Here is a 42461-nt window from a genome sequence, read left to right on the forward strand (position 1 = left end):
GGAACCGCAGTCGGAGCCTTGGGCGGCGCCGGCCTCCGGCTACAAGTGGTATGACAGCTCCACCTTCAAGTCCGGCTCCTACGGTTATGGATCCGGCAGCGGCGGCGGCGGTACGGGAACCGGCAACGAGTCGTTCGAGACCGGCACGAAGACGGCTTATACCTCGGCGAGCGTTACGCTCGGCAGCGGCGCCTGGTACTTCGATAACGCCCTGTTGGGAGATTCCGCGACGGACAAGAAGAACGGAACGAAGTCGGCGCGCATCCGCGCGGCGGGCAGCATCGCGATGAGCTACGACGTCGCGGGCGCCGCTAGCGTTACCCTTAGCCACGCCAACTTCGGCACCGATTCGGGAGCCAATTGGAAGCTGCAGAAATCCACGAACGGAGGCTCCACTTGGACCGACGTCGGCTCGACGTATACGAGCGGCAGCTCGCTCGCGGCCCAGACGATCCCGGTCGGCGAAACGGGCAGCGTCCGCTTCAAGATCGTCGTCGGCGGAACGTCCGGGCAACGCATCAACATCGACGACTTCTCCATTACGGCCCCATCCGTGACGCCGACCGGATCGCTGTCCGAGACCTACGAGAGCGGTTCGAAGACGGCCTATACGGCTGCCGGCGTTACTCTCGACAGCGGCACCTGGTACTTCGATAACGCCTTGATCGGAGAATCCTCCACCGACAAGAAGAATGGCGGCAAGTCCGCCCGCATTCGATCGGCAGGAAGCATCGCCATGAGCTTCGACGTTCCCGGAGCGTCCGCTGTCACCGTGAAGCACGCTAACTTCGGCACTGACACCGGGGTGACTTGGAAGCTGCAGAAATCCTCGGACGGCGGCTCGACCTGGACCGATGTCGGCTCCGCGTATACAAGCGGCAGCGCGCTCGCCACGCAAACCATTACCGTTGGCGCAACCGGCAATGTCCGCTTTAGGATCGTTGTCGGGGGCACGTCCGGGCAACGCATCAACATCGACGACTTCGTCATCAGCTAACGAACGGGTTCTAGCCTAGCAAGCAAATGAAGCCCCGCGTCGTCATCACGGATGACCATGCGGGGCTTCTTGCCGAATTATTGCGCGACCGCTTCCTTCGGCCACTTGCCGACGAATTCCACTTCGTCATACTCATAGAATTTGGCTAGGATCTGTTCCCGATCGTCATGGAAGAGGCTGTCGCCGATCGCGCTTACGAGCTTCGGAATCGCGAACCGCATCCCCGATAAGGCCGAGGCGGATAAGCCGCAGCTCACCATCGCCGAATAATTGAAGGAATAAAGGCCATGAAGAAGATCCTTCCCTACTTGATCGCGGCTCTGGAATTCGAAGCCGGGGCTCAAGTAGGGGTGTGCGTCCAGCAGAGCGTTCGCCGCTTCTGCGGGCGCGATGTAACGGTCGCTCCACCGGACGATATGCTTCTCTACCTGGCGAAGCTCTTGCCGCAGCCCCGGATCGGTAATAAGTCCGGTGCTGATGATCAGGAAGTCGAAGGAGAACTTGCCATGCGGAGTCGTGACGACCGCCTGGTCTCCGTCCGCCTCCACGTCCAGCCAAGGCGAACCCAGATGAAGTCGGAAGCCCGGCCACGACGTCGCGCGTTCATACGTATCATTGGTAGGCGGCTGATTGTGCTTGAAGAAGTGAGACATGACCGCGTACTTGTCTTCGTCCGATAAGGAAGGGAATCGTTCGATCATGCCGGAGCCCTCCATCTGCCGGATCGGATTGATGCGCGGCATCTCCTTCCGTCTCACGAAGACGTGCGCTTCCGCCACTCCGTTCGATAAGGCGAAGTTCGCATTATCGAAGGAAGAAGCTCCTCCTCCGAGCACCGCGATCTTCTTGCCTTGCAGAGCGCCGATATCGATCGGCTCCGACGTATGCGCGTAGAGACGGGAAGGAAGCTTCTCCTTGATCAATGGAGGAATGTGCCATTCCCCTCCGCCTTGAATGCCCGTCGCCAGAACGACCTTGCGCGCAAGCAGCTTGCCGGAAGGAATGCCCGCCCCTTCGACGTGAAGGCGATGAAGGCCCCTCTCCAGCGGCTCGATCAAGCCGAGCTTGACTTCGTTGACGACCGGAAGCTTCAGCACCTTTCGGTACCAGCGCAAATAATTCATCCAATCTCCCCGCGGGATTTTGTCCAGTCGTTCCCAGCCCTCCGGGCCATGCTGGGCTTCCCACCAAGAACGGAAAGTAAGCGAAGGCACGCCCAGCTCGATGGCGGTCAAGTGCTTCGGCGTACGCAGCGTCACCATTCGGGCGTACGTCTCCCACGGCCCTTCTTGACCTTCCGGATTCTCGTCGATAACCAGAATGTTAGAGATTCTTTCTTTTAATAATCCGAAGGCAATGCCAAGTCCGCTCTGTCCTCCGCCCACGATGACGGTATCGTATACGTGGCCTTCCGGATGCTCCATCGGCACAACCCAAGGTTTGCCGCCGTATGCCAAATAAGACAAGTCCGTATTCACGCGTTCGTTCAATTGTTCCAAGCTCATTCTCATCCTACCTTTCCACGGTAACCTAGGAGTGTCTCGCGAAGCTTTGTATGCTGGATACTTTCCACTCATGTAATCATAACTGACGCAGGATCAATTACAGCTCAGCACTTCCACTCCGCTTGTCATGAATAAGAACAATTTATGTTAGATTGAACCCATCTTAACTCTTAAGAAGAAGCAATTGAAGCGAAAATCCTCATCTTTGTAAATGAAGCTAATTCCCTTTCGGCTAATTGTTCATCGTTACGAGGGGTTCCGCGATCCTTCAAACTTATCTGCGCCGGCGCTCCGAATCCTTTCTCGAACCGCGTGGTTTCCGAGACACAGGGACAAGTCCAAGCGCGGAGATGAGAAAATCTTAATGAGCCTCCTCCCAATCCTCGACCCGTTCAGGCCAGAAACGCTCTTGTTGCGACAAATAAAGTTGCTGATCCGCTCCTAGACTATGACACTTTCTGCATGGGCTTCTCTGTACAATCAGTGTAACCTTCCTCCCAAACTAATACAGAGGAGTGATTGTATGAGAATTAGTCTTCAAGAGTTCGCTCGAATCGGGCTCTACGCCGGCTCGTTCCTTGTGCTCTTCCTGATCCTCTTCGCTCTCCATTCCCCATCCGTTTCGGCTGCCGCCGCAGCCCCTGCCGCACCCGCTGCCGAGGCCCAATCGAGCCCGGCCTACACCTCTTACGTAACGACCGCAAGTTATTTGAACGTTAGAGCCGCCCCTAACACTCGTTCCAAGATATTAAAAGTCGTGAAGAAAGGAACCGTCTTATCGGTGACCGGCAAGTTGGATAACGGCTGGCTGCAATTGGAAAGCAAGGGGTACGTTCATGGCGGGTACGCCATTCCCAAGAATAGCGCGCAGAAAGTGAAGGCCCTCTCCTATTCGCCCGTAAGCAAGCAAAGCGCAGCCTCCAGCGGATCCCCCGGAGACGCTCAGACCGATTCCGGGCTTACCGTCGAGGCGATCGAGGATCTGTTCGACGGCACCGGCTTCGAGAATCAGGGCCTCGAGGAAGCCGTTCTGCAGGTCGAGGACAAATACGGAATCAATGCCTACTTTACGATAGCCGTCATGAGGCTGGAGAGCGGCAACGGCACGAGCCGGCTTGCCAAGACCCGCAACAATCTGTTCGGCTTGAATTCGAGCAACGGATATGTGAAGTTCGCGTCCAAAGAAGCCTGCATCCTCCGCTTCGGAGAGCTGATATCCAGCAATTACTTAGGCAAAGGCTACACGACGATCGACAAGATCGGGAAAAAGTACTGCCCGGCCAACTCCAAATGGGCGAGTCTGGTGAAATCCTACATGAAGTCCGATTATCGCTCCACCGCGTGACAGGCTTGTCCGGTTGGAGTTCCTATAAAACAAGAAGAGGGTGTCCCAACAGTCATTTGACTTTGGGACACCCTTGCTTATTAATTGGCGATTTATCTTTTGTAGGGATGTATCTCTTTCCGATTGCTCGATCCCGACGTGAAATTGGATGAGATGACCCCGTAATAAGGGGGTTTCACGTCGGCATAAGCAACCGCTATTCCCGGTTATCTTAAGAACTTACCGAGACAAATACACTCTTCTCGGTTTAGATATTTACCGTAATTGTCTATTCGCATATATCCCTTATTTTCATAAAACGAAACGGCTTTTTGATTCACTAAACGTGTTTCAAGCCATATTTGTGAATAACCGAAGTTTAAGGACTGTTCCTCAAGATAGGACAAAATAGCAGTGCCAACCCCATTAGATTTTGATTTGGCATACATCCTTTTTAATTCTGCTATATTCGTGTCAATTGGACGAATCGCACCGCAACCAATGGGTTCCCCTTGTTGATTGCGTGCAACAACAAATAACGAACGGGGAACGGTAACGTCTGTTACGTCAAAGGAGTTCTTGCCACTATCGCCAGTTATGGACTGTAGATTGTCTGATAATAACTCCATTAGCGCTCTTGCATCATTGGAATTTGGGTCCTCTGGCTGGACAATAACATAATTCTGCACGATCTTCACTCCTGCAATATCAACGCTAAGGTATACATAGCTTAAAAGAATTACCTTGAGTTTAAAAGCGAACTAGAACTTACTTTCGGGGACAGCCCCTGTCCGAATTTTCACGATTTTAAATGCCTGTGACGTTATCGATCGGGGTAGAATGCCCATTAATAAGAATATCAATCTTCTCATGTTTATTGTCTGATGTAAGTTTAAAGATATGTTGCTTGAATTCGCTTTGTTGATTCGATTCATCTAGCTTTACGACTATTGTGTCGTCATGTGCTTCAAGGGCTGCCGTAACGGTTCCTTTTGACTGAAAAACAATATAAGAAATATCTTGACCATCAAGCAATTGGAGGGTGTATTTTGAATCCAATTTATTCTGTAATTTACTCGGAATAGCTTCCATTTCTTTCATACTTAAAGTTGCTGATTTGCACGCTGTTAACATAATTGCTGCAACACACAACGAAAGCAATATTCTTTTCATAACGTCCTCTCCTTCCTATATTCAATTATAATCCATGCGTTTGGTCTTAACATCTTGGAGCCTTTCCATCCGGAATTTATTCGTTAATGAAACACGGCACCGGGATAAACCCTGATGCCGCATTGGAAAGTTTCTATGAGTGCAGATGGTTAGAGGTGAGTCGTACAATTATATAGGGAACACAGCCATCTTCCCTGTTTGTGCTCTAATTGAGTAACGGAGGTATTGTCGAGCAGCGTCTCGGCTTCTATCTCTTCCACCAACTTCTTAAGGGTGTTGCGCAGGATCGCTCCATGACTGACGACGAGAATGCTCTCGCCCGGATGCCTGTCGGCGATCGCCTGGAGACTGGCCGTCCCCCTCTCCGCGCCTTCCTCCGGACGTTCTATTCCAAGATCCAGCTCTCTCCAATTCTCTCCCCATTTCGCAATTCTCTCGTCCATGGTCATCCCCTCGATCAAGCCGCCATGCAGCTCTCTTAGGCGTTCATCGAAGTGAATCTCCGGTATGCCAACGGCTCTGGCGATAATCTCCGCCGTCTGCCTGGCCCGAATCAGGTCGCTGGAATAAACGCGATCCCAACGGGAGGCGCACAGTCGCCGCGCGACCTTCTCCGCTTGACGTAGCCCTTCTTCGTTCAACTGAACGTCCGTATGCCCTTGGGCGCGCTTCTCTTCATTCCAATGGGTGACTCCATGCCTAATGAGCGTAAGCTTCGTGGTATCGGCCATAAGACCGCTTCACCTTCCGATCTGTCCCTGGATCGCTTCGCGAATTCGAGGATTCATCCGAGACGGGAGCTTATCGAGTGCAAAATACCTCAGCGTTATCGCTTCGCATCCGTCCGCTTCCGCCTGTACGTCTCCGATATCTCCTGCATCGAGCAGAATCGTGACGCCATAGAATTCGTCCCCGTTCGCAAGCTTCCGGTATTGGTCCCGTCCGGAAATCACATCATAAAGCGCCAGGCTTCCAAGCCGAAGCCCCGTTTCTTCCCGAACCTCCCGGCGCCCGGTCTCCTCGGCGGATTCGCCCAGCTCCATCAAGCCTCCGGGCAAGCTCCAATCGCCGCTTGGCTTCTGCGTCATTAGTAGCTGTCCATTCGAGTTGCGGATTAGGACGGCCACCCCGACCAGGATGAGCGGCTGGTGGCCGATCTTCTCCCTCAAATCCTCCACATACCCCACGAAGTACCTCCCTCGTTGGCCACTCTCCTAAGTCAGACACCCTTCAAACCTGATTAGTGCAGGCTGTCGATCTTCTGCAAGCATCGCTCCACGATTTGCTCTTCCTTGAGCGTATGAAGCTCGTGACCGGGAATGACCGTTTCCCCCGCTAATTTCTCATCGTCGTTGCGTCCCATTAGCGCTTTCACCAGCTTCATCGACCACGGTCTCTTGCGGTAAACGCGAAGGGTCAATCGGTCTTGGCGCCCGTCCCAGATCAAGCGGACGACCCCCTCTTGGCTCTCATAGACCGAATAAAGATTGCCCATGAATTGGACCTGATACTGACGCTTCACCTGACGATAGCCATGCCGGCTCAAGTGTTCCTCCACCTGCCGTTCGATGGAGAACAGCAGATTCTCGGATACCAAAGTCATTCCATTCCGTACTCCTTCGCATGCGATTTCTCGATAGCCGAGCGCTACTACTCCTACGTATCAAAGCCGATTCGGTTGCTTTGCCAAGAAATCCGCCCACTTGCCCTCCGGCCAATCCGCCATCTCCAGCAATCGTTCATAAGGGTCGCCCGTCAACCCCAGCGCCTTGGCGAAGGCCGGCTCCGTCTTCAGACCGCCCCGCTTCAAGCGGATAATGCGCTCCCGGAACGATTCGCCATAATGGCGGAGAAGCCGATCCTCTACCACCATATGAAGATAGCCGTTCTGCCTGTCCGTAGGCTTATTCTCGCCATAAACCTCGATCGGCCAACCGGAGACGGCGAAGTTGACCACAATCCGTTCCCGGCCCTCTCCATCTCCAGCCGCATCTCTAGTGATCTCAAAGCTCTCATACTGCCCATAATGAGTCTCGGCCAGCTTGCCGAATGCGTCCATATCCTTCACTTCGCAGATGATGTCCAGATCGCTTCCGGGAACTTCAATGCCGATGGGAAAAGTACCGACGAGGACCGGGCGGTGGGCTAGAAGAGGAACCAGCAGCTTCGTTCGCTGCAAGAGGGCGAATATCTCTTGCTGAGCGGCAGTTCCCGACGACAAATAGGCTAAATCGGTCCATCTCGTTGCCATGCCGAATGCTCCTTACAAATAATAAACCATCAGTTCCTCGTCGTAATAGGCATCCCCAAGCTTAAGGGCATGCCGCTCGGTTCCGAACGTCTGGAATCCCGTCGAACGATACAGCCTCTGCGCGGAATCGTTGCCGACGACGACATAGAGAATAAGCTTCTCGAGTCCTTCCAGCTCTGATGCCTTCTGCTGCATGGCCGTTATCAACTGCCTGCCGATTCCTCTGCCTTGGTAATCCGATCGGACGTACATGCCCCAGATCATCGCCTTGTGCCTTAGCTTCTGCCTTCTCTCCCTGGACAGGCCGACCATGCCGACCAGCTCCTTCTCTTCGAAGGCGCCTAATGCGAATAGATCGTCCGAGGCGGGGAACCGGGCGCGGACCGTCTCCATGGGCAGGTCCTTCTCTTCCTCGTAAGCCGCTCCGAACGATTCCGGATGCTCCCGAATGGCCCGGAGCCGAAGCGCCCAATAGGCATCGATGTCTTCTATCGTCAGCTGTCTGATCATGCCTCTAGTTCTCCTCTTTGTTAGAATGAGGTCATCGCCCCATATTCGTTAAATACGGCGGTCGGATTCCACGCCACTTCCCAGGCGTTGTTCTCCGGATCCATGAAGTAAGCCGATCTTCCTCCCCAGAAGGCATCCTCGGGCTCCTTCACGATTCGGCCGCCGCGCTTCCGAACCTCCTCGATGACGAGATCGACGTCCTCCCGCTTGTCCAGATTGATGGCGAGCGTGACTCCTCTGAACTCGGGGATAGGCTTGACTTCGGAGAGATTGGCATCCTTATACAGCTCCTCGATCGGGAAGATCGAGAGCAGGACGCCGGCCGTACGGAAAACGGCGTAGGTGTCCGAGCTTATCTCCGTTTCCGCCCACCCGAGGCTCTGATAGAAACGGCGAAGCGTCGGCAGCTCATAGGCGCCGATCGTAATGAGACTGACTCTTGCCGGGATCATTGGACTCCTCCATTCCGTTCTGCTTCTATGACCGGGGGCTGCAGTGCCGCCAGCTTCTCATTGATCTCTTGGATGATAGAAAGGCGAACTACACCTCTGCATTATACCATGGGGTGGAAGGAAATGGGATGTTCGATCCCTTTCTCACTCTTCGATCAGCCGCGCATGACGATCATAATCGGCAACCACGAGGACATCCATGTGCCTGGCGCGCCTAAGGATCGTCCGGACCACATTGCCATGCCGCAGCCGATGCCAGAAGCCGCGTCCCGACTGGCCGACGATGATCTGGGTTCCTCCGTACTCGTCCGCCTTCGCGATCAGAAGGCCGGCGATGCTCTTGCCATGCTCGGCCCTCTGCACCTCGAACTTGCCTCCTAATCGCACGGTAAGCTCCAGCAGCTTCTCTAGCCTTAGACGGGTCTCCTCCTCCGATTGATGCCCCGGTTGAACGAAAGTGACATACCACGCCGCCTTCAGCCGATGGGCGATTCGGAAGCCTCTGCGAATCAGCCTCTCCGCATTGGAGCTTAGGGTGATCGCCACGCAGATCGTTTCTTGCCGACGCCACGGCCCTCGAAGCGAGCCGCCGCGTTCCCAGGATTCCAGCCTCTCGTCCACGTCGTCCGCGATCTCCCGAAGCGCCAGCTCCCGAAGCGCGATCAGGTTGCCGGTCTTGAAGAACGATCTCAGCGCCTGGTCGACCTTGCCCAGCTCGTAGATTTGCCCTTCCTTCATTCTCTGCCGCAGAGAGGACGGCGCGACATCGATCAGCTGCACCTCGTCCGCGAGCCGCAGCATCCGATCGGGAACGGTCTCCCGAACCCGGATGCCGGTGATCTGCTCCACCGAATCGTTCAAGCTCTCCAGATGCTGAACGTTCATGGTAGAGATCACGGATATTCCGGCGTTGAGCAGCTCCAGAACATCCTCGTAACGCTTGGAATTTGCGCTCCCCGGCACGTTCGTGTGGGCCAATTCGTCGACCAGAACGACCTCCGGATTCCTTGCTAGGATCGCTTCCAGGTCCATCTCTTCCAGAACGGAGCCTCGGTAGCTTGTTGCCTTGCGAGGAATGACCGTCAATTCTCCGATCTGCGCCACCGTCTCTTGACGTCCATGCGTCTCGAGCAAGCCGATCACGACGTCGATTCCCCGCTTCAGCAGGTCGTTTCCTTCCCGAAGCATCGTGTAAGTTTTGCCGACGCCGGGAGCCGCGCCGATGTACACTTTGAACTTGCCTCTGCGGATTTTCCGGATCTGCTCCTCGACCTCCAGGCTGCTGAGCCGGCGATACCGTTCCGTTTCTTTCTCTCGTTTGCTCTTCGTCGGCAGGATCCGCTCCCCCTCCCGATCCGCGCGATCGGCAACGAAGAAGAGATCCACGTTCCGAATTCGCTTGAGCAAGCCGTTCACGACCGAGCCCTTGCGCCACTCCTGCCAGGCGCTCATCTTCGAATGGCCCATGACGATTCTCGAGACGCCGTTCCGAGCGGCGTAATGAACCAGCTCGCGGGGCAGCATTCGCCGACGGGACAAGGGAATCTCCTCGAATTGGCCGTCCACTTTCGCGGTCAACTGGATGATCGAACGCTTGAATGCGGCCGCCTCATTCGATAATTGGACCCGCGGGTTCACGAACGAGACGATTCGAAGATCTCCCCCAAGCCGCTTCGCGATCTGCTGCCCCCTCCGGACGTAGATCGATCCGTTCCAATGATACTGGACCGAGACGAGGATGCGCTCCGCCGCGCCCGATGGACCGAGCAGCCCGTTCTCCTCGCGGTGCTTCTCCAGGGTCTCGTTGACCCCTTCGGCGACAAGCCGAAGCGCGAGCTCTCGCAGCTTGCCCAGGTTGCCGCGTTCGTAGAGGCTGCGGTAGGATGCCTTCATATGCCCCGCCGAGATTCTCTCCAGAATCGCCTCCGGCGTCGCGTCGATGAGGCGGACCTCGTCCGCGAGCTCCAGCGTATCGTTGGGCACGGTCTCCTTGATCTCGATTCCGGTCAGCTTGCGGGCCAGCTCGGTGGCTCCTTCCAGTTCATAGACGTTGACCGTCGTGATGACGCTGATCCCCGCGTTCAGCAGCGCTTTAATGTCTTCCAGCCGAGTCGCATGGGCGGCGCCCTCCCGATTCCGATGCGCAAGACCGTCCACGAGCACGACCTCCGGATTCCTCTGAAGAAGCGCCTCCAGATTCAGATCCTTTTTCTCCGCGTCGCCCTTCATCCAATGGATGCTCGGAATCCGCTCCAAGCCTTCCAACTGACGGGCCGTCTCCGGACGCTGCATCGTCGAGACCGCGCACAGCACGACATCGATCCCTTGCCGCTTCAGCGCCTGGCCTTCCCGCAGCATGTGGTAGGTCTTGCCCGATCCGCTCACCGCTCCGATGTAGATCTTCAAACGCCCCTTCTGCAGTTGGAAAATCGTATAAAGCAGCTCTTCCGGCGTTCTGCGGCGGAATCCTTCCATGTTCGTCTCTCCTCGCGAATGCGCGAATACCCCGCCGAAGAGCAAGTCTTCGGCAGGGCATCGCGTTCTCTATTAATGAAGCAAAGTTTGTAGATCGATATTCAGCTTCAGCACGTTCACCCTTCGTTCTCCGAAGACTCCCAGGTCTCGCCCTTCCGTATGCTTATCCACCAGCTGCCGCAGTTGCTCTTCCGGTATTCCGGTCAGCTTGCTGATTCGGGGAACCTGAACCTCCGCGGATTCCGGCGTGATGTGAGGGTCCAGCCCCGAACCGGAGTTCGTGATCAGGTCGATCGGGAGCTTGGATACCGGCACGTCCGGATTCTGCTCCGCCCAGTCGCCGATCGAATCCTTCGTCCGCTGGAGCATGTCCGGATTGGACGGCGCGTAGTTGTTCGAGCCCGAAGCTTCCGCCTTGTATTCGATGCTCGATACGCGGCTCTGGAAGTACTTCCGGTCCGTAAACGTCTGGCCGATCAGCTCGGAGCCGACCGTGGTTCCGGAGGCGTCTTTGATCAGGCTGCCATTCGCGTTGTGAGGCAGGAAGAGCTGGGCGATTCCGGTCATGGCCAGAGGGTACAGGATGCCGCACAGAATGATAAATACGATGCCGGCCCTGAGGGCAACTGTAAATATCGGGCCGCCGGAGCTGCTTGGACGGCTGACGGTGTCATTCATGGTATCTCACTCCTATCCGAGTCGTTTCAAAGTCGGTTCCCGTTCGTCCTACACCCTATCGTTCTATACCCATAGATGAACGACAAGATCGATCAGCTTGATCCCGATGAACGGAACGATGACGCCGCCTAAGCCATAGACCAGAATGTTGCGTCTCAGCAGCTTGGTCGCCTTCATCGGTCTGTACGAGACGCCTCTCATCGCCAGCGGAATAAGCAGCGGGATGATAATGGCGTTGAAGATAAGCGCGGATAGTATCGCCGACATCGGGGAGCCCAGGTCCATGACGTTGAGCTTGCTCATCTGCGGAATCGCCAGGATGAACATGGCCGGAATGATGGCGAAATACTTGGCGATATCGTTCGCGATGCTGAACGTGGTGAGCGCGCCGCGCGTCATCAGCAGCTGCTTGCCGATCGAGACGACCTCGATGATCTTGGACGGGTCGGAGTCGAGGTCGACCATGTTCGCCGCTTCCTTGGCCGCGATCGTGCCGCTGTTCATCGCAAGGCCGACGTCCGCTTGCGCCAGGGCAGGCGCATCGTTCGTGCCGTCGCCGGTCATGGCGACGAGCTTGCCTTCGGCCTGCTCGCGGCGAATGACCGCGATCTTGTCCTCCGGCTTGCTCTCGGCGATGAAGTCGTCGACCCCCGCTTCGCGGGCGATCGTCGCCGCGGTGAGCGGATTGTCGCCGGTGCACATGATCGTCTTGATCCCCATCTTGCGAAGCTCTTCGAACCGTTCGCGCATGCCCGGCTTAACGGTATCCTTCAAGTAGATCAGGCCGTAGATCCGGTCGTCCACCGCAACGGCCAGCGGCGTTCCGCCTTCGCGGGCGATGGAATCGCTGTGCGCGTCCAAGTCTCTCGGGATCGCGCCGCCTTGCGCCGCAACCCACTTCTTGACCGCATCGACGGCTCCCTTGCGCACCTTCCGGCCGTCCTTCAAGTCCATCCCGCTCATTCGCGTCTCCGCCTTGAACTCGATGAATTCACCGGAGATCGCGGTCTCGTCGAAGGTCAGGCGCAGCTTCTTCATCAGCTCCAGCACGGAGCGCCCTTCCGGCGTCTCGTCGCCTACCGAGCTGACGGCCGCCCATTCGCCGACTGCCTGCAGGTCTTCGCCGGAGACCGGAATGAATTCGCTGGCCATCCGGTTGCCGAAAGTGATCGTCCCCGTCTTATCGAGAATCATCGTATTGATGTCGCCGGCCGCTTCAACCGCTTTGCCGGACATCGCCAGCACGTTGAATTGAGTGACGCGGTCCATCCCCGCGATTCCGATGGCGGACAGCAAGCCCCCGATCGTCGTCGGGATCAGGCACACGAGCAGCGCGATCAGCACCGGAACCTGCAGATCGATGTCCAGATAGCCGGCGATCGGTCCCAGCGTCACGACGACGATCAGGAAAATAAGCGTCAAGCTGATGAGCAGCGTGTTCAGCGCCAGCTCGTTCGGCGTCTTCTGCCGCTTGGCTCCCTCGACGAGCGAGATCATCCGGTCGATGAACGACTCGCCCGGGTCGCTGGTGATGCGAACGACGATTCGGTCGCTCACGACCCGGGTGCCGCCGGTGACGGAGCTGAAGTCCCCTCCCGCTTCCTTGATGACGGGAGCCGATTCGCCGGTAATCGCCGATTCGTCGACGGAAGCGAGCCCTTCGATCACTTCGCCGTCGCCGGGAATCATCTGGCCTTGGCTGACGATGACGATGTCGCCTTTGCGAAGCTCCGTCGAAGGAACGACTTTTATGCCGTTGCCGATTTTCTTGTTCGCGGTAATTTCTTTCTTGGTCTTCTTCAGGGAATCCGCCTGCGCCTTGCCGCGGCCTTCCGCCAGCGCCTCCGCGAAATTCGCGAACAGCACGGTGAACAGCAGAATAAAGAACACCGTCAGGTTGAATCCGATATTGTCTTTAGCGTCGAAATATCCGGGGAACACTGTCATTAGAAGAACGACCGCCGTTCCGACCTCGACGACGAACATGACGGGGTTCTTCATCATGGCGATGGGGTTCAGCTTGATAAAACTGTCTTTAACGGCTCGCCCCACGACCGCGGAGGTCAGCATCGATTGGCGTTTTGCACTCATATCTGTTTCACCTCATCCTTAGCCCAGCTTCAAATGCTCTGCGATCGGTCCGAGTACGATAGAGGGCAGGAAGGTGAGCGCCCCGATAATCAGTACCGTGCCGATCAGAATGCCGTAGAACAACCCGTTGTCCGTCCGGAACGTGCCGATCGTCTCCGGTACCGTCTTCTTGCGAAGAAGCGAGCCCGCGACCGCCAGCATGGCGATCATGGACACATAGCGGCCTAACAGCATGACAAGTCCGGTGGTGAGGTTCCAGAACGGCGTGTTGTCGGCCAAGCCCTCGAAGCCGGAGCCGTTATTCGCCGCGGACGACGTGTATTCATACAGCACCTGCGTAATGCCGTGCGAGCCGGGATTCGAGATCGCTCCTTGGCCGAGATCCGTCAGGAAAGCGATCGCGGTCGGCGCCAGGATAATGAACGGGTGAACCAGAATCGCGATCGCGATCAGCTTCATCTCCTTCGGCTCGATCTTGCGGCCCAGGAATTCCGGCGTACGGCCGACCATGAGGCCGCACAGGAAGACGCCGAGAATCGCGTACATCAGCATGTTGATCAGGCCGACGCCCTTGCCGCCGAAGACAACGTTCAGCATCATTTGAGCCAGCGTTCCGAGTCCTCCCAACGGAGTCAGCGTGTCGTGCATGTTGTCGACCGTCCCCGTTGTCGCCGCCGTCGTCACCGCCGAGAACAGCGAGGACTGCGGAATGCCGAAGCGCACCTCTTTGCCTTCCATGCTTCCCTGCGAAGCGTCGATGCCCATGGCGTTGATGGCCGGGTTGCCGCGCAGCTCCGAGAAATAGATGAGCGAGAGGAACACCAGGAAGAGTGTCATCATCGCGCTGAATACGACCCAGCCTTGCTTCTTGTTCTTGGCGAAGCGGCCGTATACGTAAGGCAAACAGGCCGGGAGAAGCCACATGGACAGCATCTCGATCACGTTCGTGAGCGCGCTTGGATTCTCGAACGGATGAGCGGAATTCGCTCCGAAGAAGCCGCCGCCGTTCGTGCCCAGGTGCTTGATCGATTCCAGGGATGCGACCGGACCGATCGCGATATGCTGAACCGCGCCTTCAAGAGTTGTAACCGTAAGCGTCGGATCCAGCGTCTGCGGAACCTTAAGCGCGACCAGCAGCAGGGTAACGATAACGGCCGCCGGAATAAAGATGCGGGTGTGCGACTTGACGAAGTCCTCGAAGAAGTTCCCGAGCGTCGCTCCTTTGCCGGTAATGCCGCGGATAAAGGCGATCGCCACCGAGAAGCCGGTCGCGGCCGACGTGAACATCATCATCATGATGACGGCCATCTGGGAGAAGTAGCTGAGGCCCGTCTCTCCGCTGTAATGCTGCAGGTTCGTATTCGTGATGAAGCTGATGATCGTATTGAAGCTCAGCGTCTGCTCCATACCGCCGGTTTCGTTCGGATTGAGAGGCAAGACCTGCTGAATCCGCAAGATCACGTAACCGATGGCGACAAGCACGAAATTGGTGAGCAGAAAACTGACCGCGTATTTTCTCCATGTCATCCCGTCGCGATTCTTCAACCCGATCAGTCTGTAAATCAATCGCTCCGACCATCCGAAGATTCGGTCCGTTCGGTTCGGCTCGTTGGAATAAACGTGGTACACGTAACTCCCGAGCGGCTTAACAAGCAGGACCACGATCGCGATGACGATAAGGATCTGTAGAATGCCCATTGAACTTCCTCCTGCGTCTTAGGCATCGAATGCCCATTAGAATTTGTCCGGATTCACCAAGGCGTAGATCAGATAGATGAACACGAGCAAGGTGAATATCGAGATCACGATCATCTCTTGCCGCCTCCTTCGTCGACGACCCGGCCGCACCATGCGATAAAGCCGTAGAACAAGCCGAATACTCCCGCGAGCATCAGCACCATATAGATGTCGAGCATGGATCCTAACCTCCTTAACCATTGGCCTTCATGTCATCCGTAATCAGAAAAGAGAGATCGAGCGAGCGGCTGTGAATGACGTAATCGGCGCCAAGCGCTTTGTAGATATGCCGGGGATTCGAGCTCTCCGTGATCAAGTAGATCGGCTGCGTCGTCCAGCTGCGGCAGATTTGGAGATAGCGGCAAGCCAGATTCAAGCTTCTCTCGAACAAGAACGCTTTGCCGATCCCGAACGGCGGGACGATCCAGGTCTTCCTCTCGGCCGTATCCACTCGAATCAGCTCGGCCGCTCCGATCGCGCTTAAACGAGAGCACTCGGCTCGGTTGTTCGCGATCGCCGCGAACGGAATATTCCGGGCTCGAAGCAGCATGGCGAACTGCTCGCCGGCTGCATTCGGAGCCGATATCAACACGGTATCTCGATAGCCCATCATCATGCTCCTTGCCGCGTTTAACGTTGAACGTTACGGCGGCCTCTCTCGCTATCGCTTACGAGGTTAGCTGACGGATTCGGGCGGTGAGAGTCGCCCTTCTTCCGCAAGCGCAAGCGCTGCGGAAGGATTCACCCCATGCGGGCCGCAAGCTTGCTCTCACACAAGCTTCGTCCGCGTTTGGTTCCCCCGTTGGCCGCTACGGCCATTCAGCGACGGGAATGGAAACGTCGGTTCGTCGGTTCCATTCATGGAAGGTATCGTACTCCCGAAGGCGAATCCTGTAAAATACCGCAAAGCCGTTATTGGCGGTATTTATTTCTTCTGCCGCAGTGAAGCCGATTACAAGAGCTGCGAGCTCCCGAATCCTCTCTCTCACTCGCTCATTTAAGCGTTTTCGCGCATTTTTATACTATTTTTACACCTTGGATCGGTTTCTTTTATTCGTTTTTTACAGTAACCTTAATACATAGTTCGGACATGACGACGAAGCAGGATGTGACGGGATATGAGCAAATGGATGCCTTCGGCCCATCGCGCGCAATGGAGATCTTATATCGGAATTACGCTGCTGATCGTCCTGATGACCGCCATCGTGCGTCCGCTTGATTTTGCGTTCGATTTGGTCAACGTCGCTCTTATTTACTTGCTGCCGGTGCTGCTCAGCGCCTCGCTCTGGGGATTCCGTCCCGCCTTCTATGCGGCCGTTCTGAGCGTCCTGGCTTTGGATTTCTTCTATATCCCGCCCAAGCTTAGCTTTACGGTGGCGGATCTTCGTTATCTGATCTCCTTCGTGGTGTACCTAGCGGTTGCGGCCTTGACGGCAAGCCTTGCTTCGAGGCTCAAGCAGCAGCTCCTCTACTCCAGGCAGAAGGAAGCGCACACGGCGGCCCTGTATGAGGTCAGCCGGCAGATCAGCGCCACGACCGATATCCGCGCCTTGATCGACAGCGTTTCGCTTCAAGTCTCGCAGGCGATCGGCTCGGAAGCGGCCTTTTACTTGCCGGATGAGCGGAACAAGCTGAAGGTTATGCTCCCCTCCTTCGCCTCCTCCGACTGGGGCCGGAACGAAGAGGAGCAAGCGATCGCGAAGCTTGTCTACGAGCACGGCGAAGCGGCGGGATTCGGCACCGAGCTTCTCCGTGACCACTCCGGGCATTTCTCCCCGCTCCAAGCGGACGGCAGCATGCACGGCGTTCTGGCCGTTCGCCTCAAGGATAGGAGCTCTGGCTTCACTCTCGAACAGCAGCGTCTTCTGGAGGCGCTGGGCGGCCTTGCGGCAAGCACGATCGCCCGCATGAAGCTGATGGAAGAGGCGCGGATCGCCCATCTGACCGCGGAATCGGAGAGGCTGCGCACCGCGATCCTCGATTCCGTCTCCCATGAGCTTCGCACTCCTCTTGCGGCGATTATCGGATCGGCTACGAGCCTTATCGAAGGGCATGAACTGTTCTCCTCGGATGATCGAATGGAGCTGCTGAAGACGATCCGCGACGGCTCGCTGCGAATGAACCGCTTGGTTCAGAACCTTCTAGGGATGGTCCAACTGGAGAGCGGAATGCTGAAGCTGCGGCAGAACTGGTGCGACGTGGAGGATCTGATCGGGGTTGCTCTTGCTCAAGTGAAGGATTTTCAGCAGAATAGGCGGATTCGGGTCCGACCGATGATCGGGATTCCGTTGATTCGAGGAGACGAGGTGCTGCTGGAGCAGATGCTGGTGAATATCGTCAGCAACGCGATCAAGTACAGCCCGGACTTCAGCGAGATTGCGATTGTCGCGCGGGTAGCGGAGGACCGTTTGGTCCTGAGCGTCTCCGATCAAGGCTCGGGGCTGGCGAACGACGAATACGACCTGATCTTCGAGAAGTTCTATCGGGCTAGATCCGCCCGGAACGTGACGGGGACGGGGCTCGGCCTTGCCATCTGCAAGGGGATCGTCGAGCTGCATGGCGGTGCGATCTCCGCGTCGCCGAACGTGCCGAACGGGACCATGATCACGATCAAGCTTCCCCTCGCACGAGACGAGGAAGCCATCGGCAAGACAATCTCCCCAGTAATCGAAAAAGCGGGTGTTGAACATGAATGAGCACGGCGCGAGGATCCTGATCGTCGATGACGAACCGCAAATCCGCAAGCTGCTTAAAGTGTCACTACAGGCGCATCAATATGCGATAACCGAAGCCGCTTCCGGAGAGGAAGGCTTGCTTCAAGCCTCGACCGCTCCGCCGGATCTGATCGTTCTCGATCTCGGTCTGCCCGACCTGTCCGGCATGGAGGTGCTGGCGCGTCTCCGGGAATGGTCCGGCGTTCCTATTATCGTTCTGACCGCCAAGGACCGGGAGGAAGACAAGATCGCGGCGCTGGACGGGGGCGCGGACGATTACGTCACCAAGCCGTTCGGCATGGGCGAGCTGGTCGCGCGCATCCGAGTGGCTCTGCGTCACGTAGCGAAGTCTCCCAACGAGCCGATCCTCCAATTCGACGAGCTGACGATCGATCTCGCGCAGCGTATCGTGGAATTGAGGGGGGAGCGAGTGAAGCTGACACCGACCGAATACGATCTCCTGAAGCTGCTCGCCTCCCATGCCGGGAAAGTCGTCACGCAGAGACAGCTGCTTCAACAAGTTTGGGGAGCCCAGACGACGGAGTCCGACAGCCATTATCTCCGCGTGTACATCGGACATCTCCGCAAGAAGCTGGAAGAAGATTCGACGCAGCCGAAGTTTATCGTCACGGAACCCGGGATCGGCTATCGATTTCTCTCCCGGGACTAAACGAGATTTGAAGAAATGCGAAGAATAACGTAGAATGCATATAGCATCTTTAAGACAAAGCCCATTCTATCCGCCGCGATCTGGTGCGGCGGCCGATTCCTCTCGGGAATTGGACGGAATTGGCTTTTACAAGGCGTTGGAGATGGCGTATCATACCCATCAACAACTATATATCGTCTTCCTAACGCCGAGTTCCCTAGCATCTGCTTATGTTCAGACAACATAAAGAAGCCCGGGAGTAGAGTTCCTCTGCTCGCAGGGCTTCTTCTTTGCGCCATTCCTGAGCGCCTCTATGGATAGAGTACCATTATTTGTCTTGGAGAGTGACCGTCATGCCCATCCTTTCGGAACCCTTGGCGATACCAGCCAATCCGCAACTGCAGGAACCTAGAATCGGTTCCATGGAGATCTTCCTATATGAACATTCCTTTATTCGAGACCATCTCCCGGGTACGCCAGAGGATTGGAACTGCGGTCTATTCAAGATCTCTTCCGGAGGCTGCTGCGGCTGGGAGGAATTCCGCCTGCCGCCGACGGCAGCGCGAATCGATCTCATCCGCTTCGCTTCCGTCTTCCGTTCGCTTAAGAAATTATCCGTAGCCGACGCTTATGTCCGGGTGCAGACTCATGGCTCCGCTTGGGGATCGGATCGGCAACAATTGGCGGAAGCGGCTCTCCTTAGCCTTGCGCTTCAGCTTCAGCATAAGAAGCCGTCGCCCGACAGCCGGAGTTCCGCAGCTGAACGCGCTTTGCTGTTCGATTGCTCGCAGGCGTACTTCTCCTTCTGATTAGAACGGGGCCCGCTTCCTTCTTCGCCAGAGGATCACGGCAACCGCAGCGATCAAGGCTAGAGCGAAGCCAATCCAATAATACATGGAAGTAAAACGGTTCTCATGCTCAGCGGCAATTCCTTCATTCGTGTTGATGCTTGTTCCAAGCCCCAATTGCCGAAGGTCGTCGTTCGCGTGTTCGTAGACGACATTGCCGCTGCACAGATTCGTCTGCAGGGTTCCATCCTTATCTTGATAGGAGTAGACGAGATAAGTTTGCCCTACGTCGAATGGATAGCCGCATGAAGCATCCCCGCCATCATAGGCGTATAGGGAGAACGGACTCTCCTCTACGCCTTTCCAAGCTTCCTTCACCTCGAACGTATACTCCCTTAAGTTCCCGAATCGCGAGCTTACCGTCCCGCCTTTATCCAGGACCTTGCCGACGAATACGGCCGCATAGTTCTCCAGCTTCTCATGCGGATCCGAGACGGCACAGCTGCAGGCAGATGCCTCTCTCTGCGGGAATACCATTAAGGTGACCAACAGCATCATTGACACTAGCAAAACGGATAAGATTCTCTTCATTCTCCGCCCCCATTCTCCTATTTCTTTACCAAACGGCGTCTAGTAGGAAAAGGTTGCATCGGCGTTTATCCCTGCTTGATCTTCATATCCTCGATGAACTGTCTTACTTCTCTGCGGCTCTTCAAGATAAAGACTCGCTTGCTGCCGCGCGCCTGCTCAAGCTGTTCCACGATCTTGCTCCGGCTTCGCTTCTTGTAATTCCAGACCCACTTCAGGAATGCCCAATCCAGCTTCTCCGGGCAGCCCTCATTCAAGTCGGGCCTGGTCTTGCCGCTATATTGAACTCTTCTCTTCAGCACTCGGTAGACGCATAAGAGCGTCGGCATATCCAGAAAAACAATCGTGTCGGCGTGCCGGATGCGAATGTGTAGCGTTCTCGAGTAATTGCCGTCCATGATCCACCTAGGCTGGCGCGAGGTCACCGCGACGAAATCGTCCCATTCGTCGTTCGGTGTCGCGACCCAATCGGGCCGCCAATAATGCCTGTCCAGGTGAACCACGGGCAGAGACAGAAGCTCCCCTAACCTTTGCGATAAAGTGGATTTGCCGGAGCCCGCCGAGCCTATGACTGCTATCCGATTCACTGCCGTTCCCCTTTTCCGTTAACCAAGATCATTGATGCGAATGTCCCTAATGGTCTGAACAATCCGGTCTGCTTGGGAGAGGTCCTGATTCCCGGAGTTCGGGTTCGCATAACCGATACAGAACATCCCCGCCGCCTTAGCCGCTCGAATCCCATTGCGGGAGTCCTCGAGCACGGCACAGTCCTGCGGCTCGACGCCAAGCTGCTTAGCGGCCTCGAGATAGACATCCGGTTCCGGCTTGCCCCTCTCCACTTCTTCCCCGCTGACGATACAGTCGAAGTCCTCGAGCAGATGGAACTTACGGAGGACTTCTTCAATAAAGCGAATCGGCGATGAAGAGGCCAGCCCAATCTTCAGATGTCGTTGCTTTAACTCGGAGATAAGCTCCGGGATGCCTTCGATCGGAGCGATCGCAGCCGTTCGAAGATAATCGATCTTGGCGCCGAGCTGATAATCGATAATCTCGCTAACGGTTGAAGGAAGCCCTAACTCGGTCTTTAAGGTCGCCCACATCTCCGGATTCGTCATTCCGACGAACCTCTCCAGCTCGGAAGGCGCAATCGTTATGCCGTAATGCCTTAGCGTTGCGATGTCCATCTCGAAGTGAATCGGCTCGCTATCGATGATAACTCCATCCATGTCGAAGATAAACGCTCTCATACGGATCAGCCTCCTATATAACCGCTGGACCTTCTGTTCAACCAAAGTTTAACATGATAAATTAAGAGTATCTTTATAACATGAATGGGAGGAACAGGAGCCGGATGGAAATAGAAAAGAGAATTCGCGATCAGATCATCATCGAGGAATTAAACAAAGCATCTATCGAGCAGAGCGGCTTGGGCGGCGTCGGTGCCAGTCTGGTGTCGGGCTTGCTCAAGACCGTGAATTATAAGCAAACGCTGATCTATCCGCACAATCAGGAGACGACGAAGGAGCACTTGCGCGAGATTTTTAACCGCTTCGGCCGATTGATCAACATCTCGAAGCATCTGGATACTCCGCATCTATCCGCCATTATTCCAAGCGGCTTCTTGAATATGACCCCCGCGCTTGTCATTGCGGAATTCGAGCCGAATGACGCCAGGTCGACGAAGATCAACTTCTTCGGCACTGCCAAAGAAGGCCTTATCAATTCCAAGGCAGGCAAGAAAGCCGTCCTCCGGGCGATCGAAGCCTTGAAGCAATAGCAGCTGCGGGGCTATTAGGCAGACCAATTCACTCTCTCAAGGTACTTCTTCAACTCTTCTTCTTGCTTCGCGCTGTGAGTCTGGAAGTTGTACTGAAGGCGTCCCTGGCTGAACTGATAGACCTTCCTCTCGTCCTTCGAGAACACGATGTAGATATATTTGCCGATTTGAGTATTCTGCTCCATCCCGCTGTATCTATTAGGGCTAATTGAGAGCAGAAGCTTAATCCCATTGGAGAAGTAAATCGTACACGTTGGAGAAGTAAAGTGATCGTCTCTGGCTTCCGCCTTCTCGATCTCCCAATCCGGAAGCTTCAAAGAAGCTTTCATGTTCAGAGCCTGAGGGATGTCCTGCACCTGAATGATCTGTATGGAAGTATCGTCCTGGAATACGCGGAATACCCCCATTCGATTCAAACTCCAACCGGCCGCAAGAAGGACGAGGACGATCAATAATGAACCTATTAAGACTAATCTTCTCATACGCCTAATCCACCTCGGCTCTCGCGTACTCTATCCTTTTCGTAGGATCTTATGAATGTCGGCCAGCTCGGAGATGGTATGTTGGGGCTCTATCCCGCGAGGAATCATGACTTCATCTCCGAGAGGGTTAGTGACTAAGCTTGCTCAACATAATGTCTACTACTTCGCGAGTCTCTAAATGATCCGTAACGATATGCTCCTGAAACTTCGGGTTCTTCAAAGCGCTGACACACTTCCTCGTTTGCTGATAGGACCAGCCCCCGTATGTATCTCCGCGTTTAGCCAGCCTCTGATGAATGGTCTCCTCGGTTGCGATCAGGCAGAAGTGTACCACATCGTTATCGATTCCTTTGAGCCCATCGTAAATATAATCAAAATTCGCTTCTTTATAAAGGGTCATGGGAACAATGAGATGCCTGTTGTATTGCCGTTTGACCTCGCCGGCAATGCGAACGGTCAGGGTTCTCCATAGCTCGATATCCTGAAAATCGTCCGTCCGTTCATGCTCATGCCTTACGGACTCCGGAACGATCTTCCGGATCATGTAGCCGATCTCCTCGGGGTCATATATCATGCTGTTGTCCAGCTTGGAGAGCAGCATGTTCGCCGCGGATGTCTTACCTGAGCCAAAGGCGCCGTTTATCAGGATGATCATGAGGGTATACGCTTCCTTCCCTATTCATTCGCAAGATACCATTTAGGGTCGAACTCCAAATTCAACAGCTGGCCCAGCCTCACGCCGAATGGAATAAAGCCTCTGCCTCGAGCGGTCAGAATATTCCCATCTAGAACGACCAAGTCGTTCGAGTAGTGGTCCTCTTGGAAAACCCCGGTTATCCTGCGTTCGGACTCGAGCATTCCAACGGTATATTTTCGATTCTCCAGCAAGCCGGCTCTCGCCAATAAATAGGGGGAACTAGAGATCGAAGCAATCACAAGATTCTTAAGGGTGTCCGAGCATCGCTTGATGAAATCCACAACATCCTGCCTATCATAAAGAGTCGTAATATCCATGCATCCGGGCAGAAGAAGACTGTCCAAACTCTCGATGTCAACATCGTAGATCGTTTGATCAGGGATACATGCCAGATCCGATTCGCCTAGGATCGGCCCCGCCGAAATGCCAATCGTCGTTATCGGATGTTTACCCTGCTTTAGTATGGATAAGGCCACGGTAATCTCATATTCGCTAAATAAAGGATACAATAGAACGCCTGTCTTCTTTTCCATCATTATAGTCCCCTAGGATTCATCGTGAACTCGTAATCGGCAATCATGATAAAACTCAACCCAAGTTCACCGTCGATGTTCATCGAGATCGTGTATGCCTTGGCTCTATCCGCGATCTCCCCATAGGATTTACGCAGCAAGAATCCTTCGTCGGTTCGTTCGATTATGTACGTTAGCGTTGTTATGCTGCTATGTTGCTCTAGGCTTATCGGCTCGCCGTATTGCTCTAGGATGGACTCCAAGGGATCCCCGTACTCGATTCCCCTTGGCGTCGAGAAACGGATTGGATTCTCCGTTCCGGAGTCGATGATGAGCCCGTTCACTTTGTTCTCTTTATCATAATGCACCTTAATGCCCGAATACTCGAAAGCATGTATGGCATACAGATCGTCGATGGGTTCGCCAAGGGCTTCGGCCACCTCTTCCTTGCTCATGCCAAACCCCACTTTTACCCGTTCCTTCGAATCATACAGGAACAAATCCCCCGACTGAAAAACGCCGGGTTGGAAGTCTTCTTTCGACGACGGAGCATGTGACGTTGACGAACTTACCGAAACCGCGAGCAGCGTCGCTCCAATGACCGTTTTGAGAAACATATTATCCCTCCGAGTATGAATTCACCATTTCGTTATATAACCGGCTTTTCTCAGAATGACCTCTATAGATGGATTCAAGTTAGGAATGGGTTCTTCAAGGGAAAAATAGTTCAGTTCGAGTCCCTCATTATCGTTGATTTTAGGCATCCCTTCCACTTCGATGGCTTCGTACACCGCGGTTACATTATAAATCTCGTCTCCATGAGGATACCTGTAATACATATCCTCGCCGGATAAAACCGTAATAAATTTGAACGACTTCGCTCTTAAACCGGCTTCTTCATACAATTCCCTGCTCGCCGCTTCTTCAAGGGATTCCCCGAGTTCCAACGATCCTCCGATAGTTCCCCAATCCAAACTGTCCGTTCTCCTCTGCAACAGTAAATGGCCCTCGTTATTGAAAATGAGAACGCACGATCCGACCATGATCAAAGGACGTGTTCCGACAGCTTTACGTAAGTCCATTATGTATCCCATGTGATCTCCACCTATTTCATCGTTTTCACAAAAACAAAATCGCAAACCATAAAGATCAATGAGACCAAAAGTACGGAAAATGGAATCAATCCATAGCTACTATCGGTTACCAGAACTAATAGTGTTGGGATGATTACTTGGAGGACAATGGCCAACGGGATTTGATAAACTTTCTTGCGAATGGCTTTGTGCTCGGTAACGAAGGATAAAGGGATGATCAATAGGAACATAAACATAAGGATCAATGCACCATACCCAATAATTGGAAGGAAGTATTCCGTGTAAATGGAGCCAAGCGAGATAAGATAAACGCAGCTAATGATCAGAGCCATCAGCATCTTCTTACTCAATTTTTTCTCTGCAAAGGTTTGTTTCTTATCGGCCAGATAGCTGATGATGACTTCGCTCTCCGCTCGATCTTTATCGGAATGCTTCATCTTCCACCTCCGCGTTCAGTTTCGCTTATATGCTCTCGGAACCTCTCTATTAATTCTCCCCTTAGGAAAATGGGACCGATCACCTTGAGCCCTCCTTCTCCCCAGCCGTGCCGCTTACTCCTCGTACCTTACCCTGTCAACGCTCCACTCGCTGTTCGGGTCCTTATGAAGAATGACATGCACGGATAGGGAATCTTTGCTGCCCTTGACCTTAATGGTCAGCTCGGAATTGCCGTACCCGTTCGAATACTCGATGCTGCCCATAGGGAAATAACCGAAAGAGATGTCATCTCCTACGAGCTCTTTCAATTCGGAATTGGCCTTAAGATAATGGGTAGCTGCTTTATAGGAACCGCTCTGTTTCATCAGTTGAATGATCCCGAAGAACAAGGAACCGGCAAAAACGACCACCAACAGTAGAATCGAAATGACCGCTCCGACTTTCCCCTTATTTTGCTTTATCATATAGACGTTCGTGCCGGCCATTCGATCTCCTAACTTCTTCTTTTGCTGACTAGCCAATACGGAGATCAATTCGATTGGCCACATGAAGGTCGTAAGGTTCCTTGCAATCAGCTTCCACGCTTTAGGCACCTGATAGCTGTCATCCCTTACCCCAAGCCCAAAGATTCGTTTCCCTATGCTCCTGCCGTTAATTACATCCTTGCAGCAATAGAGAACAAAGGCGCCAACCATAAGAATTAAGAAACTAACCATCGAAAAAGCATCGAAATGATCAAAATCCATAACCAAAAAGACTACGCTTGTCAGCAAGAAAGTTAAAATAAAGTGATCGATCAGAAAAGCGCCTGCTCTTCTGAGAATAATCGGCTTCTGCAGTTGCTCCAAAGATATCCATCCTTTTACATGCTGCTGATATTAAAGCGATTACCATCGATATCATAGAAGTGAAAGCTCACCATTCCTCGAGTCTGAAAACCTCCGACCTCAGACGTCTCGATGCCGGAAGCAAGCAAATACTCTCTGTAAGCGAAGAAATCCTCTCTATTCTTTATCCAACAGATCGGCTGTACCTGACCGTCGACCTTTCCTCTATAGGCTTCTTCCGGCAACTGCTCAATGATCCAGAGAGAGTCACCTTCTTGATGATTTAAATGCAGCTTCATCAGCATGTAGCCCTGCTCACTCTTATCCTCTACAAGCGACATTCCCATGTACTTCCTATACCACTCAACGGAATCCGCAAGATTGCTTACTCCGACTCTTACCCAGGAAGGCAACAATTCATCTCTCTGGAGGGATCGATCCTCCTGTAGGGTAATCCGGATTCCTTCGGCAGTTGCCCAGAGATCGACATATCGAGTAAGCGGCCCATCGTATATTGGAGAAACCCTGACACCCTTTTCCACCAACGAGTCATACCGCTCCTCTATGTCATTAACGCGGAAGCATAAACGGATATTCGATTCTACCGATCCTCGTTCGGCGTAATGATGAGGCAATCGTGAATTCGTTAGATACGAGACGAACCATGTCCCCCAATTCATATTCGTCATTCTTCCATGCAGGCATCTGGGATCGACCTTCCAGTTCTCTTGTTGTTGCACCTGCCAGGCAAAATTCGTCTCGAACCACTTTATTGCATCATCAAAGTTATCCCACAGGACGTCGATAAACTGACCATCGAAATAAAGATTAGGCAGGGAATAGGCGTTTGACATGGTTATTCCTCCTAATGATTAGAAAGTAGATGAAGGATTCCCGCTAGCTCTGATAAATCTTTTACTTCATGATCTGGCTTGCCATCCAATTCTTCAAATACGGCATTCCTGCGGTTCAGCCAACACACCTTGAAGCCATATATCTTGGCAGCCGCCGCATCCCAAGCGTTGGAGGATACAAAAAGGATCTCGTCTTTATTTAGCGAAAGTTTAGAACGAGCCAACTCATATACGGTCATGGATGGCTTATAATTGCTCACTTCGTCCGAACTGACTATGTAGAGGAAATGCTCCTGCAAGCCCGAGTTGATGATCATTTTGTTTAGCATCTCTAACGTACCATTCGATAAAATCATCTTGTTATACGAATTCAGCGCGCTTAAACCCTCTGCAACATGATCGAATGGTTTGACTTGAAAATATTGCTCGAGTATTTCTTGCCCAGTAGAATCGGAAGCCTCGATCTTTAGATGCTTGAGCGCGTATGTAAGAGCATCGTTCGTGACCTTCCAGAAATCCTTGTATTGATTCGTGACGGAACGGAATAAATTGTATTCATGATATTTCGCACGCCAAATCTCTCTGATGGATTCTCCCTTGCCGGGAAACACGTCATTAAACTTCTGTCCCATTGTACCCTGCACGTCATATAGCGTCCCGTATGCGTCGAAGATAATCGCTTTTATTCCTCCCATCCTATATACCCCTATTATTAATCTTACGACCAACATACAGTAAATGGGATGACATTCCTAAAACAGACGGTTCTCTTGCCACACGGATCAACAACTCGATAAGTTTATGATAATCCCCCTTACTCTTCCAATACTCCCACTGCTCCGGTTGAATAGCGGTTCCAATATTGGTGGAGCCGATTAAGTCAATACACTCAAATCCATGCTCTTCCATGAACGGATTGATATCTTCAATGTTGTAAAAGTAAGCTCCGGTAAATCGGCCTTCATCGCTATGATTGAAATTACCTGATTGTATAAATCGATTGATCTCGTCGATCGTGTTATTAGGTCGCCACACTTCAGGACTCACCAAAGAATTAATGACTTGATTAATTCGGCTTCTAAATGCGACAAAGACAGTTCCATTTCTCTTGGTTACACGATTTAACTCGGCGACAGCACGGGATCTATCAATCTCGTTCTGCAAATGATAGAGAGGACCTAACATCAGAGAAGCATCAAAATATTCATCAGACAAGCCCCGCAGCTCAGTCGCATTTAATACAAGAAAGTTCTCGAATTGGTCCTGTAACCCAAGCTCGTTTGACTTGGTTCTAGCGATCTCGACCATTTTGTCAGTCAAATCGGATAACGTTACTTGATACCCGCTCCTGGCTAATTCCATCGTGTATTTTCCAGGGCCAGCACCGTTATCCAGAATTCTGCCGGATGCAGGAAGATACTGCCGGATGTAATGCATATTAATGATGAATTCTAGTGGTTCCCGATCCAATCTTCTCCATTCTCTGTCACCAAAGCTGGTATAGTAATCAACTACCTTATTCATTCTTAATCCCCCTTTAATCCCCTACAGTCTGCAAACCTTGATCTCGACCGGAATATCTTGAATTCATCCTGTAGGATTTCCCTAACGCGTCCCCAACCGTTTATTTCCACGCTCAGAAGTGCTTTACGAATCGAACTCCGGTATCTTGGTAGCCGAGCTCCTTATAGAATTTATGGGCTTCATTCACTCTTCCGTGGCCGGTCACTAGCCAAGTCCCTTTGCATTGATGCTGATTGGCGAGCTCTTCTGCATAGTCCATTAAGATTCTACCAATTCCTTTTCTCTTGGCCTCGGCCTCGACAACGATAACGGATATTTCTCCATATCGCCCTATGTCCTCGATATTCTCGCGGATCCTAAATCCTAACGTGCCCATGATCTTGAGATCCTCTTCATAAACATATAACGAATCGTAAGGGCTTCGTGCAATGAACTCCAACCTATCCTTCATTACATTCTCGGTAATCTCTCTATTTAGCAGCTGAGTCATCAACCGGCTCAATGCTAAACAATCCTTTACCGCAGCTTCTCTTATTCGGAAAGACACGTATAAACGCCCCCTAAGACATGACAAGATATCCCGTCAACTGACAAAAAATTGCACCAACCCGACCAATAATAAAAACGCCAAAAGACAGATTGCTAGCGTGAATAAGCAACCCTTCTTCTGCTTTGTAACATTTCCTTTAAGGATTCCGAGTAGAAAGACCAAATCCTCATAAGCGAGTCCGCTCAAGGGAATAAGATGTGCCGATTGATTGGTTATAAACAAGTAGGCGTTCTTTTTGGTAACGATATACTTCGTAAAATCTTGCCAAAGCACCCTTTGAGTTGTCGAAGCGGTCTGCAAGAGGAAGTATTCTTCCGTTATCGTGTAGGTCTTCTCTTCTTGTATAAATTTATTGTTGTAGCTTCTCTTAGCGTTAATGAAGAAGAAAACCAGGATAAAGATAAAGAAGAAGCTGAAGAACCAAACTTGGGCGGGTACTTCCGAAAGTTCGCCAGCGAATAATCGCGAAATGATAGTTCCAATAGCGAAGACAAATACAAATGAGATAGGCCAGATATACCATTGACGAATTAGAAAATGAATCTGGAACATAAACACGTCATTGCTTGTTATGTTAGCTTTTATGGTCAGTTGTCTCGTTGTCAGTGTTATCATCCTTTTAGCGGTTTTGTTAGTGATTCAAGTTGTTATTCATTTCCTTCCAAAGAATATCAAGACGAGCGATTATTCTTTCTTGATTCTCGAGCTGTTTTTTTTGGACAACATAGATGCTGCTTAGTGAAATCAGAATAAAAAATAGGAGTATTATTACAAAGATCATACTCATCCCCACTCCACATCTTTAACAATCTCATTCATGCTTGAACTTCCAATCGAATTCCGCTTGATCTCCATTGAACACGTTTATATCTACATAAGCCTTAATCCCTGGTATTCTTCCTCTATTGTTGAATTGCCACAATGTCCATTCCCTTTGCCCTTTTAGCTTGGGGCGCTTTAGAATGTCGCGAATCCAAATATCATAATCAGCGAATTCGCCCTTTATGTATTCGTTATAGGTGTCATAGGTAACATATAAAATGGGTTTCTGATGATAATAGCCCTCAAGGCTTTCGCTCATATCCGTGATTTCCTTCTGAATCTGCTGCACGTCCTTATTCGTAGCAATCTCAATATCAATAACCGGAGGTAAGCTGGTTTCTATGTTGGGGACGGTCTCTATAAAATGTTCGGCTTGCTGCTTTCCCGTGCTTTGAGTTGTAAAAAAGTGATAAGCCCCAACCAACAATCCGCTTTCCTGCGCGTTTCTCCAGTTCTCCTCCAAATAAGAATCCGTATAATTTTGACCTTCCGTAGCTTTGCTATAGGCAAACTGATACTTATCCTTCTCGGCAACCTTCTTCCAATCCACCTGATATTGATAGTGGGAGACATCGATTCCTCTAACCTTATACTTATTGGCAAACAGGTTATTATGCCAGATAACACCTCTATACTCTAGAACTCCGAACAGAATCAATACGGCCAATAAGATAAGAAAGAGCTTTAACCATTTCCTTCTATTCAACGTTTGCTCACGCCCTTATCGGCTACCAACCTTAACGGTCTTGTACGTGCCATTCTCATAAATCAAACCATTCAATTGCAGGCCGTACGCACACCCTCCATCGATCCCAATCCTGTCTTCTTGGAACCAAACATCAGGAGATCCATGAATATCGCTCGTTCTTGTATGGCCAAAGACGACGGGCTTGTCGAACCTCATCCTCGAGTAGATAAACTCATCTTTTATATACATAAAATCGTAATCGGGTTGTTCTCTCCAATTCGGATAATTGGGATTCAGCCCTGCATGAACATAGATATGGGAATCATCCTCGTAATAGAGTGGAAGATTTTCCAAGAAACGAATGTGATCCATGAAGTTCTTACCAATATAGTCGGTTGCCGAGTCTAGAACATCATCATTGAGTTCTAACACTTCCGAGTGGAGATAGCTTTGAATCGTTTGAAGTCCCCCGTGCTCAAGGAACTTTCTCCGAACATCCTTATTGGAATTCCTAATTAAATCCACCAGTCTCTGATCGTGATTCCCGCGTAATGCAATGGCATGATGCTGCTGCACCAATTGCATGACTCGTTCTACGGTTTCCTTGCTGTTCGGTCCTCGATCGACAAAGTCGCCCAGCAAAAAAAGTTGGTCCACTCTCGAATCGAACGAGATGGTATTCAACAGTTGGTCCAGATCCACAAGACATCCATGAATGTCGCTTATCATTATCGTTCTGTTCATGCTCATGGGTCACCTGCATCGGTTATTTTTTCTTCGGTATGGATGTCACGACATAATCCTTATCTTTAATTAGTTTGCCAATGTACATCATCTGGCCTAAGTGTTCCGAGAAATGAGTTGCGCATTGGATGATCATGTCTAGATTCGTTCTTTCCTTGTTCCTTACCAACTGAGTCTTCTTCCATGTCTCTTCCGGCATATTGCCGATGGTATCAACAATAGTTTGATAAGTTTCTTTAGTGATTTCGATTAATTCATCCTTAGATTTATACAATTCTTCAAATTCCGCGTCTCGATTTCTTGTCAATCCTCTGTGAAGAATTCCATTCAGAATTCTCTCCTTCACATTCCCCTGAACGTGAACGATTAAGTTGGCAATGCTATTACTGGATTCATTAGGACGCCAGTTTAGCTCTTCATCCCCTAATTGATCGATGACCGATAAAGTCCTTCTCAGGATTTCATTAAACTTTGCAATTAGCAGCTCTTTGATCTCATCCATGTAATCGAAATTTCCTCCTATATTCCTTGCTCCCTATAAGATCTGAACAATATGATTCGATATTCGTTTGTATGTTTGAAATAAGCTAGTGTCATGATACGGCAGCGGAATCCAACCATCGCGATAAGCATTATGGATAAAGGTTTCGTTTTTCCTTGTATCGGAGTAGATGCCAATTGGTATTTGCTGAGTTAGATTATCGCGCGTATAGCATTCATCCCCCGTAATCACGTACTTCTGTTCATTGTGTTCAAAGTAGACAACGGATGAACCGACGGAATGGCCGCCTACAACTTTGAAAAGAAAGGTATCCTCATAAATCAGCTCATCTTCCACTTTGATTACGTTGTCTTTCCCAAGCCTGCTTTTTATCGCGGGACTTCCATTACTCATGGCATGCCCATACTCCGCATAACTGATGATGATCTGCGCGTTAGGGAACAAATCGATATTATCGATATGATCGAAATGGCTATGGGTAATGAAGATCACATCAACCTGATTCAAGTCTCCTATCTGATGGATTTCATCATCAAGATTGAAAAGCTTAATGCCCCAATCTCTCGCGATCATGGGATCCCGAAAACCAACGTCGAACAATATCGTTTTGGTGTTGAATCTCGCAACGTAATAAGACCAGGCTATTGACGTTGAATCATCAGATACGGCATCCTTGTAAATATATTTGGTCTGCAAGCTTGATTCGCCAAACTTCACCGCGTAGAGCTGCATGTTTTAAGACTCCTCAATAAACTCCGCACCGATCGGCGTTAAAAATCCGTCCATACTGGTGGAGTTCTTCTCTTTGCGATATTGTTGTAATTTCTCTTCGCCTTTATTTTGGGCCCATTTGATCAGTGTATCCCTCTCCCCTTCATAGGAGTAGAACGGCACGCTAAATCCGCATGAAGTCTTTACAATGTCTATATCCGAGACGATCACTTGCCGGTACCCTGGATATAACTCAAATAGTCGTGCAAATTCATCCCATTCCTCAGATCCAGGCAATACTACTCTGCCATTGCCATATAACCGTAAGATCAAAGGCTTCCCCTCAAACGAGACAAACATAAACGTTATTCTATTATTCTCAGTGAGATGCGCGCTCGTCTCGTTCCCGCTTCCTGTCAAGTCAAGATAGGCAACTCGATTGGGCGATAACATTCGGAATACATCATGGCCTTTCGGCGAAATATTCACATGTCCGCTAGATGCGGCGGTTCCGACAAAGAACATTTTCTGGTTGTTAATGAATGCTTCGTGCTCAGGCAAAATGGATGGATAAGTGGTTCCCATTACAATCACCTCTTGGGTACTTGGGTAGATACTTAATGGTATTATATACCAAACCCATATAGATCTGCTTTAAAGAATTGCACAAAAAATAACAGGCCAGCCATCGGATGATGAACGGACCTGTATTCCAACAAATGTATCATTACCCTGTCATTCGTAATTAGATACTTCCAGCAGATTCCCATCCGGATCTCGGAAATAAACAGAAGTTATCGGTCCTAATGCTCCCGTTCTTCTTACCGGACCTTCCTCGATGAATATTTTGCACTCCTCTAGATGAGTTAATATGGATGGCATTTGAACATCCGCTATAAAACATAAATCGGCAGATCCGGACAATGGAGATCTTGCTTTGGGTTCAAATTCTTTGCCTGCTTCATGTAGATTTATTTTCTGTTGTCCAAACTGCAGCGCCTTTCGTCCTTCTCCAAAAGTGACAACTCTCATTCCTAACACTCGAGAATAAAAGTCACATGTTTCTTCGATATTGGCGACCGTCAAAACGAGATGATCCAACCGATTCATGTTCATTTTTACTCCCCCTGCATTTTTCGAAGAGAATATTCCGCTGGCGCAAAGATAACTAGTATTTTGAGATCCTCCGTAATAGTGGTGAAGCGATGCTTTTTGTAAGCTTCAACGAATACGAGCGACCCTGGTTTCACTTGAATTTCTTCTTCCTCTACTTGTAGTATCGCTTTCCCCTCAATAATGTAATATAATTCATCCTCCGAATGGGGTTGTTGCAGGTCTGTGCTCCCCACGGATAACCGATAAATTCCGGAACTCATTGCGGGAAAACGCAGAAACTCATAATAGAGTTGTTCATCGTTCTCATGTTCAGCTATTAATTCAAATAGATTAAATGAGTGCATTTAAGCAACTCCTTTGGATACAAAAATAGCGAGGATTTCATAGATTCTTAGAAAATAAATAGGCTCTTCTCTCAAAACCATTTCGTTCATAAAATTCATGGGCCTGAGCTCGATGGAAGCCTGAATCCAATTCAAGCTTTGTACATCCATTATTCTTAGCGATCTCACAAAAAGTATTTATTAATTTCTTGCCTAGCCCTTTACCTCGGTATTTATTATCTACGATTAGAGTTGTCAGATAGCCTATTCTTGCCTCTTGCCAGAAATTATTAAGAATAACCATCGACCCAAACCCCACGATTTCTTGTTCAACCGCGCTCAAAAGGATATTCGATTTTGTGGTCAAACTATTATCAAAGATTTCCCTTAGCTTCGAATGATTTAATTCTTTCCCCGGCCAAAGCTGATGGAAAAGTTGAAAAACTTGCTCGAAGTCTTCCGATTGCGAGATTCGAATCATTGGTCATTCTCCTTTATTACAGTATCTTCTGGAAACTTCCAATGTCTAATTTCCTTTCAAATTTATATCCTACTTCTTTAAATAAAGCGCATTGTTCATATCCGTTCTTCTCGAATAATGATTTACTTCTAGTGTTCTCCATACAAATCGTTGCCATTAAGCTATTAAATTTTTGTTCTTTGGCAACTTCCTCAATAAATATCAATGCTTGCTTTCCAATCCCTTGTCCTAAGCAGTTGGGCTTTAAATAAATGGTAACCTCACCGCTAATATCATAGGCTTGTTTACTCTTGAATTGAGTTATCAATACATAACCTACTATTTCTTTAACATCAATGATTACGTAAGATTTATAACGGGGATTCTTGTTCATTACCGACGCTTTGATTTGGTCGATATCCAATTCCTCTGTATGAAACGATATTGTGGTATTCAAGACGTAGTAATTATAGATTTCTTTAATGTCAATAAGGTGCTTTTCAGTGATCTCTTCAAAAGTCAAATGGGTCAACGGTATCTCATTCCTTTGCAAGATGATCTTCAATTAATTCAATTTGAATTTTTTCATTTTTGTATTTCATGATCTTATCTGCAATGTTTGGAACTAATTTGATTTCATTTAAGTTATTCAACGGAATCCACTTAACCCCTGTTTAGCGCTATAGATTCTATAATCACTTCGGTATTTGCTTCTTCCATCATTTCTCTCTTTAATGCTTCTTTTATCGTTTCTCCTTGTTCTATTCCACCACCAGGCAAGAAATAATGAACGCCTCGTTTGTTTGAATTGTATTCAATTAACAAAATAGAATCTTCTTTAATAACGAGGGCTGTTGGTCTTATTCTACTATTAAGAATATTTGGTTCCCCCTATCGATCTTGATAATCTAATTAATCTCGTTGCAAATCTCATTGACAATAGTGTTAATTCCTGCCCCACTTTGCTTTGCCTTTAATAGCTTATCTGACATATGCCATCTCCTTCCTAACTCGACTGCCTGAGGATAATCGTTGATTTCATAGGTCAAAAGTTTCTCTGCTCTATCTTTGTCTTGCTGTCGTAACAAATAATCAGTACGCAGAACTTTTTGGATGCTCCCTAAAGTATTATCTTCACATTGCACGTCAATGTTTCGGGATAAAATAAAGCTATTGTTGGATGTATTTAAGTTGGCTCCACCAGCCAAAGAGTCAGTGGATGCGAACCGAACTCGACGAATCCCAGACATGACAATAGCTCCGAAACATAGAACACATGGTTCAGTTGTTGTATATAAGGTATAGTTTGGAAGCAACTTCGACTCTTCATTACATACTTGCAATAGAACATTCATCTCAGCGTGAGCTAGACGATTTGAACAAATCTGATTAATTGGTGCAGAATCATCATAAATTCTGTTCCTTCCTCGATAGACTACCTCACCAGAAGAATTTGTTAGGACGGAGCCTATAGGAATCGATCCATTGCAATAGGCATTCCATGCCTCAATAAATGCAAGTTGCCATGGTCTTGAAATGTCCTCCCACATGAATTGCTCTCCTTAATGGTTTATAAATTCTTGTAACGGTCCTTTATTATCAGCTCTTCTAGCCTCTACATAATTATTGTTTGTATAGTCTTCTAATACGAATCTCCAAAATTTCTGTGCAGGTAAATTCCAATCGAACTCACTCACACGCCATCTACCCATAAATCTATCAAAAATTAATTTCGCACTTTTCTTTCCAATTTTTTGATTCCTAAATTTCCTTAGTATAAAAAGTGATTCAAATAATATATCTCTTCTTCTGGTAAGTACTTCACAATGATAAAACCAGCAATTTGATCTTCTACCCTTATTAAAAATATGTAAAAATTCTTGTCATTATATAATTCTTTTGCACTGATTTTAGGTTCAAACATTCCACTTGGCTTAATATTACTTTTATTGAATTCTGACAGATCGTACGCTACAAATTCGAATAAATTTTGTAGAACAGGTAGTTCTTCTTCTTTAATTTCTTTTAATACGAGCTCCACTGGATCACCTCAAATTATTGTTTTCTATACCGGCTTCGATTGAGCCGATAATCGCTGATTCAGTTTCTCTTTCAATCGCTTTTCGCGCCACCGTAGCGTGAATATTTAGTTATAAGATGTCAATGCCGTCTTTCACTTTCTTTCGTTAACTAGCCATGTTTTTGCATCTTCTGGGTCCGAATAAAATGATATTGGGCAACTGATTCCCGACCTCTTCAACATTCTCTTTAATCTCCATTTACTAAATCCAGAAAGCCCAACAAAAGAGATTTTAATGATTTGTTCATTCATGTTAATCAGATTTTGTACTAATTCCTGCCGAACTTTGTTTGTTGTCGTAGTCTTGTACAGATCAATCCATATTCTATGTTTTTTATTTGTTAGTTTAATAAACTCTTCTTCTTGTCTCATTATTTCGAATAGTTTTTCTTGATCTTTATACTTACTTCCGTATTTAAGGCAATGAATTTCTCCGCCTTTATAGTAATAAGGATATTCAGATCCTCCAGGCGATTTCATTATTTTCAGCTCCTATGTATTTTTGTTGCCTTTTCCGAAAACTTATTCAATTATTATTTCCTTTGGCTCGGATCTTAGATTAATTTCCTTGGTAGTTTCATTCTCTTCTATTCTAAAATTAGCTCTTGCAGTTATGTAGTACTTACCATGTTCTGATATTGAAATCCTTCGAAACTGTTTGGAATTTGCATCCATATACGAGTATTGTTTATCGGGAAGTAACTTAGTTGATATTCCTAAGCCTACCACGACTATCATTCCGTTATTTTCTACTATTTGTCCATCTTTGTTTCTTATTTCGAAAGTAAAGATATCAACTCCATGAGTAATATTCCATTTCCTTTTTGATTCATTCGTTATAAATGCTTTTGCTTCAAACTCTTGACCTCCTTTAACACTTTGAGGTATTTCAAAATCCAACTTAAACATATTGTCGTTCGGTAATTGTTCTTTAGAATTACAACCGCATAGTACGATAATTAAAGTCAGAACAATGATTGTTTTGATTTTCAATTGTCTCATCCTTTGCAAGGATTTCACATAACGTTTCCGTATCTACGCCCCCAACGACTTAAGGCTTGGCTCCGATGCGTGGATATGATAGAAATATGACCTACACTCTTTTTGAAGCAGCTCTCAACCATTGTAGATCTTCAATTTGTTCAGTTCATCGACGAACTCATTACAATTGTCTACTGACAAATTGATATGCTTTATATTTCGAGTAATTCCAAGAAACCCGTATGCCTTTACTTGTTTCTTAAGAGTTATTTGGCAGTTGATCTCATCCTTAAATCCAATTAACTTGTGACAAATTATTGGTGTGGCAACTACCCAAAAACTCTTAGTTGATTGAAATAATTCATTTTCATTTTTAACTTTTCTTATTGATTCTATCTCGTTAATTCCTATTTCTATTGATTTTCTTATTCCTACATTAATCAATAATTTGTCACTTTGAATATTTATTCGACCTCTACGGACTAAGTTATAATCCCCAATCAAATAAATAATTCCGTAAATATGAATTACTTGTAATATCATGATAAAGGAATCTGAAAACCGATCCTTCAACAAGAAATGAAAAGCAATAAATTCTAGCACCTGCTCATGAATAAGTGCTAAGAATATGAAAAAATATAGACTACTTTTATGATATGTAAACGATACTTTCTCATGATTTTCTTTAACTGCCCTCCATTTAAAGAACGCATGATAGAATACAAACAAATCACCCAATATTGCTTGCAAGCGTTTGTTTAAAACAAGCATCTTCGAATCACTCCTAAAAATTGAAATAGCGTATGTCGCATAACGGTTACTGTATCCACGACATCCCAACGACTAAAATCTATGCCAGCAGCCGGCCGCGAGCCGAAAAGTTCTGAAGCGTGGATATGTTGTTAGCTGATGTTGCCGTCTTATGCGGTTCTACTACTTATTATTTCTTCTGCCCATAAATATATCTTAATTTGTAAGTTCTAATGCTGTTATCCGAGTATTCGAATACTTCTTCGACTTTCCCAGTTTCTATTATTTCTGTCTCTTTGAAATGTCTGATTAAATCATCTTCACTAAAGAAGTGTGAGATTTTTCCCTTTTTATATTCAAAAGTATTTTCTTCGATTTCTTGTCCTACACCAAATGACTCATCCTCATTTGAAAAGCAAGTAAAATAATATAACCCGCCCTTGTTAAGGTGCTGGACACACGTTTCGATCAATTTGATTCTTTCTATTTGAGCGAATAAATGCAGTAAATCGTAACAATAGATGGCATCATAGCATTTATTAGATGTCGATAATTCAAAAATGGAACCTTCTATAAAATAACTTCTTTTGTCCCACTCTCGCGCAAGATTTATTGCTTCAGTTGATATTTCAATTGCGTCGACTTGAAAGGTATCGGACAATATCTTCGTATTTCTTCCGTATCCAGCTCCAGGTACCAATATTGTCTTAACATCATTTAGAGCAAATAACCTCTTTGCGTCAATTACTGTTTTACTAGGTTCTTCTCCCCAGATATAACCTTCATTATTAAATCTATTGTTCCAATAATCTCTCATTGAACAACCTCCAATTAGGTTCTGTCCAAGACTACTTTCCGATAGTAGCTTTCAACAACTTTTTCTTCCGTTTTTAGTTTTACAATTAAATACTCCAACCTAATAGGATCAATATCGTACCCGTATTTCTCTTCTATTGTGTAATACATCTCATTCTCAGGAACATCAGCGAATGTCTCTGGATCCCCTAATAGACGAATTACTTGGTTTTTATTCATGTTCTCTAGTAGTTGTCGATTAATAAGGTCTTGAGCCATTGATTTTCGTATTTTCCAACTTGCATTATCTTTCGCTTCAATCCAATTCTGATGTTCAAATTTCAAATTTTCTTTGCTACATCCAATACTCAAAATAAGAAAAATTAGAATAATATATCTATTTAAAGCCTTTGAGTTTCTCAAATTAAAATTAGCCATCTAATTACTCCTATTGACGTTTATCTATCATCTTGGTGCGGTTGTGTCCGCCTAATTTCCCGCATTTCAGTTCTCTAATTGATTACCCTAAATCTTTATTCTGGCACTTCTATATAATCTGAAACTCTCGATTTCAATATTTCTATTAATTCTTCATCCATAAACTCAAAATCATCAGGTATATTCAAACAAATCAATTGCTTCCCAATTAGTGTGTTTGAAAATTTATCCTTTAGCCTTCTTATATGCTTTTTCTCCATTGCAAAAATCATATCAGACCAACCAATATGTCCTTCAGTAACCCTAATCCTTGCGCCTTCTTCGGTTCCTGCAGACCGTACTTGATATCCATTAAATCCATCAAAAATCTTCTCAGCTGTTAAACTTCGCCATTTGTTTCGGCTGCAGACAAAGAGTAGTTTAATGATTTTCACCTATTTCTTATTATCGTTCTTCATCCATCTCATTCCCGGTGCATCCGCAGGACGTTCTTCAAATCCAAATCTCTTATAGTAATTATATTTGTCTTTCGCTGCGAATAATTGAATCATTAAAATTTCATTCTCATGACATTTTCGTAATAACTGTTTTAAGATTGATGATCCGATGCCCTTTCCTTGATAAGTCGGCAATACAATTAAGTCACAAATTATTGCATGTAATACTCCATCCGATAATATTCGTCCGTATCCAACGGTCTCACCATTATCAATTGCAGATACACAATACCAACTATTCATAATTGACTCATTCAGTTTATTTGAACCTTTAGTAAGTATCCCTTGCCAGCCGGTACTCTCAATTAAGTTTATATAATCTTCTATTGGAGGTACAGATTCAGAATATGTAATGTTCATGCTATGCTCCTTGTCTTCATAATGTAATTAGCATCTGTGGTTTCCAATTATTTGATAGATTATAGTTCAAAACCGCTACAACTATAGCGATGTATTGGAGTAAAACCTATCCGTTCTGCAAGTTTCTTCGATGGTTCGTTATCAATTGAACAATCCCAATAAGGGGAGAATCCATTTCGGTAAATCTCTTCAGCCAATAGGCTTCCAAGACCCGTCCCAACGCCCTTGTTTTGTGAGGATGCTACTGTTTCAATTCCAATTGCGTGAGTATCCTGTGTCACAAAACTAGAGTAACATACACCGATTATTTCATTTTCTTTGACGGCAGCATAACCAAATCCCTTTTTCTTGAAGTCATTTATTGATGTCCAGAATGTTTCAAGATGACTTTCAATTAATTCTTTGTTCTGAAATTCTTGGTTCTTCCAATCACATGTCTTAAGGTTGATTGTTTCTATCTCATTACTTCTTATTACTTGTGGTTTGTTCATTAATTTCAAAACCATTTGCTCAAAATTGTATAACTTCCTTGTGGAGAATATCGATTCCAACTTCCATCCCTCATGATTACCGGATACTTCGAAATGGTTCAATGAAAGTTCTTTCATCCTTGGTTCAACTATTCTCTTTATAAAGTTATCCAAATTCCGTACAAAAGCTTCATTTGTATGGTCACCTATGAGGTAAAAACCTTTTATCCCCTTGCTCCATACTAAAGCACTCTTTAGATGGATAATTTGATCTACAAATATCCAACCTGGATTATTATGCTCGATTATGGATACGACCTCCGGGTGTGAATGGCCATCCCTGAGCAATGGCTTTATGATTTGAAAATCGTCTTGATCTAACTCTTGCATTTAATATCCTCCTTGAAGTTACCTATCTACAGGTTTTTCAACTATCGTTCTCCATTAATAAAATAGGTTAATTGGTTAATTGATTCTCTTGATATGCCTTCTTTACCCTTTCAATTTGAGCAAGATGGCCTCGGACATGATCGACGCGGTATTCCAGCAATTGTTTGAATGTGAACCGCCCCTGATCAGCATACACCCCCACTCGCTCACTTTGTTCACTAGTTAGATTGTCTAAGATTGTCTGCATACTAGAACGCAGCAATTTGAACAGAAGAAGATACTGTTCGCGATCCAATAAATCATACCCCAAGTTTTTCGCCCATGCTTCTTGATCAAATGAATTCAGAGTCGGTTCATCTTCCGCCAAGACTTTTTTAAGTCGTGATGTTGACGAGATCTCTGAATCTGTCACATGTATGAGGATCTGATGAATACTCCATTTGTCCGGAGCAGGTTTGTAATGAAGCTCTTCCTCTGTCAAACCTTCGATGACATCCCGAAGCATGGTGTATCCTAAGGCGTACTCCTTAATCACTTCCTTCAATTCAAACCCCTCCTATTTTCAAGTAAGCGCTAAGAGCAAACTTATTCATTTAACCCTGATTTGTTTCTTTAATAACATTATTTGACCAATATGATAGGCATTATGAATACACAAATTAGAAACCACTCCCCACCAAGGAGCATTAAAATATCCTTGAAGTTTTGTAGTAAGCTTTGATTCATTGGATTCTTCTATAGCAGTTCTCCAACTACCAAATACATTCCTAAGTCTAATTAATAAAATGCCCAATGCGTGAATATTAACGCTGTTGTACACTTCCTGAGATACATATTCATTTGTATTACCCTACTGAATTAAATCTATCCGACCTTATTCCTTAACAATTAAAAGATTAGCAAATGTTTGTTTTCTTTTGTCTTCTTATAGAATCGAATAGAACCTCTAATAATGATAACTGATAAGACAATGATGATAACTGGACCAAGCTCTACAAGAAGTAACGAAGATGCAGCAACGAAAATCTCATAAAGTATAAAATAATCGGCAATTCCAACTACAAAAATGGAGAGAATCATGACCTGAAATTTCTGATAATAAAAAACTAGCTTATAGATCATCATTCTTATGATTTCAATTAATTTCATTTCGCACCTCTTAGAATTAATTAGATGATTACAGCGAGATACGAGTGTAACTGGAAAATGTTTCATGCTTTTGTGACATTATGTGTTTGTGCAATTGCGTACAACGTTCGTGTATCCACGATGTCCCATCGACTTAAGGCTCCGCCAGGAGCCGGCCGCGGTGCGGTTAGTCGGTGCGGATGTGTCCGCAAGATTCTATCCCCTGCCATTCCACTTCGGGTGACCGAGGAGCGAGTCTGTAAAATACTTTGTGTAAACTCTCAAACCTACTAAAATGGAATTACTAGAAAGGTTGGGAGCACACATGGGATTATGGTCAAAGGAGCAGCTCAGATCGTTTATCAAGGAGAATAATCTGGTTACCGCTCAGGACGCACAGAATGCCTTGAAGGACTTGTTTGCAGAAACGCTGCAGGAGATGCTTGAGGCCGAGATGGACACCCATCTTGGCTACGAGAAGCATGACATGCAGAACAAGCAGACGAGCAACAGCCGTAA

Annotated in this window: 60 protein-coding genes and 1 riboswitch (1 of these 61 running past the window's edge); of the genes, 8 read left to right on the forward strand and 52 right to left on the reverse strand. The window is 48.3% G+C overall.

What is annotated here, in order from left to right:
• Positions 1-997, forward strand: partial view of a motility-associated ABC transporter substrate-binding family protein gene (locus ELR57_RS28345; RefSeq protein WP_238162588.1) — the 3' end only. 1085 nt of this gene lie to the left of the window's left edge; the window shows 997 of its 2082 coding nt (coding positions 1086-2082); its start codon lies beyond the left edge, outside the window; it ends in the stop codon at positions 995-997.
• A 77-nt stretch (positions 998-1074) separates the two neighbouring features.
• On the opposite strand, the gene ELR57_RS18315 is transcribed toward ELR57_RS28345, so the two are convergent.
• Positions 1075-2502 carry an FAD/NAD(P)-binding protein gene (locus ELR57_RS18315; protein ID WP_126960525.1) on the reverse strand — a complete coding sequence of 476 codons (1428 nt, stop codon included), beginning with the start codon at positions 2500-2502 and terminating at the stop codon, positions 1075-1077.
• A 523-nt stretch (positions 2503-3025) separates the two neighbouring features.
• Between ELR57_RS18315 and ELR57_RS18320 the strand changes: the two genes are divergently transcribed.
• Positions 3026-3847 (forward strand): glucosaminidase domain-containing protein, encoded by an 822-nt coding sequence (locus tag ELR57_RS18320; protein ID WP_158630064.1) that lies wholly within the window; start codon positions 3026-3028, stop codon positions 3845-3847.
• 206 nt (positions 3848-4053) lie between these two features.
• Here the strand turns inward: ELR57_RS18320 and ELR57_RS18325 are convergent, their stop codons facing one another.
• From ELR57_RS18325 to ELR57_RS18390, 14 genes are all read right to left on the reverse strand, one after another.
• Entirely contained in the window at positions 4054-4515 is a 462-nt protein-coding gene (locus ELR57_RS18325; protein ID WP_202866419.1) for a GNAT family N-acetyltransferase, read from the reverse strand.
• 118 nt (positions 4516-4633) lie between these two features.
• Entirely contained in the window at positions 4634-4999 is a 366-nt protein-coding gene (locus ELR57_RS18330) for a hypothetical protein (protein ID WP_126960527.1), read from the reverse strand.
• Positions 5000-5148: 149 nt separating this feature from the next.
• Entirely contained in the window at positions 5149-5730 is a 582-nt protein-coding gene (locus ELR57_RS18335; RefSeq protein WP_126960528.1) for a histidine phosphatase family protein, read from the reverse strand.
• A gap of 9 nt (positions 5731-5739) precedes the next feature.
• Entirely contained in the window at positions 5740-6186 is a 447-nt protein-coding gene (locus ELR57_RS18340; protein ID WP_126960529.1) for an NUDIX hydrolase, read from the reverse strand.
• A 53-nt stretch (positions 6187-6239) separates the two neighbouring features.
• Complete coding sequence (locus tag ELR57_RS18345; protein WP_126960530.1) at positions 6240-6602, reverse strand: hypothetical protein; 363 nt, start codon at positions 6600-6602, stop codon at positions 6240-6242.
• Between the two features lie 60 nt (positions 6603-6662).
• Positions 6663-7250, reverse strand: coding sequence for a DUF4269 domain-containing protein (locus tag ELR57_RS18350; RefSeq protein ID WP_126960531.1), 588 nt, complete (start codon positions 7248-7250; stop codon positions 6663-6665).
• A 12-nt stretch (positions 7251-7262) separates the two neighbouring features.
• Positions 7263-7760, reverse strand: a complete 498-nt coding sequence (locus tag ELR57_RS18355; protein WP_126960532.1) for a GNAT family N-acetyltransferase — start codon at positions 7758-7760, stop codon at positions 7263-7265.
• Between the two features lie 20 nt (positions 7761-7780).
• Positions 7781-8212, reverse strand: a complete 432-nt coding sequence (locus tag ELR57_RS18360) for a VOC family protein (RefSeq protein WP_126960533.1) — start codon at positions 8210-8212, stop codon at positions 7781-7783.
• A 144-nt stretch (positions 8213-8356) separates the two neighbouring features.
• Positions 8357-10687 carry a universal stress protein gene (locus ELR57_RS18365; RefSeq protein ID WP_126960534.1) on the reverse strand — a complete coding sequence of 777 codons (2331 nt, stop codon included), beginning with the start codon at positions 10685-10687 and terminating at the stop codon, positions 8357-8359.
• Positions 10688-10759: 72 nt separating this feature from the next.
• The gene (gene kdpC / locus ELR57_RS18370; RefSeq protein WP_126960535.1) at positions 10760-11365 is read right to left on the reverse strand and encodes a potassium-transporting ATPase subunit KdpC; all 606 of its coding nucleotides are present in this window, start codon (positions 11363-11365) and stop codon (positions 10760-10762) included.
• Positions 11366-11428: 63 nt separating this feature from the next.
• A complete protein-coding gene (gene kdpB, locus ELR57_RS18375; protein ID WP_126960536.1) occupies positions 11429-13456 on the reverse strand; it encodes a potassium-transporting ATPase subunit KdpB in 2028 nt (675 codons plus the stop codon).
• An 18-nt stretch (positions 13457-13474) separates the two neighbouring features.
• Complete coding sequence (gene kdpA, locus ELR57_RS18380) at positions 13475-15154, reverse strand: potassium-transporting ATPase subunit KdpA (protein WP_126960537.1); 1680 nt, start codon at positions 15152-15154, stop codon at positions 13475-13477.
• Positions 15155-15190: 36 nt separating this feature from the next.
• Positions 15191-15307: a potassium-transporting ATPase subunit F gene (locus tag ELR57_RS28655; protein ID WP_158630065.1), complete on the reverse strand. Its 117-nt coding sequence runs from the start codon at positions 15305-15307 to the stop codon at positions 15191-15193.
• Between the two features lie 79 nt (positions 15308-15386).
• Complete coding sequence (locus tag ELR57_RS18390; RefSeq protein WP_370452297.1) at positions 15387-15803, reverse strand: hypothetical protein; 417 nt, start codon at positions 15801-15803, stop codon at positions 15387-15389.
• 40 nt (positions 15804-15843) lie between these two features.
• Positions 15844-16028, reverse strand: a riboswitch (cyclic di-AMP (ydaO/yuaA leader).
• A 283-nt stretch (positions 16029-16311) separates the two neighbouring features.
• Between ELR57_RS18390 and ELR57_RS18395 the strand changes: the two genes are divergently transcribed.
• The 3 genes from ELR57_RS18395 to ELR57_RS18405 all read left to right on the forward strand — a co-directional run bounded on the left by ELR57_RS18395 (position 16312) and on the right by ELR57_RS18405 (position 19365).
• A complete protein-coding gene (locus ELR57_RS18395) occupies positions 16312-17889 on the forward strand; it encodes an ATP-binding protein (protein WP_238162589.1) in 1578 nt (525 codons plus the stop codon).
• The gene (locus ELR57_RS18400; protein WP_126960538.1) at positions 17882-18577 is read left to right on the forward strand and encodes a response regulator; all 696 of its coding nucleotides are present in this window, start codon (positions 17882-17884) and stop codon (positions 18575-18577) included. Before ELR57_RS18395 ends, ELR57_RS18400 begins: the two co-directional genes overlap by 8 nt.
• 332 nt (positions 18578-18909) lie before the next feature.
• Complete coding sequence (locus ELR57_RS18405) at positions 18910-19365, forward strand: hypothetical protein (RefSeq protein WP_126960539.1); 456 nt, start codon at positions 18910-18912, stop codon at positions 19363-19365.
• On the opposite strand, the gene ELR57_RS18410 is transcribed toward ELR57_RS18405, so the two are convergent.
• The 3 genes from ELR57_RS18410 to ELR57_RS18420 all read right to left on the reverse strand — a co-directional run bounded on the left by ELR57_RS18410 (position 19366) and on the right by ELR57_RS18420 (position 21179).
• Complete coding sequence (locus ELR57_RS18410) at positions 19366-19935, reverse strand: hypothetical protein (protein ID WP_126960540.1); 570 nt, start codon at positions 19933-19935, stop codon at positions 19366-19368.
• A 65-nt stretch (positions 19936-20000) separates the two neighbouring features.
• Positions 20001-20519, reverse strand: coding sequence for a DNA topology modulation protein (locus ELR57_RS18415; protein WP_126960541.1), 519 nt, complete (start codon positions 20517-20519; stop codon positions 20001-20003).
• Between the two features lie 18 nt (positions 20520-20537).
• Positions 20538-21179, reverse strand: a complete 642-nt coding sequence (locus ELR57_RS18420; RefSeq protein WP_126960542.1) for an HAD family hydrolase — start codon at positions 21177-21179, stop codon at positions 20538-20540.
• Between the two features lie 104 nt (positions 21180-21283).
• Between ELR57_RS18420 and ELR57_RS18425 the strand changes: the two genes are divergently transcribed.
• Positions 21284-21709, forward strand: coding sequence for a hypothetical protein (locus ELR57_RS18425; RefSeq protein WP_126960543.1), 426 nt, complete (start codon positions 21284-21286; stop codon positions 21707-21709).
• A gap of 14 nt (positions 21710-21723) precedes the next feature.
• On the opposite strand, the gene ELR57_RS18430 is transcribed toward ELR57_RS18425, so the two are convergent.
• From ELR57_RS18430 to ELR57_RS28660, 12 genes are all read right to left on the reverse strand, one after another.
• On the reverse strand, positions 21724-22191 hold the full coding sequence (locus ELR57_RS18430; protein WP_126960544.1) for a hypothetical protein: 468 nt from the start codon (positions 22189-22191) through the stop codon (positions 21724-21726).
• A gap of 127 nt (positions 22192-22318) precedes the next feature.
• Entirely contained in the window at positions 22319-22846 is a 528-nt protein-coding gene (locus ELR57_RS18435; protein WP_126960545.1) for an AAA family ATPase, read from the reverse strand.
• Between the two features lie 20 nt (positions 22847-22866).
• A complete protein-coding gene (locus ELR57_RS18440) occupies positions 22867-23421 on the reverse strand; it encodes a DJ-1/PfpI family protein (RefSeq protein WP_238162590.1) in 555 nt (184 codons plus the stop codon).
• Positions 23422-23423: 2 nt separating this feature from the next.
• Positions 23424-24017: a hypothetical protein gene (locus tag ELR57_RS18445; RefSeq protein ID WP_126960547.1), complete on the reverse strand. Its 594-nt coding sequence runs from the start codon at positions 24015-24017 to the stop codon at positions 23424-23426.
• A gap of 21 nt (positions 24018-24038) precedes the next feature.
• Entirely contained in the window at positions 24039-24494 is a 456-nt protein-coding gene (locus tag ELR57_RS18450; RefSeq protein WP_126960548.1) for an NUDIX hydrolase, read from the reverse strand.
• An 11-nt stretch (positions 24495-24505) separates the two neighbouring features.
• Positions 24506-24931 carry a hypothetical protein gene (locus ELR57_RS18455; RefSeq protein WP_126960549.1) on the reverse strand — a complete coding sequence of 142 codons (426 nt, stop codon included), beginning with the start codon at positions 24929-24931 and terminating at the stop codon, positions 24506-24508.
• Between the two features lie 114 nt (positions 24932-25045).
• Positions 25046-25780 carry a cytochrome c oxidase assembly factor Coa1 family protein gene (locus tag ELR57_RS18460; protein ID WP_126960550.1) on the reverse strand — a complete coding sequence of 245 codons (735 nt, stop codon included), beginning with the start codon at positions 25778-25780 and terminating at the stop codon, positions 25046-25048.
• 14 nt (positions 25781-25794) lie between these two features.
• Positions 25795-26613: a VOC family protein gene (locus ELR57_RS18465; protein ID WP_126960551.1), complete on the reverse strand. Its 819-nt coding sequence runs from the start codon at positions 26611-26613 to the stop codon at positions 25795-25797.
• A gap of 11 nt (positions 26614-26624) precedes the next feature.
• A complete protein-coding gene (locus ELR57_RS18470; RefSeq protein ID WP_158630066.1) occupies positions 26625-27308 on the reverse strand; it encodes a haloacid dehalogenase type II in 684 nt (227 codons plus the stop codon).
• 1 nt (position 27309) lies between these two features.
• Positions 27310-28137, reverse strand: a complete 828-nt coding sequence (locus ELR57_RS18475; protein ID WP_126960553.1) for a class I SAM-dependent methyltransferase — start codon at positions 28135-28137, stop codon at positions 27310-27312.
• A gap of 112 nt (positions 28138-28249) precedes the next feature.
• Positions 28250-28684, reverse strand: a complete 435-nt coding sequence (locus ELR57_RS18480) for a GNAT family N-acetyltransferase (RefSeq protein ID WP_126960554.1) — start codon at positions 28682-28684, stop codon at positions 28250-28252.
• 36 nt (positions 28685-28720) lie between these two features.
• Positions 28721-28960: a YcxB family protein gene (locus ELR57_RS28660; RefSeq protein ID WP_370452300.1), complete on the reverse strand. Its 240-nt coding sequence runs from the start codon at positions 28958-28960 to the stop codon at positions 28721-28723.
• On the opposite strand from ELR57_RS28660, the gene ELR57_RS28350 reads away from it, so the two are divergent.
• Positions 28892-29149, forward strand: coding sequence for a hypothetical protein (locus tag ELR57_RS28350; RefSeq protein ID WP_238162591.1), 258 nt, complete (start codon positions 28892-28894; stop codon positions 29147-29149). The two genes, ELR57_RS28660 and ELR57_RS28350, sit on opposite strands and share 69 nt — an antisense overlap.
• 349 nt (positions 29150-29498) lie before the next feature.
• Here the strand turns inward: ELR57_RS28350 and ELR57_RS18490 are convergent, their stop codons facing one another.
• From ELR57_RS18490 to ELR57_RS18600, 22 genes are all read right to left on the reverse strand, one after another.
• The gene (locus tag ELR57_RS18490) at positions 29499-30215 is read right to left on the reverse strand and encodes a glycoside hydrolase family 25 protein (protein ID WP_126960556.1); all 717 of its coding nucleotides are present in this window, start codon (positions 30213-30215) and stop codon (positions 29499-29501) included.
• A gap of 15 nt (positions 30216-30230) precedes the next feature.
• The gene (locus ELR57_RS18495; protein WP_126960557.1) at positions 30231-30941 is read right to left on the reverse strand and encodes a metallophosphoesterase family protein; all 711 of its coding nucleotides are present in this window, start codon (positions 30939-30941) and stop codon (positions 30231-30233) included.
• A 22-nt stretch (positions 30942-30963) separates the two neighbouring features.
• The gene (locus ELR57_RS18500; protein ID WP_126960558.1) at positions 30964-31443 is read right to left on the reverse strand and encodes a DUF1572 family protein; all 480 of its coding nucleotides are present in this window, start codon (positions 31441-31443) and stop codon (positions 30964-30966) included.
• A 33-nt stretch (positions 31444-31476) separates the two neighbouring features.
• Positions 31477-32175 carry an MBL fold metallo-hydrolase gene (locus ELR57_RS18505; RefSeq protein WP_126960559.1) on the reverse strand — a complete coding sequence of 233 codons (699 nt, stop codon included), beginning with the start codon at positions 32173-32175 and terminating at the stop codon, positions 31477-31479.
• A 3-nt stretch (positions 32176-32178) separates the two neighbouring features.
• Positions 32179-32739, reverse strand: coding sequence for a pyridoxamine 5'-phosphate oxidase family protein (locus tag ELR57_RS18510; RefSeq protein ID WP_126960560.1), 561 nt, complete (start codon positions 32737-32739; stop codon positions 32179-32181).
• 150 nt (positions 32740-32889) lie between these two features.
• Positions 32890-33270 (reverse strand): VOC family protein, encoded by a 381-nt coding sequence (locus ELR57_RS18515; protein WP_126960561.1) that lies wholly within the window; start codon positions 33268-33270, stop codon positions 32890-32892.
• Between the two features lie 2 nt (positions 33271-33272).
• On the reverse strand, positions 33273-33614 hold the full coding sequence (locus tag ELR57_RS18520; protein WP_126960562.1) for a cupin domain-containing protein: 342 nt from the start codon (positions 33612-33614) through the stop codon (positions 33273-33275).
• A gap of 37 nt (positions 33615-33651) precedes the next feature.
• Positions 33652-34074 (reverse strand): GNAT family N-acetyltransferase, encoded by a 423-nt coding sequence (locus tag ELR57_RS18525; protein ID WP_126960563.1) that lies wholly within the window; start codon positions 34072-34074, stop codon positions 33652-33654.
• 16 nt (positions 34075-34090) lie between these two features.
• Positions 34091-34585, reverse strand: a complete 495-nt coding sequence (locus tag ELR57_RS18530; protein WP_126960564.1) for a GNAT family N-acetyltransferase — start codon at positions 34583-34585, stop codon at positions 34091-34093.
• A 131-nt stretch (positions 34586-34716) separates the two neighbouring features.
• Positions 34717-34878, reverse strand: coding sequence for an NUDIX domain-containing protein (locus ELR57_RS28355; RefSeq protein ID WP_238162592.1), 162 nt, complete (start codon positions 34876-34878; stop codon positions 34717-34719).
• Between the two features lie 83 nt (positions 34879-34961).
• A complete protein-coding gene (locus ELR57_RS18540; RefSeq protein WP_126960565.1) occupies positions 34962-35603 on the reverse strand; it encodes a nucleoside deaminase in 642 nt (213 codons plus the stop codon).
• A gap of 221 nt (positions 35604-35824) precedes the next feature.
• Entirely contained in the window at positions 35825-36094 is a 270-nt protein-coding gene (locus ELR57_RS18545; protein ID WP_126960566.1) for a hypothetical protein, read from the reverse strand.
• A 132-nt stretch (positions 36095-36226) separates the two neighbouring features.
• Positions 36227-36613, reverse strand: coding sequence for a hypothetical protein (locus ELR57_RS18550; protein ID WP_238162593.1), 387 nt, complete (start codon positions 36611-36613; stop codon positions 36227-36229).
• A gap of 42 nt (positions 36614-36655) precedes the next feature.
• Positions 36656-37126 (reverse strand): hypothetical protein, encoded by a 471-nt coding sequence (locus ELR57_RS18555; protein ID WP_126960568.1) that lies wholly within the window; start codon positions 37124-37126, stop codon positions 36656-36658.
• 123 nt (positions 37127-37249) lie between these two features.
• The gene (locus ELR57_RS18560) at positions 37250-37885 is read right to left on the reverse strand and encodes a hypothetical protein (RefSeq protein WP_126960569.1); all 636 of its coding nucleotides are present in this window, start codon (positions 37883-37885) and stop codon (positions 37250-37252) included.
• Between the two features lie 169 nt (positions 37886-38054).
• Positions 38055-38681, reverse strand: coding sequence for a class I SAM-dependent methyltransferase (locus ELR57_RS18565; protein ID WP_126960570.1), 627 nt, complete (start codon positions 38679-38681; stop codon positions 38055-38057).
• Between the two features lie 14 nt (positions 38682-38695).
• Positions 38696-39097, reverse strand: coding sequence for a hypothetical protein (locus ELR57_RS18570; protein ID WP_126960571.1), 402 nt, complete (start codon positions 39095-39097; stop codon positions 38696-38698).
• 95 nt (positions 39098-39192) lie between these two features.
• Entirely contained in the window at positions 39193-39522 is a 330-nt protein-coding gene (locus ELR57_RS18575; RefSeq protein ID WP_192896595.1) for a low molecular weight protein tyrosine phosphatase family protein, read from the reverse strand.
• A 9-nt stretch (positions 39523-39531) separates the two neighbouring features.
• On the reverse strand, positions 39532-39954 hold the full coding sequence (locus ELR57_RS18580) for a GNAT family N-acetyltransferase (protein WP_126960573.1): 423 nt from the start codon (positions 39952-39954) through the stop codon (positions 39532-39534).
• A gap of 59 nt (positions 39955-40013) precedes the next feature.
• Entirely contained in the window at positions 40014-40814 is an 801-nt protein-coding gene (locus ELR57_RS18585) for a GNAT family N-acetyltransferase (protein WP_126960574.1), read from the reverse strand.
• A gap of 67 nt (positions 40815-40881) precedes the next feature.
• Positions 40882-41358 (reverse strand): DinB family protein, encoded by a 477-nt coding sequence (locus tag ELR57_RS18590; RefSeq protein WP_126960575.1) that lies wholly within the window; start codon positions 41356-41358, stop codon positions 40882-40884.
• A 344-nt stretch (positions 41359-41702) separates the two neighbouring features.
• Positions 41703-41963 (reverse strand): hypothetical protein, encoded by a 261-nt coding sequence (locus ELR57_RS18600; protein ID WP_126960576.1) that lies wholly within the window; start codon positions 41961-41963, stop codon positions 41703-41705.
• A gap of 304 nt (positions 41964-42267) precedes the next feature.
• On the opposite strand from ELR57_RS18600, the gene ELR57_RS18605 reads away from it, so the two are divergent.
• A partial coding sequence (locus ELR57_RS18605; protein ID WP_192896592.1) for a transposase occupies positions 42268-42461 on the forward strand: 194 nt, incomplete at its 3' end.

Origin of the sequence: Cohnella sp. AR92 (genome assembly GCF_003990975.1) — a bacterium.
Lineage (GTDB): Bacteria > Bacillota > Bacilli > Paenibacillales > Paenibacillaceae > Cohnella.

Excerpts from the sequence above, each read along its gene's own strand:
- ELR57_RS18475 (WP_126960553.1), bottom strand. The coding sequence starts at position 28,137 with ATGAATAAGGTAGTTGATTACTATACCAGCTTTGGTGACAGAGAATGG.
- ELR57_RS18315 (WP_126960525.1), bottom strand. The coding sequence starts at position 2,502 with ATGAGCTTGGAACAATTGAACGAACGCGTGAATACGGACTTGTCTTAT.
- ELR57_RS18455 (WP_126960549.1), bottom strand. The coding sequence starts at position 24,931 with ATGAAGCATTCCGATAAAGATCGAGCGGAGAGCGAAGTCATCATCAGC.
- ELR57_RS18500 (WP_126960558.1), bottom strand. The coding sequence starts at position 31,443 with ATGGATGAGATCAAAGAGCTGCTAATTGCAAAGTTTAATGAAATCCTG.
- ELR57_RS18550 (WP_238162593.1), bottom strand. The coding sequence starts at position 36,613 with ATGAAATCGCCTGGAGGATCTGAATATCCTTATTACTATAAAGGCGGA.
- ELR57_RS18425 (WP_126960543.1), top strand. The coding sequence starts at position 21,284 with ATGGAAATAGAAAAGAGAATTCGCGATCAGATCATCATCGAGGAATTA.
- ELR57_RS18320 (WP_158630064.1), top strand. The coding sequence starts at position 3,026 with ATGAGAATTAGTCTTCAAGAGTTCGCTCGAATCGGGCTCTACGCCGGC.
- ELR57_RS18470 (WP_158630066.1), bottom strand. The coding sequence starts at position 27,308 with ATGGGAGGAATAAAAGCGATTATCTTCGACGCATACGGGACGCTATAT.
- ELR57_RS18565 (WP_126960570.1), bottom strand. The coding sequence starts at position 38,681 with ATGAGAGATTATTGGAACAATAGATTTAATAATGAAGGTTATATCTGG.
- ELR57_RS18335 (WP_126960528.1), bottom strand. The coding sequence starts at position 5,730 with ATGGCCGATACCACGAAGCTTACGCTCATTAGGCATGGAGTCACCCAT.
- ELR57_RS18355 (WP_126960532.1), bottom strand. The coding sequence starts at position 7,760 with ATGATCAGACAGCTGACGATAGAAGACATCGATGCCTATTGGGCGCTT.
- ELR57_RS18420 (WP_126960542.1), bottom strand. The coding sequence starts at position 21,179 with ATGAGAGCGTTTATCTTCGACATGGATGGAGTTATCATCGATAGCGAG.
- ELR57_RS18540 (WP_126960565.1), bottom strand. The coding sequence starts at position 35,603 with ATGTGGGAGGACATTTCAAGACCATGGCAACTTGCATTTATTGAGGCA.
- ELR57_RS18585 (WP_126960574.1), bottom strand. The coding sequence starts at position 40,814 with ATGCAAGAGTTAGATCAAGACGATTTTCAAATCATAAAGCCATTGCTC.
- ELR57_RS18495 (WP_126960557.1), bottom strand. The coding sequence starts at position 30,941 with ATGAACAGAACGATAATGATAAGCGACATTCATGGATGTCTTGTGGAT.
- ELR57_RS18515 (WP_126960561.1), bottom strand. The coding sequence starts at position 33,270 with ATGAACATGAATCGGTTGGATCATCTCGTTTTGACGGTCGCCAATATC.
- ELR57_RS18525 (WP_126960563.1), bottom strand. The coding sequence starts at position 34,074 with ATGATTCGAATCTCGCAATCGGAAGACTTCGAGCAAGTTTTTCAACTT.
- ELR57_RS18360 (WP_126960533.1), bottom strand. The coding sequence starts at position 8,212 with ATGATCCCGGCAAGAGTCAGTCTCATTACGATCGGCGCCTATGAGCTG.
- ELR57_RS18430 (WP_126960544.1), bottom strand. The coding sequence starts at position 22,191 with ATGAGAAGATTAGTCTTAATAGGTTCATTATTGATCGTCCTCGTCCTT.
- kdpA (WP_126960537.1), bottom strand. The coding sequence starts at position 15,154 with ATGGGCATTCTACAGATCCTTATCGTCATCGCGATCGTGGTCCTGCTT.
- ELR57_RS18465 (WP_126960551.1), bottom strand. The coding sequence starts at position 26,613 with ATGTCAAACGCCTATTCCCTGCCTAATCTTTATTTCGATGGTCAGTTT.
- ELR57_RS18510 (WP_126960560.1), bottom strand. The coding sequence starts at position 32,739 with ATGGGAACCACTTATCCATCCATTTTGCCTGAGCACGAAGCATTCATT.
- ELR57_RS18365 (WP_126960534.1), bottom strand. The coding sequence starts at position 10,687 with ATGGAAGGATTCCGCCGCAGAACGCCGGAAGAGCTGCTTTATACGATT.
- ELR57_RS18395 (WP_238162589.1), top strand. The coding sequence starts at position 16,312 with ATGAGCAAATGGATGCCTTCGGCCCATCGCGCGCAATGGAGATCTTAT.
- kdpC (WP_126960535.1), bottom strand. The coding sequence starts at position 11,365 with ATGAATGACACCGTCAGCCGTCCAAGCAGCTCCGGCGGCCCGATATTT.
- ELR57_RS18560 (WP_126960569.1), bottom strand. The coding sequence starts at position 37,885 with ATGCTTGTTTTAAACAAACGCTTGCAAGCAATATTGGGTGATTTGTTT.
- ELR57_RS18410 (WP_126960540.1), bottom strand. The coding sequence starts at position 19,935 with ATGAAGAGAATCTTATCCGTTTTGCTAGTGTCAATGATGCTGTTGGTC.
- ELR57_RS18570 (WP_126960571.1), bottom strand. The coding sequence starts at position 39,097 with ATGGCTAATTTTAATTTGAGAAACTCAAAGGCTTTAAATAGATATATT.
- ELR57_RS18580 (WP_126960573.1), bottom strand. The coding sequence starts at position 39,954 with ATGAACATTACATATTCTGAATCTGTACCTCCAATAGAAGATTATATA.
- ELR57_RS18405 (WP_126960539.1), top strand. The coding sequence starts at position 18,910 with ATGCCCATCCTTTCGGAACCCTTGGCGATACCAGCCAATCCGCAACTG.
- ELR57_RS18350 (WP_126960531.1), bottom strand. The coding sequence starts at position 7,250 with ATGGCAACGAGATGGACCGATTTAGCCTATTTGTCGTCGGGAACTGCC.
- ELR57_RS18520 (WP_126960562.1), bottom strand. The coding sequence starts at position 33,614 with ATGCACTCATTTAATCTATTTGAATTAATAGCTGAACATGAGAACGAT.
- ELR57_RS18400 (WP_126960538.1), top strand. The coding sequence starts at position 17,882 with ATGAATGAGCACGGCGCGAGGATCCTGATCGTCGATGACGAACCGCAA.
- ELR57_RS18505 (WP_126960559.1), bottom strand. The coding sequence starts at position 32,175 with ATGCAGCTCTACGCGGTGAAGTTTGGCGAATCAAGCTTGCAGACCAAA.
- ELR57_RS28655 (WP_158630065.1), bottom strand. The coding sequence starts at position 15,307 with ATGGTGCGGCCGGGTCGTCGACGAAGGAGGCGGCAAGAGATGATCGTG.
- ELR57_RS18450 (WP_126960548.1), bottom strand. The coding sequence starts at position 24,494 with ATGGGATACATAATGGACTTACGTAAAGCTGTCGGAACACGTCCTTTG.
- ELR57_RS18600 (WP_126960576.1), bottom strand. The coding sequence starts at position 41,963 with ATGAAATTAATTGAAATCATAAGAATGATGATCTATAAGCTAGTTTTT.
- ELR57_RS18345 (WP_126960530.1), bottom strand. The coding sequence starts at position 6,602 with ATGACTTTGGTATCCGAGAATCTGCTGTTCTCCATCGAACGGCAGGTG.
- ELR57_RS18445 (WP_126960547.1), bottom strand. The coding sequence starts at position 24,017 with ATGTTTCTCAAAACGGTCATTGGAGCGACGCTGCTCGCGGTTTCGGTA.
- ELR57_RS18390 (WP_370452297.1), bottom strand. The coding sequence starts at position 15,803 with ATGGGCTATCGAGATACCGTGTTGATATCGGCTCCGAATGCAGCCGGC.
- ELR57_RS18330 (WP_126960527.1), bottom strand. The coding sequence starts at position 4,999 with ATGAAAAGAATATTGCTTTCGTTGTGTGTTGCAGCAATTATGTTAACA.
- ELR57_RS18440 (WP_238162590.1), bottom strand. The coding sequence starts at position 23,421 with ATGGAAAAGAAGACAGGCGTTCTATTGTATCCTTTATTTAGCGAATAT.
- ELR57_RS18435 (WP_126960545.1), bottom strand. The coding sequence starts at position 22,846 with ATGATCATCCTGATAAACGGCGCCTTTGGCTCAGGTAAGACATCCGCG.
- kdpB (WP_126960536.1), bottom strand. The coding sequence starts at position 13,456 with ATGAGTGCAAAACGCCAATCGATGCTGACCTCCGCGGTCGTGGGGCGA.